The following is a 57,671-nucleotide window of genomic DNA, read 5'->3' as shown; positions in this document are numbered from 1 at the left end:
TTCAAAATAAAATTATGTAAGCAATCGATTCACCGCTATAATTCTCCGGCATTTTTAACCGCACATTGTGCAACTTTAAAGGAAATTTTATGAAAAAATTACTTTGCTCATTATTTGCGCTTTCTGCTGTTAGCACAGCAATGGCACAAGAAGTGAATATTAAATTATTAGGGACCTCCGATGTTCACGGTCGTATCGTACCTTGGAGCTATGGTGCAGACGTAGAGGACAAATCAGGTTCTTATGCACAAATTGCAACTTATGTGAAAGATGTGCGTAAAAATAATAAAAACGTGGTGTTAGTGGAAGTCGGTGATGCGATCCAAGATAACCAAATCGATGTGTTCGCAAAAGATAAAAAATATTACAAAGATCACCCAATTCCAAAAGTATTAAACGAAATGAATTATGATATTTTCGTATTGGGTAACCACGAGTTTAACTTTGGGATGAAAGCATTAGATGAAATCCTAAAAGATATCAAAGCGAAAAAATTAACCGCAAACTTCTATCATAAGAAAAATGACAAACGTTATATCGATGCGACAACCATCATCGAAAAAGATGGCGTGAAGTTAGGGATTATTGGTTTAAGTACCCCAATGTCAGCAAAATTTGAAGAAGATACGGGCAACTTAAAAGACATGAAATTTACTTCACCGACAGAAGAAGCGCGTACACAAGTTGAGAAATTAAAAGCAAAAGGCGTGGATGCGATTATTGCGGTGACCCACATGGGTATCGATAATGAAAACAATATTCCTGATACTGGTATGCGTGATGTCATCAATGCAGTAGATGGTATTGATGTGGTTATCGCGGGTCACATGCATAAAGATGTACCAAGTGAAACCATTAAAAACACACTAATCACTGAACCACACCGTTACGGTACCGTGGTATCTGAAGTGGATTTAACTTTTGATATCAACGATAAAAAAGAAGTGAAATTAGTGAAGAAAGAATCTAAAACGGTTCCAGTTAAAGCACTTGAAGCAGATAAGAAAATTGTGGAAATCTACAAACCTTATCACGAGAAATTACGTGAATTAAACAACGTAGTAATCGGTCAAACAGCGAATGAAATGGTACCTCAAGAGACTAAACACGGTGTATCTGCTGTATTCTCAAAAGATACTGGTTTATCTTCATTCATTAATGATGTTGAACAACATTACAGCGGTGCAGATGTGGTGACTTTCTCTTTCGACCATCAAAAAGCACGTATGGATAAAGGCGATATCAAGAAAAAAGACATCATCTTTAACTATCGTTATGCAGGCGGTGATGTTACCGTTTATGAAATGACCGGTAAACAATTGAAAGAATATATGGAATGGTCTGCGAACTACTTCGATACCATCCAACCAGGTGATACTGAATACCGTTACAATGCGGAACGTAAAAAATCAAAATATGTGACTTACGACATTTTTGGTGGCGTAAATTACAAAATTGACTTACGTAACCCACAAGGTAGCAAAATCGTTGATTTAACTCTTGCTGACGGCAAACCGGTGACAGATGATATGAAATTAAAAGTGGGTATGAACTCATATCGTTTCGCTCAATTAAACGGTAAAGGTGGTATTTGGGAAGGCCAAAAAATTCCAGTACTTTGGGAATCTAAAGTCGCAATGGGCCGCGAAAAAGGCACTATCCAAAATATGATGATCGATTACATCACTAACGTGAAAAAAGGCAAAATCGATGGTCAATCTCACAACCGTTGGGAAATCATTGGATTAAACTAATCAGTCCTTTTAAAATAGGATAAAAACCAACCGCACTTTGAGACAATTGAATCAAGTGCGGTTATTTTTTCTTTGTTTTCAGCTAAAACTTGTAAATAATCAAGGTAAAATTTAGCCTAACGTAGTAAACTACAAGCACTTTTATCCTTTAGGAGATGACAAATGAAACCTTATTTAATCGCCCCTTCTATCCTTTCTGCAGATCTTGCTCGTCTTGGTGATGATGTGCAAAACGTGTTGAATGCCGGTGCGGATGTGATTCATTTTGATGTAATGGATAACCACTATGTGCCGAATTTAACCTTTGGCCCAGCCGTGTGTAAAGCTTTGCGTGATTATGGTATTAAAGCACCTATTGACGTGCATTTGATGGTAAAACCGGTCGATCGTATTATTCCTGATTTTGCCAAAGCGGGTGCGGATTACATTACATTTCATCCTGAAGCCAGTGAACATATTGACCGCTCTTTACAGCTCATTCGAGATCACGGCTGTAAAGCGGGTTTAGTGTTTAATCCTGCCACACCATTAAGTTATTTGGATTATGTATTAGATAAGGTGGATGTGATTTTGTTAATGTCCGTGAATCCAGGATTTGGTGGACAATCTTTTTTACCTTCAACATTGAGAAAATTACAACAGGCACGTCGTCTAATTGATGAAAGCGGTTTAGATATCCGTTTAGAAGTTGATGGTGGGGTAAAAGTGGATAATATTGCAGAAATCGCCGCAGCCGGTGCAGATATGTTTGTAGCAGGTTCAGCGATTTTTGGTAAACCAGATTATAAACAAATCATTGATCAAATGCGCGCGCAGTTAGCTTCAGTTAAATAAATGGTAGTAAGAATGAAGACTCAATTTAAAGTTATCGGTTTTGATTTAGACGGTACGCTTGTGAATAGCTTGCCAGATTTAGCGTTGTCTGTGAATTCTGCTTTAGCAGACTTTGGATTACCTCAAGCACCAGAAGAGTTAGTGTTAACTTGGATTGGTAATGGGGCACCAGTATTGATTGCACGAGCTTTAGAATGGGCAAAAGAGCAAACAGGTAAAGACTTTTCAGATGCAGAAATGGAACAAGTGAAAGAGCGTTTTAACGTGTATTACGCGGAGAACCTTTGTAATGTGAGCCGTTTATATCCAAATGTAAAAGAAACATTAGAAACTTTGAAAGCTCGAGGTTATACCTTAGCTGTAGTAACGAACAAACCAACTCGTCACGTTCAGCCGGTATTAGCGGCATTTGGCATCGATCATTTATTCAGTGAAATGCTTGGTGGGCAATCATTACCTGCTATTAAACCACATCCAGGCCCATTGTATTATTTATGTGGTAAATTTGGCGTAGAACCTCGCCAAGTGTTGTTTGTAGGTGACTCTCGAAATGACATTCTCGCGGCACATTCAGCAGGCTGCCCGGTTGTGGGATTAACTTATGGATACAACTACAATATCCCAATTGCTGAATCAAACCCAGATTGGGTGTTTGATGGCTTTGCGAAGTTATTAGAAATTCTTTAATTGATGTTTAAAAAAGGAGATTGAAGCACACACTTCAATCTCCTTTTTTATTATCAATTAGTAATTACTAGAGGTATTATCAGAAACACCCGTTAAAATCGAAATGCCTGCGCTTGCACCAATTCGTGTAGCGCCTGCTTCAATCATTGCTAGTGCGGTTTGGGTATCACGAATACCGCCAGAGGCTTTCACGCCGATGTTGCCTACCGTTTTCTTCATTAATGCCACATCTTCTACGGTTGCGCCGCCTTTATTGAAACCCGTTGAGGTTTTAACGAATGCCACACCCAACGCTTTACAGATTTCACAGGCTTTCACAATTTCTTCTTTGGTGAGTAAGCAGGTTTCCAAAATCACTTTAAGTGGCACGCCATGACAAGCGGTTAATACAGCTTGAATGTCGTCTTTTACGGCATCCCATTTATTTGATTTAATCAAGCCAACATTAATTACCATATCGATTTCACCTGCACCCGCTTTGATGGTTTCTTGGGTTTCAAACGCTTTGACTGAGGATAAGTTGGCACCAAGTGGGAAACCAACAACGGTACAAATTTTGACGTTTGAGCCAGCGAGTTTTTCTTTGGCTAAAGGAATATAACCTGAATTAATGCAGACTGAATAAAAGCCGTACTGAATGGCTTCATCACAGAGTTTAAGAATATCTTGTTCTGTTTTTTCAGCAGTAAGGGCTGTGTGATCAATATATTGTGCTAATTGTTTACTATCCATATTTTTTCTCCTTATTAAATGATATGGTTATCATAGCAAAATATCTGTAATTTTGACCGCACTTTTCTGATCGATTACAATCCATTTATCCTAGATCATGAAATTTTATTGTGAAACTTAAAACATTATTAAAAAATGCGATTTCGCTCATGCTGACGTTGATTGTCGTAAGCAGTATTCTCGATTTTATTCGTAAACCCAATATTCCACCTGAAATCAATGCGACGGCACTTTATGATTTACAGGGGGATGCCTTCTTTTTGCCTCAATTAGATCAAACTAAGCCGACGATCATTTACTTCTGGGGAAGTTGGTGTGGTTATTGTCGTTATACTTCTCCAGCGATTAATTCACTTTCAGAAGAAGGCTATCCGGTAGTCTCTGTCGCGCTACGTTCGGGGACAAATAAGGATGTGGAGGATTATTTACAAACACATCACTATCAGTTTACAACGGTGAATGATCCTCAAGGCAAGATTGCGGATCAATGGCAGGTGAATGTGACACCGACCATTATTATTTTAAATAAAGGAAAAATGGATTTGGCCACAACGGGCTGGACGAGTTACTGGGGCTTAAAAGTGCGGTTGTTTTTCACAGAGTTTTTTGGCTAAGCGGCACAAAATCTATTACAATACACAGACTTATTTTAAAGAGGACAGAATTATGATTATCGTAACAGGTGGCGCCGGTTTCATCGGCAGTAATATCGTTAAAGCATTAAACGATATGGGACGCAAAGATATTTTAGTGGTGGATAACTTAAAAGACGGGACTAAATTCATTAACTTAGTGGATCTTGATATTGCAGATTACTGTGACAAAGAAGACTTTATCGCGTCAATTATTGCTGGTGATGATTTAGGTGATATCGATGCCGTATTCCATGAAGGGGCTTGCTCGGCGACCACTGAATGGGACGGTAAATACATCATGCACAATAACTACGAGTATTCAAAAGAGTTATTGCATTACTGCTTAGATCGTCAAATTCCGTTCTTGTATGCATCAAGTGCGGCTACTTATGGCGACAAAACTGAATTCCGTGAAGAGCGTGAATTTGAAGGCCCATTGAATGTGTACGGTTATTCTAAATTCTTATTCGACCAATATGTGCGTGCAATTTTACCTGAAGCGCAATCACCAGTATGTGGTTTCCGTTATTTCAACGTGTATGGTCCGCGTGAAGGTCACAAAGGTTCAATGGCAAGCGTGGCATTCCACTTAAATAACCAAATCCTGAAAGGTGAAAATCCAAAATTATTTGCTGGCAGTGAGCACTTCCGTCGTGATTTCGTTTATGTAGGCGATGTAGCACAAGTCAACATTTGGTGTTGGCAAAATGGTATTTCAGGTATCTTCAACTGCGGTACTGGCAATGCAGAGTCTTTTGCGGAAGTGGCAAAAGCGGTAATTAAATTCCATGGCAAAGGCGAGGTGGAAACCATTCCATTCCCAGAGCATTTGAAATCTCGCTATCAAGAATATACGCAAGCGAATTTAACGAAACTTCGCGCAACTGGCTATGACAAACCATTTAAAACCGTAGCGGAAGGTGTGGCTGAGTACATGGCGTGGTTAAATAAAAATATTGAACAAATAATGTCGTTCAATACTAGAAAATGAATAAAGTGCGGTTAAAATTAGTCTTATTTTTAACCGCACTTTTGTTATAAGGTCAAGCATGAATATTTTAATTATCGGCCCATCTTGGGTCGGCGATATGATGATGTCGCACAGTTTGTATCAACAACTCAAACTGCAATCCCCCCATTGCCAAATTGATGTGATGGCACCGAATTGGTGTAAACCGCTTTTAGCCCGTATGCCTGAAGTGCGTCATGCCATTGAAATGCCGCTCGGACACGGCAAGTTTGCCTTGTGTGAGCGTTATCGTTTAGGTAAAGCATTGCGTAATCAATATGATATAGCGATCGTGCTACCAAACTCCTTGAAGTCAGCCTTTATTCCCGCCTTTGCAAAAATTGCTGTACGTCGTGGTTGGAAAGGGGAAAGCCGTTATTTCTTGCTTAACGATTTACGCAATAACAAATGTGATTACCCTATGATGGTGCAACGTTATGTAGCGTTAGCCTTTGAGCAAAATGCGGTGCCAAAAGCGGCTGATATTCCTGTTCTAAAACCTTATTTAACCGTTGATCCAACTCAACAAGCAGAAACCTTAAAAAACTTTGAAAAACAGACCGCACTTTTAGGCGAACGTCCGATTATTGGATTTTGTCCGGGGGCGGAATTTGGCCCGGCAAAACGTTGGCCGCATTATCACTATGCTAAATTAGCCGAAATGCTGATTGAAAAAGGCTACGCAGTAGAATTATTTGGTTCACCAAAAGATGTGGACGCAGGAGAGCAAATCCGCAATGCGTTGCCTGCCGAGCTACAACCGTTCTGTTTGAATTTAGCAGGGCAAACAAACCTGAATCAAGCGGTAGATTTAATTGCTAACTGTACGGCAGTAGTGAGTAATGACAGTGGCTTAATGCATATTGCCGCTGCGACAGATCGTCCATTGGTTGCACTTTACGGCCCAACGAGCCCAACTTATACGCCACCATTATCAGATAAGGCTGTGATTATTCGTTTAATTGAAGGCGATTTAATTAAGGTGCGTAAAAGTACAGATAGCTCGGAAGGGTATCATCAAAGTTTGATTGATATTAAACCTGAAAATGTGGTAGAAAAACTGACCGCACTTTTAGACATTTAAGAAAGAGAGAATATAAAATGGAAGTGACATATCAACCCGTATTAGATAAAAATGAAGCCAAAGCGGTTCGTAAAATTAGTCGTAATGTTTATAAGCATAATAAATTTCGTAAGATGATGAGTTTAGGCGATCTTTTATTATATTTATTTTTCTTGCTTCCAAGTATTTTTCTTGCTTTTGAACTGATGGATTGGGGAGAGTATTTATATGATTGCTATGAAAATATCTTAGCTAATTATGCTGGGCATATATTATTGATTATCTCACTATGTTCTTTTTTTTATGCTGTTTGTCTGCGACCTTATTTAAATACCAAAGCTTTTCAAAGCCAAGTATATGAGGAAGCTAATAAGGAAAAAAGAACCATACGAATTAAAGAAGATGGGTTATGTTCTGAAATAGCTCTCTGCCAAACTTTATATAATTATCGGTACATTCATCATATCGAAAATCATTATGGTTACTTAACGATTCGAATTGGTAGTGGACAGTATTTATCTATTCCTCATTCAGCTTTTCAGGATGACGTTCATCGAGAAGCATTTGAAGCCGCTTTACGAGAAAAAATTAAAGCTTATCAAGCAGAGCCTTTAAGTAAATAGAAAAGGCTAAACAGGATATGTTAATGATATGAACCCTCTCCGCATACATTTACAATTAATTGGAATGGTGATTTTATGGGGCGCCTCTTGGCCTTGGGGACGAGTGGTTGCCCAAGCTATGCCGACATTTGTTGCTTCAAGCGTGCGCTTTTTTTTCGCCATTATTCCACTCATTATTTGGCTATATGCGGCGAATCGCTTCAAATATGCTAAACAACTGCGACCTAATCAATGGGTGGGGTTATTGTTAACGGCTTTGCTTGGGATCTTTGGTTATTCGACTTTCTTTATTTGGGGTTTGAAATATGTTCCAGCAGGGCAAGGAACGATGGTGGTTGCTTCTAACCCCGTCTTTACGATGTTTTTTGCTATTTTATTATTTAAAGAAAAATGGAATCGCTGGGTTGTATTAGGGATGATTATTGCGATTAGCGGTTCTTTGTTAGCCATGACAAAAGGGAATCCAACTAATCTCTTACAAAATTTTGGATTCGGTCAAATGTTATTGCTTTGTGCTTTAGTTTGCTGGGTTGCTTATACTTTATTGGCTCGTAAAGTATTAATCGGAATTGATTCTCTCACCGCCACCACGATTTCTTCTACTTTTGGTTTTTTCATGCTGACGTCGGCAGCATTATGGACGGAAAGTGCGGAAGATTGGGCAACCGTATTTCAATTAAATGGATCGCAATGGTTTAGTTTACTAGGTCTTGCATTTGGCTCAACAGTGTTGGCTTATGCATGGTATTTTGATGGTGTGAAACACTTAGGGGCAGGCAATGCCTCGGCTTACATTATTCTTGTGCCGATTTTAGGCATTTTATTTTCAGCCGTTTGGTTGAATGAACAAGTGGATTCCTCCTTAATTATTGGCGGCGTTTTAGCCGTATCTGGGCTTGGAATTATGCATTGGGGAAGAAGGTTAATCAAATGAAAGTATGCGTGATCAAAACGTCTTCTATGGGCGATATAATCCATACTTTGCCTGCACTGACTGATGCACAGCTTGCTATTCCTAATTTATCCATTGATTGGGTGGTGGAAGAGAATTTTACCGAAATCCCACGTTGGCATTCTGCCGTGAAACAAATCATTCCAATAGCCTTAAGACGTTGGCGAAAATCACCTTTTTCGGTTCAAACAAAAAATGAATGGAAATCTTACCGCACTTTATTACAAGCCAATCAATATGATGCTGTGATTGATGCTCAAGGGCTTTTTAAAAGTGCCTTTTTTGCGACACGCTTAACCAATGGCGTTAAGCATGGTTATGATCGAAAAAGTATCCGTGAACCGATTGCCTCCTTGTTCTACGATAAAAAATACGATATTTCTTATCAACAACATGCGGTAGAACGTATTCGCCAACTTTTTGCGCAAGCCTTATCTTATCCATTACCGAAAGCGAAAGGGGATTATGACATTGCCCGTCATTTTATTTCCGCAGATTCTATCGAGCCTTATGTGATCTTTTTTCATTCTACGACAAGAGATGAAAAGCATTGGCCAGAACGAGAATGGCGAAATTTAATCGAAAAACTGACCGCACTTTCTGTTCAAGTCCGTTTGCCTTGGGGAAATGAAAAAGAAAAGGCTAGAGCAGAGCGATTAGCAAAAGGATTATCTCACGTAGTTGTTTTACCTAAGCTTTCATTACATGAATTGGCTTATCAAATTGCTAATGCGAAAGCAGTGGTTTCGGTGGATACCGGGCTTGCCCACTTAACTGCTGCGCTGGATAAACCGAATATTACGCTTTATGGTGCAACGGATCCGACCTTAATTGGCTGTTATGGTAAAAATCAGCATTATTTAACGGCAAATTCAATGGGAAATATTACTTCAATGCAGGTCTTTTCTAGACTAAATGCCTTAATTAAATAGTTTGTAGAATAATTGGAAATGTATTGATTTAGATTAATTTTAGTCAAAATATTGTCTATTTTCTGATAGTTGGAAAAATTTAAGATTGACACATTTAGGTTATGATGTATAGACTAAAAAAGTTCAATTTTTATTAACTTCATTAAATAATAGGGAAAGCGTTATGAAAAAAACACTTCTTGCTTTATCTGTAGCTGCATTAGCAGCAGGTTCTGCACAAGCTTATAACTTCCACATTGACCAAACTGGTACGGATGTTGATTTCTATGGTTCTTTACGTGTTAAGTGGGAAAGCACGTCTAACAAAACTAACTATGTAGCGGGCGGTGAAAGCAAAGAGCACATCAACCACGCAGTAGATAACAATGGTTCACGTTTTGGTATTAAATTAAAACAAAGCTTAGGTGGTGATTTTTATGCATTAGGTCGTGCTGAATGGCGTATGCGTGGTGAAGCACCTTCACAACATGATTTTGATCATGTTTATACTCACTTCCTTTACGCTGGTTTTGGCCACAAACAATTTGGTGAGTTAACTTACGGTAACATGCCAACTATCACTGATGAAGTAAAACAAACCGACTTAGCAAATACTTACAGCTTATCTGATGGCTTATTAGATGGTTCTGCTCGTCGTGTAACTCAATACGTGTACAACGGTAACTATGGTGATAACAAAGTTAAATTTGGTGCGTACTACGGTGGTTCAAGCAAACGTAGCATGAAAAACCTTGATTTAACAAACAAACGTAAAAATGCTTGGGGTACAGGTCTTATCTTCAACCATGCAATTGATAGCATTCAAAATGTAACTGTAGCAGCAGGTTTTACTCGTGAAATTTCCGAAAATGCAAACAACACGTCATTATTCCGTAATGCTTATGGCTTAGGTTTAGCATATAACTTCGTTCACACCACTTATGGCTTAGATTTGGAGCGTCAAGTAACCAAAAACCAAGGTGACAAACGCATTAAAAATGAAGTGCGTGCAATTGTTCGTCAAGGTTTAAACGAAGATTGGAACGTTTATGCAATGTATGCATATAAAACAGATAAACACAGTAATAATACAGACAGAACTCGCCAATTCATGGTAGGTACTGAATACTATGTGTTTAACCAAGGTTCTTTAAAAGTGAAACCATTCTTAGAATGGCAAGCAACCCGCACTAAATACGAAAACAGCACTGTAGATCGTAGCCGTGATTTCAAAACTGTTATCGGTTTACGTGCATACTGGTAATTTATCAGTTTAATAGTATAAAACGAGCGGATAGTGAAAGCTATCCGCTTTTCTTTTTGGCTTGTAATTTTGATTTTCACCCCCATAATACTGCACAGGCATAAAGTGCGGTAACAAAACGACATCTTTTTTGAACGTTTACAATTTATTCTCAAAATTGACCGCACTTTTTACTCAAAGAATAAATAGGAACAAATAATGAATTACACTCAAGACAATGACAAACTTTACCGTTACCTTTTCCAAAACCGTGCCGTGCGTGGTGAATGGGTACGATTAAACCAAACCTTTACTGATACATTGAATACTCATCATTATCCAAAAGCGGTACAAAACTTACTGGGCGAGATGATGGTGGCAACGAATTTGTTGACCGCCACATTAAAATTTAATGGCAATATTACGGTTCAAATTCAAGGTGATGGTCCATTAAAATTAGCCTTAGTTAATGGCAATGATCAGCAACAAATTCGTGCATTAGCACGTGTGCAAGGTGATATTCAAGACGGCATGAGCCTACATGATATGATTGGCAAAGGTGTGTTAGTGATTACGATTGCACCAAACGAGGGTGAGCGTTATCAAGGTGTTATCGGTTTAGATAAACCAACCATTACGGAATGTTTAGAAGACTATTTTGTCCGTTCAGAGCAATTACAAACGCAACTTATTATTCGCACGGGTGAATATGACGGTAAAGCCGTTGCCGCTGGAATGTTGCTACAGATTATGCCGGATGGTCAAGGTACACCAGAAGATTTTGAACATTTAACGACCTTAGCTGCAACAGTCAAAGATGAGGAGTTATTTGGATTACCTGCAGAAGAATTGCTTTATCGTTTATATCATGAAGAAGTAGTGGAAGTTTTTGAACCGCAAACTGTTTCTTTCTTCTGCGGTTGCTCACCTGAACGTTCTGGTGCAGCATTGTTGCTGATTCCAGAAGCTGAAATTGATGAAATCTTAGAAGAGCATAAAGGCAGTATTGATATGCAGTGTGAATGTTGTGGCACACATTACTTCTTCAATAAAGAAGCGATTGATAAACTCAAACAAGCCCAATAAGAAAAACCCCCGTTTAGTATAACGGGGATTTTTTATAGCCTTTTATTGTTGAACTTGTTCCAAACAATGTTTGATAGCGTCCGGAATCGAGCCACCATGATTTTTATTGGGAATGGAAATAAATTCCACGGAATTACCTTGTTTTTCCAATATTTCCGCCAACTGATGCGCATTGATTGTTCGCATTTGTTTCCGTTGATTAATACGTTGTAATTGTTCTTCGGTGATATTTGGATCCTGCTCAGGATGGTCTTCATAATAGCCTAATGTAATCTGGATATGTGATGGTTTTTGGCGAATCCAAGGTTCGGTTTGAGGTAAAAATGAACCATTCCCCCACCAAAGAGAAGGGCTTGCCAAGGTGTAATATTGAAATAAATCTGGTTGATGGAAGAGTACATATAATCCAAATAACCCACCAAAAGAATGGCCAAAGAAATATTGTTTTTCCTTATTGATGTCGAAATGCTGCTCAATGTAAGGTTTTACGTCTTGTTGAATAAAACGTAGAAAATCGGCAGCTTTTCCCCCTTTGGCAAATTCAGCGCCTTCTACTGGGAAAGTGTAATCTCTCATTCGTTCCTCAATAGCGTAAGCTTTATCAGATACATAACCGATACCGACAATAAGGGGGAGCGGTTTATGAGGATTGACAGCATTCACTGCTATTGGAAATTGTGCATTGCCATCCAACGTGTAAAGTGCGGTCAGTTTTTGCGATGTTTTTGGTGGAACAGCAATAAACAAACGGTAATGTTTGTCTTCAAAGGTAAAATCTTTTTGTTGAATCTGATACATTTTTTTCATGCTTTCTTGAATAGGTGGAATCTTAAAGTCGGGTTCTGCTTGCGTACTTTGCGTAAACATCAGCAGGAAAAATAAAAAGGGTAAACGCAGAAATGAGAACATGGTTATTCAGTCTTAATTTGAGAATGGTTATCACTATATAGGAAAAGTAAAGGTGAAATCAACCGCACTTTATCTTGGCTCCCAAAAACACCCTAAAAATAGGTAGAAATTTCCAATGAATGTTCAAAAATGAGATCTAGTTAACATTTTTTTTTTGACAATTCCCATACAATGAACATAGGAAAAAATTTTTAAACTTTTTAATCAAGAGGTGAACTATGACTGATGTTAAAAACGTAATTAAAGAACTTGAAGCTGTTGGTATTCGTGATGTTAAAGAAGTGGTTTATAACCCAAGTTATGAACAACTTTTTGAAGAAGAAACAAAACCAGGCTTAGAAGGCTTTGAAAAAGGGACACTTACCACAACGGGTGCGGTGGCTGTTGATACGGGGATCTTTACCGGTCGTTCACCGAAAGATAAATACATCGTTTTAGATGATACCACAAAAGATACAGTGTGGTGGACGTCTGATGTAGCGAAAAACGATAATAAACCAATGACTCAAGAAACGTGGTCAAGCTTAAAAGGTCTTGTGACTAAACAACTTTCTGGTAAACGTTTATTTGTGGTGGATGGTTTCTGTGGTGCAAGTGAAAAAGACCGTATCGCAGTGCGTATTGTGACGGAAGTCGCATGGCAAGCACACTTTGTGAAAAATATGTTCATTCGTCCAACAGAAGAACAATTAAAAACTTTTAAACCAGATTTCGTGGTCATGAACGGTTCTAAATGCACCAACCCGAACTGGAAAGAGCAAGGTTTGAACTCTGAAAACTTCGTTGCATTTAACTTAACTGAGCGTATTCAATTAATCGGTGGTACTTGGTACGGCGGTGAAATGAAGAAAGGTATGTTCTCAATGATGAACTACTTCCTACCACTTAAAGGTGTAGGTGCAATGCACTGTTCTGCTAACGTAGGTAAAGACGGTGATGTAGCAATTTTCTTCGGTTTATCAGGTACAGGTAAAACCACACTTTCTACCGATCCAAAACGTGAATTAATCGGTGACGATGAGCACGGTTGGGATGATGTTGGTATTTTCAACTTTGAAGGTGGTTGCTACGCGAAAACTATCCATCTTTCTGAAGAAAATGAGCCAGATATCTACCGTGCAATCCGTCGTGATGCATTATTAGAAAACGTCGTGGTTCGTGCAGATGGTTCAGTTGATTTCGATGATGGTTCTAAAACTGAAAATACTCGTGTGTCTTACCCGATTTATCACATTGATAATATTGTTAAACCAGTATCTCGTGCAGGTCACGCAACGAAAGTAATTTTCTTAACTGCGGATGCATTCGGTGTGTTACCTCCAGTGTCTAAATTGACACCAGAGCAAACCAAATACTACTTCTTATCTGGTTTCACCGCTAAATTAGCCGGTACAGAGCGTGGTATTACTGAGCCAACGCCAACTTTCTCAGCATGTTTCGGTGCAGCATTCTTAACACTCCACCCAACACAATATGCTCAAGTGTTAGTTAAACGTATGCAAGCTGCCGGTGCAGAAGCGTATTTAGTTAATACTGGTTGGAACGGTACAGGTAAACGTATCTCAATTAAAGATACCCGTGGTATTATCGATGCCATCTTAGATGGTTCTATCGAAAAAGCAGAAATGGGTGAGTTACCAATCTTTAACTTAGCTATTCCAAAAGCATTACCAGGCGTAGATCCAGCGATCTTAGATCCACGTGATACTTATGCGGATAAAGCACAATGGGAAGCGAAAGCGAAAGACCTTGCTGGACGTTTCGTGAAAAACTTCGAAAAATATGCGACCAACGCAGAAGGTAAAGCACTTATCGCAGCAGGTCCAAAAGCTTAATTAGAGAATATCGTATCTAATTAAACATTTCTAAAAATAACCGCACTTTGATTTGTTAACCAAAGTGCGGTTTTTTTATATTAAGTTTTTTGCGAGTTATTCTTTTGCTACGGTAAGAATAGACCAAATATAAGCCAAGATGACCAATACCGCAGAGACAGAAAACATGATGCTGACCACATCAACAAAAAAGAAACTTTCCAGAATCGGTTTAGTGAAGATGCGTTCCGCATATCTCGCGACAAAAGTGATGATATAAGCCCATAAAGCCCAGGTAACTAGATCTAGTACAAAGCTTTTGGCTTTAATCAGCAAGGGAAGGCTGCTACCTTTATTAATAACCATCAATTGTTGTAAAGTGGCGGTTGCCATTATTTAAACTCCTCTGTCAGGGCTTGTCCAGACAGCTAGCTTGGACTTGTTTCTAAAAATCGCTTTTGGGATTCCAACGAGTAACGTTACGGTATTGAGTAACCAATAAACATAGGGATACCAAATGCAGGAAATTCCATATTGGATCAATCCTTTTTCATAACGTGAATCAATGTATAAACTTAAGAGACACTGTAAGAAGAAGGAAAAAAACATGATCGAGATATTTGTTTCAAACAGCTCCATGTTTTGAATACCTATACCTAAGGTAATCTTGCGGTATAGTGCAAGTGCAACCAGTACAACCAATAAGATTGCCCAAGTTGCGGTAACAAAATATTCGGCATACATTGGCCATAGACGGCGGTTTTTCCAGCGCCAGACCTGTGGGAAATATTTGATGATGGTTTCGGCGCCACCTTGTGCCCAGCGTAAACGTTGTTTGTATAAACCATATAGACGTTCAGGCATTAATACCCAACATAAAGCACGAGGTTCATACATGATGTTGTAACCGGCCGTTTGAATTTTCCAACTAACATCAATGTCTTCGGTGATCATATTGGTACTCCAGCCACCAATTTCTTCCATTACATCTTTTCTAAATAGGCAGCATACTCCAGATACCGTGAAGATCGTTCCCATCAGGCTTTGAGCGCGTTTGATTAAACCGATAATGGAGCTAAATTCCGACACTTGTAAGCGACCTAGGATGGTACTGCGGTTACGTACGCGTGGGTTGCCTGTAACAGCACCGTAAGTGCGGTTTAATTCAAGGGATTGCACCATATAGTCGATAGCATCGAAATCTAATACCGCATCGCCATCAATACAGGCTACATATTCACCTTTAGCAACTAATAAGCCATGATTTAATGCACTGGCTTTACCTTGGTTTTCTTGGTGAAGCGCCACGATGCGTTCGTCAGCTTTTGCCCAACGCTCAATAATTTCGCCCGTGTTATCTTTACTGCCATCATTGATGAAGATCAGTTCATAGTTTGGGTATCTGAGTTGGAGCAAGTAAGGAATAGCTTCATCTAGATTGTCCCCTTCGTTGTAGCAAGGCACCATAATGCTAACCATAGGAACGCGTTCTTTTGGCATTTGTTGGAAAGTTGGTTGCCCAAGTTTTCCTTCCATAAAAAGGTAATAACACAGGCTTGCCGTCACCCAATATATTGCCATCCCGGCAGGGTACATGAATACGAAGATACTCACGGCTTCTAAGAATTGTTGGTTCATCGTCAATCCTTATTTTTTTCCTGCATTCGTATTTACCGAAAAATACGGTTTCATTTTGTTCAGATCCGGTTGATTAGTTAAAAAGTTATCCGGATAGTATCCATAGCTATAAATATGATTTTTTTGCAATAGCTTCATCCAATCAATCAACTCGGATTCAGGAATTGGTTTTTGAGTTCGCCAATTCACCGCTTGGAATTCAAACAATACTTTATCTAATGGTGCTTGGGTTTTCACATTTTCAATGAGAGAAACAAACCATTGATAGGCTTCTTCTTGTGAAATAGGCTGCTCATTTTCCATGTATGGCATCGCCATGATGGCAGTGGTATCGTAATTGTCAGTGAGCGTTTTTAAGTTTTGTGCCAACCATTCTTCTGCATTTTGATTTGTGATCACTGATGCATAAAGATTACGAGCCGTTTTAAGAGAATATGAACCACGCAAGAAATAAGGTTTTAACGCATCGGTGAGTTGATGGGTTAATTGGATTAAATCTTGTGTTTTTTGTTTTGCTTGTGGGCTAACCATGCCTTCAGCGTGATTACCTTCTGCACCTTCAAAATCGGTTAGGAACGCGTCATCATGGAATAAAATGCCATTAAATTTTGCGTAGAATGACAAATCGTTATAAATGGATTTAATGATTTCAACATTCTGTTTGTTATAAGGTGAAAGACGTAAATAGGCCTTTGTTGAAGGTTTGCCCGTGCGGCTATCAATGACATATTCCGCCTCTTTTACATTTTTACGTAAATCAAAGGCGAGTACAGGCATCCAGGCATAAACTTTTACGCCTGCGCGCGTTTGTAATTGCCAGGCAATTCGGCCAAAAATATCATCGCGTACAGGAAGGTATTTATTTGGGAAATACAAGGCATCCGCTACACCATCCCCATCGGGATCAGAGAAGGCTTGAAGATAAACTGTCGTCACACCATAGCGATAGATGCGGTCGATTAACTTATCAAGGTTTTTGGCTTGCTGAGCTTTATCCGCATCATAGACATAATCTAAATCGACATGCAGTACTCGTTGAATTTGTTTGCTTTCATCAATGCCATCAAGATAGTTTTTAACGGTATTTAGATCGGTTTCTGCATTAAGTAATAAGCGTCCAATATGTTTATCGCCAACTTTATTGATGATTTTTTCACCTAATGAGAAATAGTGTGGCATTCCTGCTTGTCGTGCAAGTTGCACAGCAACATCATTAAATTGTCCATAAGGCCACACCATTACACGTGGTTTCTTACCGACATGATTGACTAACGTTTGAACAGAACGAGTGAAATCAGATTTCAATCTGTTTTTGTAGGCATCTTCTGTTTCATATTTTCCGTTTTTATATTCAGGCGCAATCACAGCGGGTAATTGACCACCAGATGGGTTGGCATTTATACCGTTATGAAGATTATGAGTATGTGAGGCAACTTCAACGAGCCCACTTTGTTCCATTTCTTTGACTTGCGACCAAGTGGCAAAAACAGAACGATCCAGCATTTTATCGGCATAAGCGATTTTTTGATCTGCCGGCGTATCTAACCAGCCCGTAACTGGTGCAAAAACAGCGGGGTAGTTATAGGCTTTCAATAGAGGGAAGACAACGTTATACATAGTCTCATAGCCATCATCGAAGCTTAGCAACACCGCATTATCAGGTAATGTGCCTTTACCATTTTCAGCATCGATAACTTGCTGCCAACTGATCACATTGTATCCGTTTTCTTTTAGCCAATTAAAATGTTTAATTAACATTTGGGCAGAAATCGTTTGAGGAAAATACTGTTTTTGATTTTCAGCCGCACTTTCATCTACCACAGAGTGATAAGCTAATACGCCATAACGATCTTGCGCAAAGGCAAAAGCCGAAAAAAGGGAAAGCATGCAAATAATGATTTTTGCAAAATGTTTTAGAGATCTCATAAAGTTATACCGCTTAAGTATTTAATAATAAATAGAGAAGTTTAAATTTCCGAAATTGTTGAATTCAGCACTGCCGTCGTAAATATTCTTTTTACGACCAATTTCATAAGACACGCCAAATTTTTTACCAACACGCCATTGGTGTCCGTAACTTATCGACCACATTTTTTCTTGATTGAGTTCTGCCTGTTTATAAGCACCCACACTGGCTTTCAGGTGATGATTTAAGACTAAGCCATAATTAAGTGGTTGGTAGTAACTTAAATCCGCACCGAATTCCAAGCTTGTCGCTTTTGATGGGTTGTAATATTCAGCAGAATCAATGGTTTTATTTTTGCTGTAATCGATTCTGAAATTGTTGGTTAGCGCCCAACGGTCATGTTTGAATGTATTGAGATTCAACCAGAAATTGGCTTCTTTTCTTAAGTTGCCGTCATTAAATTTCATGACGCCACCACCTAGCCCAGCTTGGAAAATATCGGAATAGGAATATGTGGTAGAGAAACCAATATCTTTGGTATACACCCCTTTATTGATGGCTTTAACTGGAGTGCCACTACCATTAATATTGGCGTCTAAATTAAATGACCAATGCTGGTTGAGGGTATAATTTGCCTCTGTAGAGAAATAGGCTTTATCATTAAGCTTAATGCCTTTCCCGCTTTCCATTTTCACTTGGAGTGGATAGAAATTGAGCTCTGTTCCTACGCCAATTCGGCGAGAAATGAGACTTTCTTTGTCATAAGGGGAGCGAGTTTCTAAGTAATGAACGTAGAGATCGTGACCATTTGCTGTTTTCGGTGTGTAAATCGCATAATCTTGGCTACTTTCATTGCTATAACTGATTGGTGAGGTACGATGCTGTAAGCCGATACTTCCTACAATTTTGCCAGAACGTGCTTGTTCGTAATGGTTTATGAGGGATTGTGCTGACTGACGTTGTTCTTCATTCATTGCATCAATTGTTTTTGAAACTGTTGGTAAATCATTTTGACTTAAAGCAGTTTCTGCCAGGTTATTGCGTGCTTCTTGCTGATCATTTTTACTCAAAAAATAACCGGCTTTTTCAGCCCATAATTTGGCATCATCATAGTTGCCACGATTTCGCTCAAGTTCTGCTTTTTGCAACATAACCCATGGATCACCTGGCGTTTTATTAAATAGACGATCATCAATCAGTTGCTGAGCCAATTTGCGGTTACCACGCCATAAGGCTAAACGTGCCAAACCAAAATAGCGAGAATCGTAGCCTGGATTTAGAATTTTTGATGTTCGGGTATAGTCATTGATATAAATATTTGAATTCATACGCTCTAAATATTGTTGAGCCAATTCAAATTTGCCCGCATCGCTTGCAGTGAGAGAGAGTTTATGAAGTAAACCATCGTTCACAGCGAGTTTATTGTTTAAGGCTTGTTGTTCAATTGCTTGATAAATCGCTAATGCTTTGTGTGGTGAGCCTTTTGCTGCCCAATAATCACCAAAGGCTTCTTCTAAATACGCTGGCACATTAGGTTGAGTCTGTAATGTATTGAAGTCATCCTCTATTTCATCAAATTTATTTAATCGGACACCCATCACAAAACGATCTTGCAATGCTTGTTGATACAAAGGATGTTCAGGGTTAATTTTGGCCAAAAGTGCGGTCAATTCTTCAAATGATTTTTCTTGTTGTGTAGGCGTTGTCGCATTTTTTGAAGAGGTAATTGTCTTACCATGCTCAAACCACATCATGTCTTTTTGATTGAATTGATCAGGATAGGCTTTTTGTAGTTTCTCTTGTAATGGTTGAAGGTTGTATTTCGATGCCAAACGATACAACTCTCTCATTAAGGTGATATTTTTTGGATTTTGTTCTAACTGACGTTGCCAACGGCCAAGTTTAGCCATGTCGGGTTCGGTGAAATCAAGCAAATAGCTTTCCGCATCAAGGTAAGCATTATCTTGTCCAAAACGTTTCTTATAAACATTCAGTGCATTTTTTGCCGCAGTGTAGTTTTTGGTTTCAGTGGAGGCTAATGCGCCACCAAGCCATCCATTTGGATTATCAGGGAATTGCTTTTGCAATTGGGAATAGAATGCAACGGCACGGTCGTATTGTTTTTCATTTCGAGCGGCTTTGCCTAAATTTTCCAGTTCATTTTGAGAAAATTGCGCTGGTGCGCAGCTTTCGCAAAGTGAAAGTGCTTTAGCGGATTGATTCGTCCTCAGATAGAGTGTAATTAAATCATCGCGCACTTTAATATCGTTTGTCCTCTTAAATAAGGCCTCAAGTTTTGGAATGGCTTGATTTAATTGGGCCTCTCCTTGACGGGAGAAAATGATGATATTTTCTCGTTCGGTATCAATAGAGGAATTTTGGGCATAGGCAACCTGTACTACTGAGGTACTGACACCTACTAATAGCACAGTCTTAAAGACATGGGATAGAGACTTCATATTAACTTCTACGATGTTTAATTATAATTATTTATTGTGGACTCCATATTTATGACAATGTAAAGAAAGTATAAGTTTCGTAAAGTGGTCCGACCTCAAGTTGAGCGATAAAAAGCATTAGCTATGTATAACATCAAGTGTTTTAGGTGAAAAAATAGGCGTTTTAGTAAAATAAAACGCCTATTTGATATTTAGAGAAGTGATTGAAAGTTATTTCAAAATAAACATCGGTGTGTTACTGATAGGATCACGATGAATGATGACATCCAAATCAAACACATCCTTAAGTAACTCTTCGGTCATGACCTCATCAGGTGTGCCTTGTGCCATTACGGCACCTTTTTTCATGACGATTAAGTGATCGCAATAGCGGCAGGCTTGGTTGAGGTCATGTAACACTGTAATTACGGTTTTGCCGTTTTGTTGCATTTGTCGCATCATGCCCATGAGTTCTGCTTGGCGGTTTAAATCCAGATAAGTGGTAGGCTCATCAAGTAGCACTAATTCAGCATCTTGCGCAAGTGTCATGGCTAAAAATACCCGTTGTTGCTGACCACCAGATAAATCGGAAACCAACTGTTCGGCGAGTTCGGCAGTTTGTGTTTGCGCCATCGCCCAAGTGACCAATTCTTCATCTTTTTGACTGAGTTTACCCCATAGATTTAAGTAAGGCGAACGCCCGTAAGCGATCAATTCGCGCACTTTTATCCCTTCAGGTACCAAGTGTTGCTGCGGGAGAAAAGCCAATTCTTGGGCATATTCTTTAGGGCTTTTTTGCCAAATGTCCTTGCCTTTATGGGTGATTGAGCCTTGCTTCGGTTTAAGCAGGCGAGCCACCGCTTTTAATGTGGTGGACTTACAGCAACCATTTGGGCCGATTAACGCAATCACTTTATTTTTCGGGAATTTTAGCGACAGATTTTTAACCACGAGTTTATCTTGATAACCTAAAGATAAATTATTGATTTCAATGCTCATTATTTAGTTCTCATCAATAAGTAGAAGAAATATGGCGCACCGATAATCGCGGTCAGAATACCCGCTGGTAGTTCAGTTGGTGGGTCAATCACCCGCGCCAAAATATCCGAAAGTTGTAATAAGAGGGCGCCAATAATCAAGGCCGCCGGTAATAGGGTGCGATGTCTGCCGCCGACTAAACGACGGGCAAGATGCGGCGCAACCAAGCCTAAAAAGGCAATCGGACCACAAATTGCTACGGCCGTAGTGGAAAGGGCGACCGCTAGCACTAAAACGCTGATTTGCACTTTATTCACAGTCACGCCTAAGGTGGAGGCTTTGTTTTCACCTAAACCAAGGGTGTCGAGATCGCGACAGAAAATAAATGGCAAGGGTAGCAACACTACTAACCATGGCAATACCACATTCAAATAAGACCAGCTGCGCCCCCATAGGCTTCCTGTAAGCCATAACATCGCTGTATTGATCTCGACCGGATTGGTAAGCATCAGATAATGACTAATGGCTGCCCACAATGCGGAAAGTGCGACCCCAATGATTGCCATTTTAATAGGGCGGAAGTTAAAACCGCACACGATCCATAAAATGACAAAAGAGAGCACTCCACCTAAAAAGGCAAAAATTGGCATCCAGTAAAATGCTAAGTTTGGTAAGAACATCAATACCGAAACAGCAACTAACCCTGCCGCATTGTTAATCCCTAAAATATCGGGAGAGGCAAGTGGATTGCGTACTACGCTTTGCACTAACACACCGGAAATCGCTAAGGCTCCGCCTAATAAAATCGCTAATACCGCACGAGGTAGGCGATATTCCATCAAGGTAAAATAGTTTTTATCGTCAGGCTGAAAGGCCGCCCAAATTTCCTCAAAAGAAAGCGTATAAGTGCCAAGTCGAATACTCAATCCAAAGAGTAGTACCATCAGACTGAGCGTGACGACATAAAAGCCGATAGCGCGAAAAGATACATGAGAAGCTCGCATTAGTGTCTTCCTCTGGCAAATAATACAAAGACTGGGGCACCGATTAAGGCAAGCACCGCACCAGCAGGCACTTCGCTAGGGAAGTTCACCGCACGGGCAATGGTATCTGCAGCGAGCATTAAAATTGCGCCGAGTAACATTGCCATAGGGAGCGATTTTCGCAAGTCATAACCAATCCAATAGCGGGCAAGGTGGGGCACGAGTAAGCCAATAAAGGCCACAGGGCCAGCAACACTCACGCTTGAGCCCACAATCAATAACGCCATGATGTTAGCGTACCAACGTAAACGGAAGAGATTGATACCTAGCGAACGAGCGGATTCATCACTTAAATTGAGTAAATTCAAACGACTGGCAAAAAGCAGGCAGAAAAGTGCGGTCAAAATAAAGAACGGAAATAACGTCAATAATTCATTCCAACGGGCATGTGCAATGCCGCCAGCTAGCCAGCTCATAATACCGAAGGCATGATCTTCCGCGATAATGAGCACCAATTTCGTGAGCGCGGCACAAAGTAGTGATACGGCAATCCCCGCTAAAATCACTCGGCTACGATCTCCACTATTATCTTTCCATCCGTTGCTGATCAGCATCACCACAAACCAACTCAGACCGCCGCCGATACTAGCCACTAAGGCAATGCTATAACCAGAAAGAATCAAGGGGCTAAACGCACTGGCGGTTACCATGGCAAGACTAGCTCCAGAGTTCACGCTGAGTAGCGTAGGTGAAGCAAGCGGGTTGCGCGTAATGGTTTGTAACAACGCCCCCGCCACCGCAAGATTGGCACCTAAAATCATGCCAACTAATGCGCGCGGTAGGCGTAAATCGGTTACCGTAATTTTGGCAATTTCATCGCCATCGGGGAGGAACGCTTGTAACGCTGCAAGCGGTCGAATTTCGATGGGATAATACAAAAACAGGCTTCCCCATAATAGGAAAGCCAGAATGATAAGGGGAAGTCCCCAACGGAAAGCAGACTTCATCATTATTTTTGCTTCACGAAATCTTCAATTTGTTTTGCCATAATTTTGCTTGCTTCTAAACCGCGACCACGCGCCCACATGTCGGAGTCAACACTGTAAACATGGTTCGCTTTGACCGCAGGAATGGCTTTCCAAAGTGGCTCAGCTTCCCATTTGCGCGCAATACTTTCATCACGATAATGGGCAATGAACAAGTATTCCGGTTTTTCCATTACTAATTGTTCAAGGTTGATTTCTACGAAAGCTTGATCGCTATTGAGTTTAGTTGGCGCAAAACCTAATGTCGTTAAGAAACTACCCACATAGCCATTGTCATTTTGGATATTAAATTTATCTTCTCGGGAAGTACCAAATGAGGCTTTTTTGCCTTGTACACCTAAATTTTTTGCGATGTTGGCAATGTAATCATTATGTTCATTGATCTTCGCTTTCATTTCAGCGCTTTTACCGACTAAATCACCAATTTTCTGCGCAGTTTCAAGATTTTCTTGGTAGCTTTCATGACGGGAATCAAACATCACCGTTGGCGCAATTTTTTTCAATTCTTCAAATACTGCAGTATGGCGAGATGGATCAGCAATAATTAAATCGGGTTTGAGAGAAGCAATCACTTCAAGACTCGGTTGAGAACGCGTGCCAACGGATTGCCATGCAGCAATTTTTTCGCGCACTTGCGGCAAAATACGATCGATTTTGTTGTCGTCAGCCACACCTACTGGGCTTACACCGACTTGGGCTAAAGCATCCACAAAAGAATATTCCAATACCACAACACGGCTTGGGGTTTTATCAAGGGTAAATTCACCTTTCGCATCTTTAACCGTCACGGCGCTAGCGAATGCGGATACCATTAATAATGCGGAAGCTAAAGTAGTTTTGAATAATTTTTTCATGTTGTGTCCTCAATAATAAAAAGCATTTGGATTATACACTCAAACAATGTTATTGAGAATAGTTATATTCTAACTATTTGGTCGGATTTCTCTATTTTGCCCGCATTCTGGCAAGTAAACTGACGGCAATAATAATGACTAATGAACCAATCCAGAAATTTAGGCTTGGTACGTTATCCCAGAAGAACCAGTCACAGATGCTGGAGAAAATCACGCCAGTAAAAGCAAAAGGCGTGATGACATTGGCAGGGGCGTATTTAAAGGCGCGAGTGAGTAATAATTGGAAAATAAGACCAAATCCGCCCACTAAAAGCAGTAATGTGAATCCATGTAGTGTTGGTATTTCCCATTGAGTAATAAAAAAGAGTGGCAATAAAATCGAGCCTAATAAGTGGAAGTAAAACACGATATTTTTAGGTGAGTTGTGTTTATTGAGCTCTTGTAAGCTGATAAATGCCATGGCCGCCAATACTGCAGCACCTAACGCATAGCCTACATGGATAGGGTTGATATTCATTGAACCGTTGGTCAGCATAATGATGGATACACCGATAAACCCCATAAAACTGCAAGCTAATACTTTTAATGGCGTTCTGACTTTAAAGAAAAACAGCAATAAAGGCACAAAAAGTGCGGACGTATTCATCAATAAAATCGCAATAGAAATCGGCAAATATTTAATGGCGTAGAAGGTTAGCAACATACTGGCAATGCCGGCTAGATTACGCAAAATGAGAAACTTCCATTGCGACATATCGACTTTGAAATCTCCATCTTTAATTAAAAAGGGCAAGAGAAAAACAAAACCAATAAAGAAGCGGGAAAATAAAATTTCACTGGACGGTAATTCATCAGAGGCGTATTTTACAAATACACCCATTAAGGCAATGCTGATGTAAGCTAACACCATACAAACAACAGCTTTTTGATAATTATTGCGGAGATGTATGTTTGGCATAAAGGTTCCTTGCACAAAGTGCGGTAAAAAATTGCCTTATTTTGTAAGAAAATGGGCTTGTCTTCGTCTAATGAAATGCAAGCTGAAGATTTTTCTATAATAAGGAAAGAAAATGAAATATACAAAAACATTTCTCATATTGACCGCACTTTTTGGCGGTTTGCAAAGTAGTTTAACGTATGCTGATCACACAGAATCATCAAAGGAGCAAAAAATGACAATGGAAAGTAAACAAGAACAACAAATTATTTATCTTGCCGGTGGTTGTTTTTGGGGACTAGAAGCTTATATGGAAAGAATTCAAGGCGTGACTGATGCTGTTTCTGGTTATGCCAATGGAAAAGGTGATACCACTAACTACCAATTATTGCATGCGACAGATCATGCGGAAACGGTGAAAGTCACTTACGATCCAAATAAAATTTCGTTAGATAAATTACTGCAATATTATTTCCGCGTTATCGATCCAACCAGTATTAACAAGCAAGGCAATGATCGAGGCAGACAATATCGCACCGGCATTTATTATCAAAATGAGCAAGATAAAGCCGTTATTGAAGCGGCATTAAAAACCTTACAAAGTAAATATCAAGTGCCGATTCAAATTGAAGTAGAACCGCTGAAAAATTATGTGGAGGCGGAAGAGTATCATCAGGATTATCTCAAGAAAAACCCGAATGGTTATTGCCATATTGACATCAAAAAAGCCGATGAGCCATTAATTGATGATAAAAAATACCCAAAACCAAGTGATGCAGAATTAAAGCAAAAACTGACCGCACTTCAATATGATGTGACGCAAGGCAAACATACCGAACGCTCTTTTAGTAACGAATATTGGGATAATTTCGCGCCGGGTATTTATGTGGATATCACCACGGGAGAACCGTTATTTTCTTCTAAAGATAAATTTGAATCAGGTTGCGGCTGGCCAAGTTTTACCAAACCGATTGCCGCTGAAGTGGCGGAGTATCAAAGAGACAATAGCTTTAATATGACTCGCATTGAGGTATTAAGCCGCAGTGGCCATGCCCATTTAGGTCATGTATTTGATGATGGCCCTCGTGATAAAGGCGGTTTACGTTATTGCATCAATAGCGCATCGATTAAGTTTATTCCATTAGATGAAATGGAAAAACAAGGCTATGGCGATTTGATTCCCTTTGTGAAATAAGAGGAAAAAATGAAAAAAATATTGATCGCACTTTTATTGTTTTTGAGTCCATTGAGTTTTGCACAAGAGAATGTGTCTTTGGCGGACATCCCCTTGAAGACGTTGGATAATCAAACCGTCTCTTTATCACAATATCAAGGCAAACCGCTTTATATCAAAATGTGGGCATCTTGGTGTCCAATTTGTTTAGCGGGGTTAGCAGAAATTGATGATCTCAGTGCTGAAAAGAACCTTGATTTTAATGTGATTACGATTGCCTCACCTGGACAAAAGAATGAACAAAATAGTCAAAAATTTATCAATTGGTATAAAGGCTTGGACTATAAAAATATCACCGTATTATTGGATGAAAACGGTGAAATCATTAAACGAGCTAATGTATTAGGCTATCCGTTTAATTTACTATTGGATAAGGATTTAAATCTTATCAAAGCACAACCTGGACATTTGAATTCAGATCAAATTAAACAATTTGTGAAGGAATAAAAAAGTGCGGTCATTTTTGACCGCACTTTTATTATTGGCTTGATTATGCAAATGCCTGTAATTCAGGATTGATTGGGGTTTCAGCGATATTATTCACATAGTTACATAATGTGGCGAGGCTGACACCTAAAATCACATCAATGGCATTTTCTTGAGTATAACCTGCATCAAAGAACGCTTTAAGCTGTGCTTCAGTTAATTTTGCTTTTTGCAAAATAACGGCAAGGGTGAAACGCGCTAAAGTATCGAGTTTTTTATCACTTTCAATACGAGCAGTTGCACGAATTTGGTTCACAAGCTCTTCTTCAAGTTTTAACACTTTTAAAGCGATCTTCGTGTGGCCTGCTACACAGAAACCACAGCCATTGACTACAGCAGCGGTAATTTGCACCACTTCGCGTTCTGTTGCCGTTAAGCTGTTACGACCATTAATGCCGCCTACCGTGCGATAAGTTTCAAGTGCAGTAGGGGCATTCGCAAGAACACCAATTAAATTTGGAATAAACCCATTGGCATTTTGTACGGCTTTTAAGGCTTCTTGTGCGGCTTCAGGGGCTGATTCAATGGTGTGAATTTTAAATTGAGACATAAACTACTCCTAAGGGATAAATCATAAATTTCCGCTTGATAATACCTTTCTAACTTAAATAAGAAAAAGAAGAAAAGCTTATTTCATATAGCTAAAAGTTATGATTATTCTTGGGTAAACCAATCTTCTGTTTTTGTATTTACGTCAAATACTTGTCCTAACAATGGTGTAAGTGTATTCACGCCCAGTGCTCTTGCCATTGGTACGCTTTTAAGCACAGGCTCATTCCACGTATGCAAGGCAAGGGGATAAGCGCCCCAGTGAATGGGCATAAATCTTGTTGGCTGTAGTTTTGCTGCCAGTTGTGCGGTTTGCTCAGGGAAAAGATGGTTATTGGGCCATCTTTCGTCATATTGTCCGTTCTCTATAAACGCAATATCAATTTTGCCAACACGGCTGGCAATTTCATCAAAATGTTTACCTTGGGCGGAATCACCATGGAAGTAAAAACGTTCTTCATTTTGACCGCGCTTATGCTCTATTAAAAAACCAGACCATAATGCTTTGTTATGATCAAACAAGCCACGGCTAGAATCATGTCTTGCAGGTAATGCAGTATATTTTACGCCATTTCGTTCAGTGCTTTGCCACCAGTCTAATTCAGTAATTCTAGCTGCATCTATTCCCCATTTTTGTAATATCACGCCCATTCCTAAAGAAACCACAAAATGACTTTGCGTTTTCATTAATTTTTCGATGCTTTCTTGTTCAAGGTGATCGTAATGGCTATGTGAAAGCAGCACGACATCTATAGGCGGTAATTCTTCAATTTCTGCCACAGGTGGTTGAAAACGGTGCATCATTATTGGTACTGGAGACGCACTATTTCCAAAAAGTGGATCGGTAATGATGGTTTGATTGCCAATACGCATAAGTAGCGTTGAATGTCCAAACCACATAAAGCGACTCTGTTCAGCTGGCGCTAATAACTCGGTCCAATTTGGTTTGACCGTGGGCAATGGTTTTTGGGGGTGAAAATCTTTTTCATGAAATGTCATTTCCCAAAGTGCACTTGCAACATTTATTGGTGCGCGTTGAGGTTCTGCATTATAGAAAGTTTGTGTATCAGGATCATAATGATCACTCTTCGGATATACCGGATAAGTTGGCAGATAAAACCAATAGGTGACAAATGCGGCAATTCCCGCAAGAGTAATGAGTTTCTTTGTATGTCTCATCTTTAAAGGATATTTTCCAAATATAAATTTGGCAGCATTATACCTTTAAATGTGTTTTGACGACAGACAGTAATCTCTCTAACTCTTTTTTGCCTTTTTCGGAAAGGACTTTGTTGTCGCGCAACATTTGGGTGGCACGAGCTTCAATAAAGCGAAGGTAATCACTGTTTTGGGTTTCTTGGAATTGCTTTTCGGCTAACTGCATTTCAGTGAAGTCTTTATTGGTTTGAGCAATTAGCATTTTTTGTCCGATTAATACAATTAATGCGGCAATTAAAGCGATGACGGCGCCATAGCCATTAGTGGGGTAATAAAGAATGCCCGCCAGAACAAAAAGTGCGGTCACTAAATTGGATGAATTTTTAATATAGCCTTCAGCCGGTGGTGGCTTGATGAGATCTTTCCAGTTCATAGGGTTTATATGTCATGCTAAAAATTTGCCTTCCCTCAAGCGAAAGAGGGAAGGCAATATCATAATATATTATGCCAACACACCAAAATGATAGCCTAAAATACCCACGCCGAATAAGGCGAAGATGATGTACATGGCGTTGATTTTTTTACGTAATAAATACATACATAAGAAAGTTAAACCTAACGCCGCAAGGCCTGGGAGAAGATCGTTTAACACGCTTTGTACGGTGGTCACCACTTCTTCGCCCATTTGGTTTTTATAGCGGGAAAGTTCTAATGGAATGTTGATACTCGTCCATTTCGATACCAGAGAGCCCATGACAAAGAGACCGAGGATAGATGCCCCCTGCGTCAATTTTTGTAAGCGACCGCCACCCATATCGTTAACGATTGTGGTACCTTTTTCATAGCCGTATTTGAAACCATACCAACGAGTTACTGCACGGCAAAGGTTGATACCGATGAAGAAAAGCAATGGCCCTAAAAGGCTACCAGTAATGGCTAAACCTGCACCAAGTGCGGCCAATACAGGACGTAATGTTCCCCAGAAAATTGGGTCACCCACACCGGCTAATGGGCCCATTAAACCGACTTTCACCCCGCTGATTGCTGAGTCATCAATATCGTTACCGTTCGCACGTTCTTGTTCCATCGCAGCAGTAACACCAATGATAGATGATGCTACCCAAGGTTGGGTGTTGAAGAATTCTAAGTGGCGTTTTAATGCCGCTGCTTGATCTTCTTTTTTGCTGTAAAGACGTTTAATGGCTGGGATCATGGATACACAGAAACCCATTGCTTGCATACGTTCAAAGTTGAAGGAACCTAGCAAGAAAGTTGAACGCCAGTAAGTGCTACGAATATCGCCTTTTGTTAATGATTTTTTAGTTTGTTCAGTCATAATTTCTTCCTTATAGTCCTTCAAGTTCATCATCAGCTAATTCACGTTTTGCAACTGCTTGTGGTGCAGTAGATTGATGGAAACGTGGGTTTAATTGAATATAAATCATCGCTAAGCATGTGCCTAAAATACCGAGACCGACAAGGTTGTAATTGGTGAAAGAGGCGATTACGAAGCCTAGGAAGAAGAATGGCATTAACGCGCCTGCACGCATCATATTGATGACCATCGCATAACCGACGACTACGATAAAGCCACCAGCGATTTGTAAACCACGAGTAACCACTTCAGGAATCGCGTTCAATGCTTCAGTCACCGTATCCGTACCTGCTACTAACGCAACGAAGAAGGTTGGAATTGCCACGCGTAACGCTTGTAATGCAAGACCGCTAAAGTGACAGAATTCAATACCGCGGAAGTTGGCTTTTGCGGCAAAATCATCGGCTTTGTGTTGAAGGAAGATGGTTAAAGTACGAACGAAGATGGTTAATACTTGACCTGCTGCTGCTACCGGAATCGCAATCGCTAATGCACTCCCTTTATCTTGGCCACCTTTGATGACGAGGATAGTCGCAATCACACTGGCTAATGCCGCATCTGGTGCCATTGCCGCACCCACGTTCATCCAGCCTAATGCCACTAATTCAAGGGTACCACCGACAATAATACCGGTTTCTAAATCACCTAATACTAAGCCGATTAGGGTACAAGCAACTAAAGGACGATGGGTTTGACGTTCGTCCAATACACTCCCCATACCGCAAATGGCGGCAACGAGCGTGACTAAAATAATTTCCATTGTTGTCATAATGAATTGTCCTCGTAATTAAAATTGAATTGCATCAAGCTCTTTGTGTGTGAGCATTGATTTCGGGCTGCTCGCCACTTGTTGTAAGCTTAATTCCACACCTTTATCTAAAAGCTGTTTAAATGCCGCTACATCTGTTGGGTTGACGGCAACTGCTTGGGAAAGCATCTTATCGCCTTCACGGAATGTCATACCGCCCACATTGACTTTATCAATTTTCACGCCACCCTCGATTAAACGCAGGATGTCTGTTGGGTTGGTTACCAACCAAAGAATGTTTTTACCTGCATATTTCGGGTTGTGATACACCTTAATGGCTTTTTCTACTGGAATCACATAAGCTTTTAAATGTTCAGGCGCGATTTGGAGTAATAAATCACGACGAAGCGCATCATTTGCCACATCATCATTTACTGCAAAAATCGCTTCACATTTCACTGCTTTCGCCCAAGAGGTTGCCACTTGACCGTGGATTAAACGACTATCAATACGCAACAAGGAAATGTTCATATTGCCAGAAAGTGCGGTTGGATTTGGATCGGTTTTTGGTACTTCAGCTGGCTTAGCAGCGGGCGTTGGAGCAGGCTTGCTTTCTTTAGGTTGACGGAAGGATTTCACGGCAGCGACCCCGACTTCTTTCGCGGTTTCTACCAATTCATCTAAGCTAGCGCCATCTTTAGCATCAAGCACTTCTAGCAACATCGGTAGATTAATGCCGGTGACGATATCGGTATTATCTCTTTCACTGGCGACTCGGCTTGCCGCGTTATAAGGGCTACCACCAAATAAATCGACCAAAAAGAGCACTGGTTCATTTTCAGGCAGTGTGGCAATAATCGCATTGTATTTCTCGATTAAATGCTCACCGCCTTCACCCGGTAAGAAAGTCACGACATGGCAGTTTTCATCTTCGCCATACACCATAGCGGCGGAATTGACGATTTCTTCAGAAAACTTACCGTGCGTTGCAACGATAATGTGGGTCATGGATATTCCTCCCATTGAGTTGATAAAATCAGTCTATTTTGCTTTCAATACGCACTGCGCAAACGATTGCTCCGAATGGAGTTTAGTGTATGGATTTGAAGATTACCGTCAAACAAAGAATAGTCAAATAGTGATCGAGATCAAATAAACAGGTAAGATGACTTACAACTTTTGAGGTATTTGTGAATGAAGTACAAAGTGCGGTTGATTTTGGGACGATTTTTGCCGAATAGAAAGCATTTCACGGTAAATTAGAAAAGGTTAAAATAAACTAAATTTTATGTTGGGAGTCTCGATGTTTTTTGTTTATCTCATTGTCGCTTTAGCGGCAGGCGTAGCACTCGCCACGCAATCAGCGATTAATACGCAATTGGCGAAAGCCATGAGTGGCGAAGCGCTGATTGCTACCTTTATTTCTTTTGCGGTAGGCACGATTTTCCTCTTTTTTATCGCCTTGGCTAAAACTGATTTATGGGGCAACTTATCCACGATTCCATCACAACCTTGGTGGAAATTAATTGGTGGTGTACTCGGCGCTGTTGTTGTGTTCACAACCGTTTTGCTTGCACCTAAATTAGGCATTACCGCGATGTTATTTTTTATCATCGTCGGACAATTAATTACGGCAACAACTATCGATCATTTCGGTCTTATCGGTATGCCGATCCGAGAAGTAAATATCACAAAACTCATCGGATTAATTATTGTCGCCTTTGGATTAGTGTTTTATTTCTTTGGGGATAAGTTGGTTGAGCTATTTGGGGCGAGATAGGATAGAATACGCCTCTATTTATTGATTAATCGCGTAATTGGGGAATCTATGCGAAAGCGTTGCCTGTGGGCTTTGATTATTTTGTTGCTGTTGATCGTAGTAAGTGTTGGCTTAGTACGCGTTTTTGCGACCCCGAAACGTGTAGCGCAACTTACCAATCATTTTTTAGCACCGCATTATCACATTGAATTAGCCGATGACTGGCAATGGGAAACCACAGGTTTAACACTGCCAGAGCTAAAAGTGAAAACTGACCAATGTACGCTAGTGAACCTGAATAATACTCAGGTGACTTGGTGGAATACGCATAGTCTTGATGTTGAAAAGGCTAGCTTGAATTATGATTGTTTAACCCATTTACCCAGTGATAATGCTGAAAAAACACCGCCAAATTTGACCGCACTTTGGGCAGCATTGCCTATTTCTCATGTTAACGTTAAACACTTTCAATTAACGAATGCCGAAGCCTTGACACAAGGGGCTTTAAAACCTTTCTTATCGGCTGATTGGGCGTTAGACGCAAACTATAACGGCAACCAATTAGTACTCGAAGCTCAAGCCAATAATGACGGGCTTGAGCTGCATCATCAATCGACTGTCACGCCACAAGATGGCATTTTCCAATGGGCGGGCAGTACCGACATTAAACAAGCGGAAGATAAAACCTACGATCTTCATTTCTCTGCGAATTTTGATCCTGATCTTTCTCAACTGCCTCAACAAGGCAATGTCTTACTCAACTGGAATAACTCAGAACTAGCCGTCACAAAAGGCGAGGCAAAAGTGTCGTGGCAAGGGGCGGATGGTCAGTTAAATGCCCAAGATTTAACAACTAATTCACCATTGTTGGATGTGCCTTTTGTGTTCACCAAAGATGGCTTGGATATTTCGTGGGGGAAATTTTATTGGACCTTTGATAGCTATCAACCAATCAAAGGTTTCCTTGGGTTATCTATTCATCGTGCGGCAGAAGGCTTGTTGCCATTAAGCATTGATATGAACGTGATCTTGCAAACCTTTGGCGAAATGGGCAAAGGGGAGATCGTGATTTCAGGGAAAAATGGTGAAATCGGTGGTGGCGATGATAATAACGAATTGGACTTTGAGCTGAAAACTCGCGGGGATTTACGTTATAACGCTACCGTGGCGCAAACCAATTTAACCTATCATCTCGGCGGGCTCTTCATCCATCCAGTGGTGTATTTTTACCCGGGTTCCGTCTTTAAAATGGATACCGTTCAGCCAGATACCAAGTTGCACGTTCGTTTACCGTTAGATGACATTATTATTGGTCGTTATGGCTTGGAAGGTCGTTTGCTCGCAACATTAACGGGCACGACACCACAGTTTGAAAATCTCGATTTAAAATTAGACGGAAATGCACATGAGTTTATTGCCGGTATTAAAACCGTGTTTGATTTGCGGGATGAAGAACATAAGTTGCAGTCTGTGGAAAAACAAGCGACAAACCGTTGGGATTGGACAATCAATGGCAGTGCAAACTGGAAATCTTTAAATACGCCAGTCAAAATGGAAGGGAAAGGCTTTTGGGAAGCCGATCATATTGAATTAAATCAACTTTCGGCTCATTCTAAAGAAGTCAAAATGAAAGAGGTAAAAATGGCGCCACTTTCATTGGAGCTTAAAGATCGACTCCGCTGGGATTATGAAGAAGAGCATATTCGAGGTTTGTTGCAAGCGAAAACTGATTGGATTGAACTGGCTTATGGCGGTCGTTTTGTTTCGCCTGTTTTCGGTTTAGGTATTGATGGTAAGAGTATCAGTAACTTCAATTTTGCAGGTGATTTAAAGGCCGGTTCGCTTGGGCCTTTAGATGTCTTGGGTGTATATCAAAATACTGCACTCTCAGGCAAAATCAGCTGGAAAGAACAATCGGCAAAAGTATTCCAATCACTTTTCCCCCAACAATGGAATTGGATAATTCATGAGGGTAGCATTAAAGGGCAGAGTGAATTCGCAATCAATGGCAATGGCGTGAAGATGAAGGGGGAGCTGAATCTTAAAAATGGCAAAATCACTATGCCAGATGGTGAGATTTATGGCTTGAATATTCGTTTCCCAATGAATTATGAAAACTCGGCATTGCAAGTGGCTTCGAGTAAACCGATCCATATTTCGGCTCACAATATTCGCTATGGCGCGCTTTCCGTCGCAAATGGGGAATTGGATTTATTTGGGCGTTATCCGAACACCATGAAAAATCCGCTTACTTTGAGAAATGTGAAACTTTCCTTATTTGATGGCGTATTGACGGTGCCTCAGCTCAGTTTCCCACAAAGTAAAATGGCGACGCTTTCTTTTACCAATATTGATTTAGCCCAAGTGTTAGCCTTGGCACAATATAACCAAGTAACCTTGACCGGCCGCGCCAATGCGACCCTGCCATTTTGGCTTGGTCACAAGGAATGTTTGATTTGTAATGGTACATTGGAACAAGTGGGAAATGTGTCCATCAAATTAACCGATGAAATGGTGAAAGGGTTGAAAAAAGGCGGTTGGACAGAAAATATCTTGGTGGATTTATTAAAAGAAATGGAACTGCAAAATTCCCATGCAGCGGTGACGCTCGATCCGAAAGGACAAATGACATTGCGTGCGAGTATTAGCGGATTTAATCCAACCAAGCGAACCAATAATCCGATAACGTTAAATTATACGCACCAAGAAAATATGTTTGAATTGTGGAATATGATTGACTATGGCTCGCAATTTGAACAAAATCTGCAATATAAACTTTATAAGCAATTAGACAAGACAAATGATAAAACACCTTAAATTTCAACCGCACTTTTTTATTTTTGCGGCGATGTTTACACTTACAGCTTGCACACCAACCATTCAATTGGACACACCAAAGGAAGGCATCACCATTAATATGAATGTGGTAGTAGATCACAATATTAAAGTGGAAATGGATGAGAAATCTCAAAAAGCGGTGGGTGAGGTAGAGCCTGCGAAGAAATAATTGAATAAATTGAAAAAGCTATCTGAATGTTAAATTTCAGATGGCTTTTTTTTAAAGTGCGGTCAGATTTTAAAGTGTTTTTGATTGACAAACTTGTTTGTTAATCATAAATAAGTGACAATGCAATTTATCAATCAAAATAAACAAAAAATGACAAAACGATAAAATTGTAAAGGAATATGCAATGAGAAAACTAATACTGGTATTGTTTGGTTTAACTGCTTTAAATACCTATGCCGATGTGACTCAAGGTGCTTTGCAGAATAACCCTGCTTTATGTGCTTATGGTCACAATCCGAATTGCGGTGGAAATGCTGGAGGTTACACTCCCCAAGTACGCGTAGAACATATTACAATTAATCATCCTCCTAAATTTGGAGCTTTAGCTTACAGTACTAAAAAAGCTATCCTTGCTGGTGCTATAGATCAGAATTCACAATCTGAAGCAGAACGAGTAGCACTAGAATCTTGTAGACAAGAAAGTGGTAGTAAAGACTGTAAAGTTATGATAGGAGTTCGAAATGGCTGTGTTGCTGCAGCAGAAGGAAGATTAGTCCGTAATGGTTTTATAACGACTCCGGCTGCTTCCGCTACAGCTGAGGAAACAGAAGCTAAAGCTCTAGCACTATGCAAAGCTAAAGGTGCAAAAGACTGTAAAATTATAGCCCACGCAGGTTGCTCTTTCCCCTACTAACATCTCTCCTCCAAAGGCCGTCTGAAAGTTATTTTTCAGACGGCTTTTTTCTTTTAAAGTGCGGTTAGATTTTACGAAAATTTTACTTAAAATTTACTTTATTTACAGTTTATTATCTTTATATTTAGGCGTATGATGACTGTTAGTTTTACATAACCCCTAAATTTATTTAGGTAAATATATTATTTCTATTTAATAGGAGATTGAATGATGAAAAAATTATTCACAGCAGTACTTTCTGCGGCAGCGATTGCCGTACCTTTTTTTGCTTCTGCGAATACTGCACCACAAACAGAACAAAGCGCAGTACAACCAGAAAAAGCAAAAGGCGTTTGGATTGATGTACGTTCAGCTGAGGAATTTAACGCAGGTCATTTACAAGATGCGGTGAATATTCCACATGATAAAATCATTGAAGGTGTTAAAGCGATTGGTTCAGATAAAGATGCACCGATCAATCTTTACTGCCGTAGCGGTCGTCGTGCCGAAGCCGCGCTCACTGAGCTGAAAAATGCAGGCTATACCAATGTTACTAACCATGGTGGTTATGAAGATTTGGTTAAAAAAGGTTTGAAATAAACAACGCATCATTTAACGTAAAAATCCCCTAGAGCAGACAGTAGGGGATTTTTACTATAAAGTGCGGTCAGATTTTTAAGTGTTTTGCAAATCATCTTAAAAACTTGACCACTTGCATCATTATCAAGACCGCAGCCGTCTGAAACATTGATAGACCGGTTACTGATGTTCGCTTTCTACTACTTTTGTCCATTTTGCCAATGTCTGCTTCATCTGTGCCTGAGGGATGAAGCGGGCCATCCGTTCTACTTCCTTGCCTTGATAAAACAGCAGCCATGCAGGTGCGGTCAGTACGTGGAAACGTCCGGCCATTTCGGGTATTTCAGCAATATCGGCTTTTACGGCATACACATTTCCTTCTACCGCCAAAGCTGAGTCAAGCTGGGCGGCCACGACCGTACAAACACCGCAGATTGGGGCTTTGATGTACAGTGATACTAAAGGGTGTGTGGTGATGGCCTGTTCGATGTCTTTCAGAGTGTGTAGTTGTTGCATGTCATGTACTCCTTTGAGCGATTAAGCACGTTTCTAGTTGTCCAGAAAAGGGGCTTTCAACGAAATGAAAACAAGAAAGCAGTTTGAGCCGTTTAGATTTTCTCTACTACTCTCGCTACACTTACGCACCCGTTTTCCATGAAGCGATACGTTTCAAATTATCCACCGTGTCGTGATTGACGATGGCAGCGAACGAGCCATCCAGTTTGGCAATTTCTGCTTTGTCTTCCTCGCTGAGAGCAAAATCAAAGACATTCAGGTTTTCCGCCATGCGTTCGGGTTTGGTGGATTTTGCCAACACGATGATGTCGCGTTCCACCAGTCAGCGGGTAATCACTTGCGCCACGGATTTGCCATATTTCGTACCAATTAGCGACTGACAAAATGGTGGGCAAAGCCCACCGCTTCAAGTTGATGTTTTATCATTAACCAAACACTTTTTTCAAATGTGCTTGGTAGTCTGCGAAGTATTGTTCTACTTGTGGATTTTTAACTACATCGTTACATGTAAATGTCGGTAGACGGGTCAAACCGATGAACTCGTTGAGTTTGTGGAAAGGCATGTACACAGCATCCACATCTTTGCCTTCAAAGAAGTCGCCTTCACGGGTGAACGCTTCAATCGGCGCATTCCAAGTAAGCGAAAGCATGTGTTTTTTACCATGCAACAAACCACCTGTGCCAAATCCTTCGGTCGGGCTGACTCGATGACGGCCATCACTGTGGTAAAGCTTGCCGTGTCCAGCGATAAATACTTCGTCTATGTATTTTTTCACTGTCCAAGGCTCGTGCATCCACCAAACAGGCATCTGCCAAATCACGGCATCCATCCACAAGAATTTTTCGATTTCTGCCTCAATATCATAGCCAGCATCAATCACAGTTTCTTTTACATTGTGTCCAAGTGCGGTCAAAACTTCTTTTGCTTTTTTGTGAAGCGTGTTGTTTAACTCACCATGCGAATGGCCGAATTCTTTACCACCGTTTAATAATAAAATGTTCATTTTTACTCTTAGAATAAATAATTTATAAAAAAGGATGTGATGTTTACGGATATTGTCTTCTGTTTACTCTCATGAAAGTGCAGTCATTTTATGATTTGTTTTTATTGAGATAAATAGGGTTTAGCTTTATGATGTAATGAATTAAATTCACTAATAAAAGAGAGTTTAAAGAGAAAATGCAGAACTTTAACGAACTGAATTATTTTTTAACACTGGCGCAAACGCAGAGTTTTGTGAAAGCAGGGCAACTTTTGGGGATTTCTTCTTCGGCGTTGAGCCACAGCATGAAAAATTTAGAAACACGGCTGAACCTGCGTCTGTTCAACCGCACTACACGCAATGTGTCGCTGACCGAAGCCGGGCAGCAGCTTTTCGACCAACTTTCCCCACTTTATCAAGCCATAAACCAAGAAGTCGATGCATTAAATGATTTTTTGAATACGCCATCAGGATTGATTCGCATCAATGCCCCTGCAATGGCAGCGGAAGCCGTGTTGTATCCAAAATTAAAGCCGATTTTGAACCAATACCCGAAAATCCGCTTGGAAATCGTGGTGGACGATCGTTGGGCAGATATTGTGAAAGAAGGATTTGATATGGGCGTTCGGTTAGGTAACAAGGTAGCGAAAGAGATGATTGCGGTGCCAATTTCCGCACCGCTCAAAATGGTATTGGTTGCCTCGCCCGATTATTTGGCGCAACATGGTTCACCGAAAAATATTGATGATCTGCAACAACACCGCCTTATCGGCATAAAACTCTCCGCTGAACACGGCACGGAGATGCAGTGGGAATTCCAATACAAAAAAGAGCTGATTACGTTCACACCCAAATCGCAGTTTTCCACCAACAATCATCTGCGTCTGCAAGCCGTTTCAGACGGCCTTGGCATTGCGTGGATAGCACATATTATCGTCGCAGATGCACTCAATTCGGGGCACCTGGTCGAGCTGTTGCCTGAGTATGCTATGACTTACGAACCGCTTTACCTCTATTACCCCAGCCGCCGCGGGCATTCCAATGTGTTTAAATTGATCGTGGATACGCTAAAAGTAAAAGCCGTCTGAAATTTCAGACGGCTTTTGGATATGCACTAAGGTCTTACTACGATACTATATTTGTCTCCTTTATCTCTAATTTCTATTGCAGCGTCTATCCAAGCATTTGGATTAGAAATAAACTGATCCCAATTACACTGCAACATATATGAATCAGAGCAACTATTTCTTAGTTTATATGCAATATATGGAGTGTGAAGGTTATTTAAGTTTTTTTGAATAATATCAAAATAAAATCCGTATGAATTTACATAATCATAATTTCCACATCGATCAGGTAAGACTACTAACAAAATTGCATTACGCTTGCTCCTGTTATCTAAACGTCGTTTACTTTTTAATGAATAAGCAATTTCCCAAGGTATCCATTGATCTTTCTCTACTTTCCAAAAATCTTTCATATTAGGGGAGAGAAGAACAATGGTAACAGAACTATCAAAGATTTTATCTGCCAGCTTTGAGCGGATAGTTTCACTTTTAAAGTCTGCTAAGCTCTCGTCATCCTTTTCACCTTTATTAATATGAATTCCATCTCGATCAAATTTATTTTGAATAATATCCACATAATCACGGGTAGTTGTTACATGAAAAAAGTCATGTGGTCTTAATTGTTTCACTGAATCATCAGAATACTTGTATGAAATAAATACTTTATTTCCCATGATAAATTCCCTTAAATTATTTATATTTTTCTCTGATAGAAATTGCTTTTTCAATCCATTCTTCTATATTGTCTGCAATATCATTATAGGCATCTGAAGATTTAGGGTCATAACAATTGACTATATTAGATAATTTAGAACCATCTTCAAATTCAAATTGCTCAAATGGATTTCTTCCTTTTTCACATTTACCACTTTTTGGATCTTTTAGGTTATGAATATAGATACCCAATACACCTTTCCCTTCATTCCAAGCCTTTTTAATTTCATATTTTACCCATTTTCGTTTAGCTGTATCTTCTCCAATCAGAACAACCAAACAGCTTTTACCAGCTAAATTTTCATCAATCCATTTTTGTATTTCTTTATCTCCCTTCCTTTTTATTTCTTCCCAAGTATTAGGTGTCGCAGGTGGATTGCCTTCTAGCTTTCCAATATTTCTTACTTGTTGAACACGGAAAACATCTTTTTCATAATGAAAACTATAAAATACTTTTCTCATCATAATTATTTAACCTTTTTTAAAATTGACAAAATATTAGATTTTAATTCATCTAACGGAATATTTTCTTTAGATAGTGCCTGCATTTCAGTTTCAATATTTTCAGAGCACTCCTTACCCATATCTTCTTCCCAAAGTTTTTTTGCCATATTTCCTGTACTAGCAACGGGAATTAAGACATTGTTATTTCTTTTGGAAATATCGAACTCTTCTTGCATGCCATTTGATAGAATTATCTCTCCATTTTGTGATTTATTTCCAAATAGAAATATAGAGATACCAGCATAAGAAATCATATCTTCACGCCAAGCAGACCATAATTCTTTACCTTCTTTATTTTGAGGAAATGGACGAAGTATCAAATAGTCCTCATCTATTTTTAAATTTTGTTCTGTAAGATATTTTATCGATCCTGAAATAACTGAACTACCTATTCCCAATCCAAAACCTGTAACAATACGATACCCTAGTTTTAAAATCTCTTGAGAAAGAGAAGAAACAAATTCTTCAACGTCTTGTTGAGAGTAAGGAGAATAATCTTCTGCTGCACCTGAGATAAAGATGGTTTTACGTTTTTGTGTTTGTTCCACCTCACGTAAAATCTCCGTAACTTCCTCATATCTGTCAACCAATAAAACGTTAATCCCTACTCTTTGTAAATCATTGATAAATAGTTTTTGTTTACGCTCTCTGTATTCAAAGTCTGCTTTATTTTCTTCAGGTGATTTCTGAACTTTGCGAAGAATACAAAAATGTTCTTTCTGATTTTCGTTATATGATGAGCGGATTCTGCTCAAGATATAGTCAATATTAGGATCGGAAAAACTAAACCCTAAGAACAGAAAACGTTTAGTTAATAAATCTCCACGCAGAGCAGTAAAAAAATCATTTCTTGTCAAATGAAATTTTTCATAATCATCTTTAATTAAGACTGTTTGGTTTGGCAGAGAAGCATCACCATGCATTTTATAAACTACAACATCTCTCTTATGAACAGATGTAGGGAGTTGTTCTATACAATGTTTTATATCTACAACTTTCCCCGCATCTTTTAAAGCATTCTCTATCATTGAATCATAATTGGTTGTCCAAAAAGTATCTATAGGTAATCTAGCTAAAATTTTATGGTTCTCCGTTAGAACTGCTTGTTGAGAAAATTCATTCAAAATGATTTGATTTATTTTAGAACGATTACCCTGTTTTTCGTTAATGTAGTATTGTGCTAAGGAAATTAGATCATTTTCTTCCTTGTCAATATTCAAATCTAATTCTTCAGCTAAATCTTTAAGCAACCCTTTCCAATCCACGAATCCAGCAGCAACAGATAATCCAGCCCCAGCAAAAATTGCTAAATTATTTGCAGATAGTTCATTAACCAATTCTCGTATAAACTGTTTTTTGTTCATAATTCTCTCTTCATTCTTTTGTTTGATAACTTTTCTTGAAATATAGATAAATAGGACTTTTTCAAGCTTTTTAAATAAAATATGTAGCATACAACGGCACATTCACCAGCCAATCCTGTTCCCGATAATCCGCCATTGAAAAGCGAATTGCTTGCTCAGGCTGAAATTGTTCTACATACACTTTCAAACTTTTCGCTTTTAAATTTTCTTCTGCTTTGACTTCAATCGGAATCACAGCTTGCTTACGTTGCACAACAAAATCGACCTCTGCCGTGCCTTTTTCAGTTGCCCAATAAAAAACGGGATTTTCTTGCGTAGCTATCAGTTGTTGCAAGACATATTGTTCGGTTAAAGCGCCTTTAAATTCGGTAAAAATACGGCTATCTTCTAGCAGTACGCTGGCATCCAAATTGCTTTGTGCAGCAAGCAATCCCACATCTAAGCCATACAATTTAAAGGCGTTATCTTGATAAGCGGAAAGCGGCAAATGTGGTTTCTTCACACGAGGCACGCTATGCACTAAGCCGCTGTCTTTTAGCCATTGCAGAGCAATTTCATAGTCTTTGCTTCTCGCCCCCTTTTGTAGCTGAGCATAGATAAATTTTTTATTTTCTTTGGCAAGCTGTTCAGGAATGGAAGCCCAAATTGACCGCACTTTTTGCACGGTTTGGCCATCGTGAATATGTTTGGAAAAATCTTGTTCATACGCCATCAATAAATTACGTTGTACTTGGCGCACTTCATCGACATTTTGTGTTTCGATAAATACTTTTACCGCTTCGGGCATACCGCCCACAAAATAATATAGACGGAGTAAATCAATATAGGTGGTTTTCATGGCTGAAATTAACGACCAGTCTTTCAGCTCAAGCAATTTCACCAAATCTTGTTTGCCAAGTGCGGTTAAAAATTCATGAAAATCCATGGGATAAAGTGGTAGAAAGTCCACTTTGCCAACAGGAAAAGAGACTTGATGATGTAGTGACACCCCAAGCAATGAGCCTGCCGCGACGATATAAAACTGAGGTGCATTTTCGTAAAAATATTTGAGTGAAGATAATGCTTGCGGGACTTCTTGAACTTCATCAAAAATAATCAGGGTGTTTTCTGCTTGAATATCGATACCGCTTTCAATTTTCAAACCGAGCATTAAGCGATCAATATCATAGTCGCCAGAAAATAGCGTTTTCATGCGAGGGTTATTATCAAAGTTGATATACGCCACTTTTTCAAATGATTGCTCGCCAAAGTGTTTCATAGCCCAGGTTTTTCCTACCTGTCTTGCTCCTTGAATAATTAATGGTTTTCTGTTTGTTTTGTGCTTCCACTTTTCTAAGGATTGTATGATTTTACGCTGCATAATGCCTCTCTAAAACAAGGGATGTTGGCTTATTATACAGTACAGCACACACTTTTTCTAACTATATAAGTTTATATTTTCACGCTTTTTCAATGAAAAAAATGTTAATTTGCTCACTTTTTAAAGCAAAAGATAGTTTTTTTCAGACGGTCTTTTAGAAAAAAGTGCGGTCAATTTTCAGCACTTTTTATCAATCCCTTTTCTTCACCAAAACAACGCATGAAGCAATCCAATACAGTGCGTACTTTTGCTGATTGGGTGCGATGTGCGGTGGTGGCGTAAAGGGTGCGGGTGAGGAGTTTGTGCAAATAGTCTGGGGAAGCACAAATCAAGGTTTGCCATTGTGCCAATGGGCGCGAGATGCTGTCGGCGTGAGGCTGCGTGTGGTGCGGTTAAGCAATTTGACGCCGTAATAATTTTCCAGCTTGTGAATGGCTTGACTGATTGCGCTGGCAGTCATGCCCAAATTCGCCACATCCGGTATTTGTTTTGAACTTCCCGGCTGTTTGGAGTATAGTAGAACCATATTTGAATAACAAATAATGAAAGGAGAACAAAATGCTTAAATTATTTACTTTACCCGGTGAAGGTAAAATTCGCAGTTCATCACCTTTCGTTTGGAAAACTGAAGCGATGCTGCGTTTATCCAGCTTAGATTTCGAAAAAGAATATGTTGCCGATCTTAGCAAAATGCCTAAAGGCAAAGTTCCGGTATTGCAAGATGGCGAGAAGTTGATCCCTGATAGCTCTCTCATTCAGCGTTATCTAACCGAAACCTACGGCATTGATTTAGATAAACATTTAACGCCTGAACAAAAAGCGATTGCTGAAGCCTTTCGCCGTATGACAGAAGAACATTTATATTGGATGGTCGTATATAACCGTTTCGTCGATCCTCTCAGCAAACCATTTATGATGAAGGCAATGTTTGATGGCATGCCGATCGAACAAGCCGAAGCGATTTTTGCTGTGTTACAGGAAAACGCGAAAAAAGAAATGTACGGACATGGTATCGGAAGACACACGCAATCCGATATTTACGCCTTCGGAAAAGGAGATTTAGACGCCATTAGCAACTACTTAGGCACAAAATCCTACTTTTTCGGCGAAGAATTAACCTCCGTTGATGTGTCCATCGTGCCTGTTGTTGCAAACCTGATTCTTACCCCCATCGACACTGAAATTGCGCTATATGCAAGAACCAAAGCAAATTTAGTCGCCTATATTGAACGCTTTGATCGGGCAGTATTTGGAGAATAAAGCAAGAAATAAAAGGCCGTCTGAAAATTCAGACGGCTTTTTTATGTGAAAGTGCGGTCAGGTTTTCAGGTATTTTTGCAAATTCTCTTTAAAAGATGACCGCTTGTATTTTTACTTTAACTTAACTGTAGTAATCCCTTATTTAAAGCCTTTTTTTTAATGTTGGCAATATTGCATCCCAAGCAGTTAAAGCCTCTTTCTCACTGAGTGGCGAAGCTTTGGCATTTTTCTTATTGGTACCGAAAGTCATCTTAAATCTCACACTGCCATCATCTTTTTCCCAGATAAATAAATATCGATTTCCCTGCCACTTAACCAGTTTTTCACTGCCGGTCATACCATTAATATCGCGTTTTCCTTTGCGGATGGTGCTGTATTTCGCCCACGAGAAGAGTTTATCCAAACCACTATCTTTAGTGAAAAGATCGCGTTCTAATAACGGTTTATCACCTTCCTCCAAAGAGCCACCCGTCGTTAGTTCGGCATAAACGTCTTTATAGTCTTTGATTTTGATGCCTGCACTGCCAAAAAACGGCTCAGTTCCCTTATCAGCAATAAATCCCTCTGTTAAACAGACACCTTGTTGCTGTGGCATTTCAGTATCTTTACGATCTCTCAATTTGTCGAAAAAATCATTCCGTATATGCCCAATAGCTTCGTCAACTTTACGTTTTTCCAGCTGTTTCAGGTTTGGGGGAGCTTTGCCGTTGACAGGCATAATGCGTACAAAAGCTCTAACCGTATAGGCATCGTTCTTACTTAATTTGAACCTAAAATCAAGATTATAAAGCATTCCATTTACCTGAGTTAATAATGGGCTATCCCATGAACCAGGAGCCTGTGTCACCATAGCTATCGCTTTATTAGGAACGATTGTACGGTTTTCTATAAAAATATCACTGCCATTATGACCTAGCTTCTGGATCTTTGATGCCAACTCTACTGATTTATTCCAATAATCTGGTCGCACTCTTATCTGCCAACCATTATATCGAAGCCAACCAGTCCCACTTATACGGTTAGCTGGTAAGTTAATTTGGTAACGCCCACTACAAAATGGCTGCTCAGTCCAATACGTTGCCGCATTTTGAGCATAATTGCTTGCTGTATTTTCTACTGCTGAGTGGGTTTGGGGATGTTGACTGCAAGAAGACAACATAACACTAGTCAAAACAGTGCTATAAAACATCAGTCTAGAAATTTTTATCTTCGGCATGTGATTTCTTCCTTATTGTAAATTTGAGAATGCTAAATAATATGGCAGTTTTGCTAACGTTTTTCTTTCCATATTGCTCTTAATAGATGAGTTTACATGCTTTTAATGTAAAGTGCAACTTTACACTATTCAAGAGAGGTTAATTAAAAGGGGATTCAATACATTTTAGAGAGAATAAAAGGCCTTTTGACATTTCAAAAGACCTTTTTCACGCCAAAGTGCGGGCAGATTTTCGTTTACTAAATACAATAATCTTCTTTTAATAAGTGACGATAGGCGTAAAGATAAGATGCACCGACAAATGCTGCACCACCGGTAACATTGCCTAAAAAGACAGGAATCATATTGAAGAAGAATTGGCTCCAAGTCACATTAGCACCAGCAAAAATCCCGGCAGGAATAATAAACATATTGGCGACAAAGTGTTGTAATCCGATAAGCACAAAAATCATCACAGGGAACCATATGGCTAGGATACGACCGGAGGTTTGTTTGGCGCCAAAATAGAACCAAATACCCATGCAGACCATCCAGTTACAGGCAATAGCTGAAACAAAGGCACGACCAAAATCCATTTGCACTTTAGCCTCGGCAATCGCGATGGTTTTAGCGGCAGCAGCACCTTCTGATAAACCGACATAATGCCCTAAGAAATAGGCCATAAACAGCGCACCGAGAAGGTTGCCCAAACTCACGACAATCCAGTTACGAAATAATTTTTTAAGGCTTACTCTTTTGGTTAAACGGCCTAATGCCATCATCATCATGTTTCCCGTGGCTAATTCACCACCACCGATTAGAATACAAATCAAACAAATAGGAAACACGGCTGCACCAAGTAATGTTGATAGTCCACTCCACTCTGGAGGAATGCCGCTCACGACTTTTAAATAGGCCATATAACCAAAACTCACATAGCCGCCACCTAAAAAACTTAAAATAGAGAGTGTTTTTAAGTGTCCTTGCGACTTAGCATAACTTTTATCAATAACATCTTGTAAGATTTCGTGGGGATAAAGATCGCGATGCTGCATAGTTGTACCTCTAGTGAAAATAAGACGGTAAAAATGTAGCAAAGCACATAGCAAAAACGAAAGAATTGTTAAATATATGTACTGATTTTTAGTTATAACGAAATTGAATAATAATCCGAACCTAAAATTAGGTGTCTAGGTTCTTTTTTTTGAGGGGGGCAAAGTGCGGTCGGTGGTGGAACAATGTTGCCCAAGTTAGAAACGGTATAAGGAAACATCGTCTGTTACATTTTTCTATAAATCAAAATCCGCGTAAATTCAGTCGGGTAGTCCAATCTGAATGTCGTACCGGGTGAATGGTAGAGACGAAACTCAACGGTAACGTTAGGGTATTTATCGATAGAAAACTCATAGGAAGTGAAAAAATATGTGGTCTCATCAAAAACCGTTTTCAGTGTTTCTGATTTTTCCTCACTTTTTTTAAGATTCAGATGAAAGTATTTTGTCAATTCATCTTTGTCAAATAGGATATTTATTGAACCTTTGCTTTCATCCCAATAGAGATTAAGTTTCGTATTCTGTTTTAACTCTTTAGGTACAACCAAATGAACCTTTGATTTTTCCAAAGTGTAGCTTGTATAACCGTTTTTCATGTTTGTATGAGTAAGAACCTTGATATTCCTACGTTTATATTGCAATGAATCAGGATCAACAGATTGTTTTTTCTCCATAATTTCAGATGCCATATCAATCATTTCTGCTAAATAGGCTTTTTCCAATTGGATTTCTGTTTGTGTCATGGAAAATATATTTTGCGAATAGAACAATAAAAAAATAACAGATAATTTCGAAAGAATTTGTTTAAAATTTTCCATATATTCTTACTCCTGAAGATGTTCAAAGGAAATAAAGCAAAGATACATCGTTTTCTTTTTCCTGATTCGAGTGATGTTGCCCATCTAAGAAATGTTCTCCTTGATATCTATACTATTTTCCAGTATTCAAATAAAGATATATTAAATTCGGATGTTGTGCAATAAATTGAGTATTTATTGCGTTTTAGTGCTTGAGTGAGATAAGGCGCACGAATAATTGATGTCAAAATGAGAGATAAAAAAGAGACCTTTCAATGAAAGGTCTCTCTTCATAAAACAATGTTATATGAATAATTTGTAAAAAATCTCCAAAATTATGCAGGATTTGGGTGTTTGCAAATTAAAATAACTTATTTTGCCTTCAATTTTTAACCAGTCAAATTTACCATTTTTGCGCCGTAAAGCCCCGTTCTTCAGGTTGGGGATATAGCTTTTTTGACTTTTTCTCTTGCCCACTCTTCGTATTGGGAAGTTTGATTTTTAACTGGTTTTAAATTCATTTTGCTATGATATTCTGTTTAAGGTTTTTATTATTATACCTAATGAATGTTTAAATTGGGGTGTTCACGCAAAAACACATTGACTGCTTTAAATCCGTATGTGGTACTGTGGTGATGGTTATTTTATTTTCTGATATTTCAAAAGCTTGCGGCTCTCTTGTCCAGACAAGTGATTTGGGATGGAATGTGTGCATTATTACTCCTGAGTAATGAGACTGTATTATAGTAAAGATTTCATACATATTGAAAAACAAGCGGTAGGATTTTGAGAAAAATTTGCAAATTATTTTTTCAAATCCCTTGAGCTTAACCCTAGGTTAAGCTTTAACATGATGTCCATTCGATCTCAATAAAAAATAAGGACATCTTATGAAATTACATAAATTCACCCGCTCATTGTTGCTTTTAAGTTTAGGCATAACCGCTTTTGCTCAAGCACAAACACTTTCTATGGAAGTGTGGAAAAGCCCGACTTGTGGCTGTTGTAATGAATGGATCAGCTATATGCAGAAAAACGGTTTTGAGGTTAAAGTCAACGAAACAGGCAATTATGATGCTCATAAGCGCTTTAACATTAAATATGAACATGCTTCTTGCCACACAGCCGTGATTGATGGCTATGTGATTGAAGGACATGTACCTGCTGAGGATATCAAACGTTTACTCGCAGAAAAACCCGATGCAATAGGCTTGTCTGCACCGGGAATGCCAATTGGTTCACCAGGTATGGACGGTGAAGCATACGGCGGACGCAAAGATCCTTATGATGTTGTTTTGATTAAGAAAAACGGTGAAAGTGAAGTGTTTAAATCCTATAACCAATAGGGGGGGAAAGAATGAAACGTCGAGATTTTTTACGTTATGGAATTGGAATTAGCTTAGCCAGTAGCTCGCTTTATAGCCTTGCGAATATGATGAACCACGCACAACATGGCAATATGGCGATGATGCATTCAGTACCTACTGGCCTAATGCCAACTGAGGCAATGCCTTCAGGTTTATCGCTTAATGGGATATTACCAAAACTTGCTAATCAATCGACTCAAGCAGGACTGTTCAAAGCCACTTTAAAAGCAGAGCCAATTAAAATTCGCCTCGCAGACAATAAAGAAACGGAATTTTGGGCTTATAACGGACAACTACCAGGGCCACAAATTGAAGTATTTGAAGGCGATGCCGTAGAAATTGAATTTATCAATCACCTACCACAACCCTCAACAGTACATTGGCACGGCTTAGATGTACCAAATGAAGCGGATGGTAACCCGATGGATATGGTTGAACCGCAAGGGAAAAAAGTCTATCGCTTTACGCTACCTCAAGGCAGTGCTGGGACATATTGGTACCACCCTCATCCACATGACCATGTTTCCGAACAAGTCTATAAAGGCTTAGCAGGCACTTTCGTTGTTAAAGCGAAAAATGATCCGCTTGCACACCTTCCTGAACAACATTGGGTGATTTCCGATCTGCGTTTAAATGCCGATGGCACCATTCCAGCAAACACGATGTTAGATTGGATGAACGGTCGTGAGGGTGAATTTGTGTTAATCAACGGTCAATATCAGCCCCAGATTCAAGTGAAAACGAATGAACGAATCCGTCTTTGGAATGCCACTAGCGCTCGTTATTTTCGTTTAAACATTCCAGGGGTGAAATGGATTGTGGTGGGTACCGAAGGTGGTTTACTTGAAAAACCTCGCTCGCCTGTTGATGAACTGCTACTTACACCAGCCGAACGCGTTGAAGTGATTATGGTGGGTGAAACGCAAGGAACAGTCAATTTACAAAGCGGTTATTATGATCGCCGTAAGATGATGGTGCAAGAACAGCCTAAAGATCTCACTTTAGCCACAATTCAGGTGAAATCAGAACCTGTTCAGTTACCTGAAAGCTTAAGGTCCTTCCCTAACTGGGATGAGCCAAAGCAGGTTCGCCAAATTCGCTTTAGTGAAAAAATGATGAACCATACGAATATGCCAATGATGAATCAAGGTACACATCACGCTACTACAACACCAACGGACAACCCTATTCCACCAATGATGAATGGTATGTTCTTAATCAACGGTCAAACCTTTGATATGAACCGTATTGATTTTGTTGCCAAATTGAATGAAGTGGAACAGTGGGAAATTTTCAATGAAAGCCATATGGATCATCCGTTCCATTTGCACGGCACTCAATTTGAAGTGATTCAACATACATTAAACGGCAAAACCTTCAAGCCAGAAGGCAGGGCGTTAAAAGATGTAGTCAATTTGCGCCCTTATGAAAAAGTGATTATTCGCTTTAAGCAAGGACACACTGGGTTGAAAATGTACCATTGCCATATTTTGGAACATGAAAATCTCGGTATGATGGGGATGTTTAAAGTGGAATAGTGGTATCTAACCATAAAAAACAGAGGGATTTTCGTGAAAATTTGTAAATCGCGAAAATCCCACTGCGTATTGATAATCTTGTATTAATACAATTTAGAATGGAATGTTGTCATCAAATGCATCCATTGGTGGCTCAGCTTGTGGTGCTGGCGCAGATTGTGCTGGACGAGATTGATAGCTTGGTTGTGGTGCTGATTGTGCAGGTGCATAACCGCCCATCTCTTGATTGCGACTACCTAACATTTGTAAGTTATCACCTTGGATTTCAGTAGTGTAACGATCTTGGCCATTGTTATCTTGCCATTTACGGGTTTTTAAACGACCTTCAACATAAACTTGTGAACCTTTGCGTAAGTATTGACCCGCAATTTCCGCTAAACGACGATATAACACGATACGGTGCCATTCGGTGACTTCACGACGTTCTCCTGTGTTTTTATCTGTCCAGCTTTCACTTGTTGCCACGCTGATATTTGCTACTGCTTCGCCATTTGGCATCGTGCGGATTTCAGGATCATTACCTAAATTACCCACGATGATTACTTTATTAATACCTGCCATAGAATCCTCTATATTTTAGAAATAAGGTGAAAAATTTTGGCTATTTTGCCTTAAAAGAAACAAAAGATCCATAAAAATTAACTGGATATTTGCACAGATATTGAAATATGCGATAATGGTCGCAATTTTTGAATTTATTTTCTTAAGGCAATCGCTTTTTTTATGGATACTATCGACATTCGTGGGGCAAGAACCCACAACCTCAAAAACATCAATTTAACCATTCCGCGCGATAAATTAATTGTGATTACAGGCTTGTCCGGTTCGGGCAAATCTTCTTTAGCATTTGATACGCTTTATGCGGAAGGGCAGCGCCGTTATGTGGAATCGCTTTCTGCTTACGCGCGTCAGTTCCTTTCTTTGATGGAGAAACCAGATGTGGATTCGATTGAGGGCTTGTCGCCGGCGATTTCTATTGAGCAAAAATCCACTTCTCATAACCCGCGTTCAACCGTGGGGACTATCACCGAAATTTATGATTACCTGCGTTTGCTGTTTGCTCGCGTAGGGGAGCCTCGTTGTCCTGATCATGATGTGCCATTAACGGCACAAACCATCAGCCAAATGGTGGATAAAGTTTTAAGTCTGCCAGAAGAAAGCAAAATGATGTTGCTTGCGCCCGTGGTGAAAAACCGTAAAGGTGAGCACGTTAAGTTGTTAGATAGTTTAGCGGCACAAGGTTATATTCGCGCAAGAATTGATGGTGAAATCTGTGATTTATCCGATCCACCAGAACTTGCTTTACAGAAAAAACATACCATTGAAGTGGTAGTAGATCGTTTTAAAGTGCGGTCAGATTTAGCCACACGTTTGGCAGAATCCTTTGAAACGGCTTTGGAGCTTTCTGGTGGTACAGCGGTTGTGGCAGATATGGATAATCCTAACGCTGAAGAATTGGTTTTCTCGGCGAATTTTGCTTGTCCACATTGTGGCTATTCCGTACCAGAATTAGAGCCTCGCTTATTCTCATTTAATAACCCGGCAGGGGCGTGCCCGACTTGTGATGGCTTAGGTGTTCAGCAGTTCTTCGATGAAAGCCGTGTGGTACAAAATGAAAGTATTTCTCTTGCAGGCGGTGCGGTAAAAGGTTGGGATCGTCGCAATTTCTATTACTATCAAATGCTTACCTCGTTGGCGAAACACTACAAATTTGATATTGAAACGCCATACGAAGATTTGCCACAAAAAATTAAAGATATAGTGATGCACGGTTCAGGCAAGGAAGAAATTGAATTCCAATATATGAACGACCGTGGCGATGTGGTGATCCGCAAACATCCTTTTGAAGGGATTTTGAATAACATGGCGCGCCGTTATAAAGAAACAGAATCTATGTCTGTGCGCGAAGAATTGGCGAAAAATATCAGTAACCGACCTTGTGCAGATTGTGGCGGCTCGCGTCTTCGTCCAGAAGCTCGTAACGTGTATATTGGCAGCATTAACTTGCCACAAATTTCAGAGAAAAGCATTGGTGAAAGTCTTGAGTTTTTCCAAGGGCTCACCTTAACGGGTCAAAAAGCACAAATTGCGGAAAAAATTCTGAAAGAGATCAAAGAGCGGTTAGAATTCTTAGTGAATGTGGGGTTGAATTATCTTTCCCTCTCTCGCTCAGCCGAGACCCTTTCGGGCGGTGAAGCACAACGTATTCGTCTTGCGAGTCAGATTGGTGCGGGCTTAGTAGGCGTCATGTATGTGTTGGATGAGCCTTCTATCGGTTTACACCAACGTGATAATGAACGTCTGTTAAATACGCTGATTCATCTGCGTAATTTGGGCAACACCGTAATTGTGGTGGAACATGATGAAGATGCCATTCGAGAAGCCGATCATATTATTGATATTGGCCCTGGAGCAGGTGTACACGGTGGTCAAGTGATTGCTCAGGGGACAGCCAAAGAAATTATGGCGAACCCGAATTCGATTACGGGTAAGTTCTTATCGGGTGAAGAAAAAATCGAAATTCCGAAAAAACGAACCGCACTTGATAAAAGCAAACTTCTAAAATTAAAAGGTGCGGCAGGGAATAATCTGAAAGGTGTGAATTTAGAGATCCCAGTGGGCTTATTTACTTGTATTACGGGGGTATCAGGTTCAGGTAAATCAACGCTAATTAATGATACTTTATTCCCATTGGCTCAAAATGCCTTAAATCGTGCAGAGAAAACAAGTTTTGCACCTTATAAATCGATTGAAGGCTTGGAATATTTCGACAAGGTGATCGATATTAACCAGAGTCCAATTGGTCGTACACCGCGTTCTAATCCAGCGACTTACACGGGGTTATTTACCCCAATTCGTGAATTATTTGCGGGCGTACCAGAGGCGCGTGCGCGTGGTTATAATCCAGGACGTTTTAGCTTTAACGTACGCGGTGGTCGTTGTGAAGCATGCCAAGGTGATGGCGTGCTGAAAGTTGAAATGCATTTCTTGCCGGATGTGTATGTACCTTGTGATCAATGTAAAGGTAAACGCTATAACCGTGAAACCTTAGAGATCCGATACAAAGGTAAAACTATTCACCAAGTGTTAGATATGACGGTGGAAGAAGCGCGCGAGTTTTTTGATGCCATCCCAATGATTGCGCGTAAATTGCAAACCCTAATTGATGTAGGCTTGTCTTATATTCGTTTAGGTCAGTCTTCTACCACACTTTCAGGTGGTGAGGCACAACGTGTTAAGTTAGCAACGGAGCTTTCAAAACGTGATACCGGTAAAACCCTTTATATTTTGGATGAACCGACAACAGGACTGCATTTCGCCGATATTAAACAACTTCTCGAAGTGTTACATCGCTTGCGCGATCAAGGCAATACTATCGTGGTGATCGAACACAACTTAGATGTGATCAAAACCGCAGACTGGATTGTGGATCTTGGTCCAGAAGGGGGCAGTGGCGGTGGTCAAATCATCGCGACAGGCACACCGGAAGAGGTCGCTAAAGTCAAAGGCTCGCACACCGCGAGATTCCTAAAAGACATCTTAGCAAAAGGCTAGAAAAAACGACCGCACTTTTGAGCATCATCAAAGTGCGGTTATTTTTTTGAAGTTTTTTAATGGCGATTTCCAAAAGGCGGTTTGGCGAACCAGACGATAATGAATAATGCTAGGAAAGTAATTGCCGATAACCAGAAAATCTCATTAGCGCCAATAATAAAGCCCTGAGCGGTGATTTGTCTGGCAAGATATGATGCTGTTTGTTGTTCGTTTAAACCAAAACTTGCCATCGTTTGGAAAAACTGTTGGGAGATTGGGTTATATGGATTAATCGCTTCCGTGAGTTGAGTATGATGCACAGCTTCACGGTTATACCACATAAATGTCGTGAGAGATGTGCCTATTGAGCCGGAAAGGGTTCGAAGGAAATTAAATAAACTCGACGCCGAAGCCATTTTTTCGGGTGGTAAACCCGAGAGCGTAATTGTGGTCAGCGGCATAAAGAAGCAAGCAACCGCTAAACCTTGCACAAATTGTGGCAAGGCAACATCGGCAAAGGTCATTTCAGGCTCAAAGGTCACAGCTCGCCAATAAAAGGTCAGGGCATAAACCATAAAGCTGATTGTGACTAAAATTCGCATATCAATTTTATGCCCTAATTTACCGATGATTGGCGAAAGTAAAATCGGGAATAATCCCACTGGGGCGGCTGCGAGCCCTGCCCAAGTCGCGGTGTAGCCATAAACTTGTTGGAGTAGAAGTGGGATAAGTACAACCGATCCCAAATACACTAAAAAAGCGAGACTAGTTGAAAGGCAGCCTACGCTAAAGTTGCGTGATTTGAAAAGTGAAATATCTACAACGGGATTGTCATCCGTCAGTTCCCAAATAGTGAGGGCGATCAAACACACAACCGCAATCACGGTGAGAACAATAATCTCCGTTGAATTAAACCAATCTTGCTCTCTACCTTGATCCAGCATTAATTGTAAACAGCCTACGCCGAGAACCAGTAAAACAAGCCCAACAGTATCAATAGGTTGATGAGATATTTGGCTTTCTCGATTACCTAGAATTTTCCAACTCATTAAGACGACAGCCAATCCAATGGGAACATTGATGAAAAAGATCCAACCCCAATGAATGTTATCGCTGATCCAACCGCCTAAAATGGGCCCGAAAATAGGAGCGACTACCACAGTCATTGACCAAAATGCCAGTGCCATGCCGCGTTTTTTAGGCGGATAGTTATTGAGTAATAAACTTTGCGAAAGAGGGATGATTGGACCGGCTACCGCACCTTGGAGGACGCGGCAAATAATCAACATTTCCAAACTATGTGAAATACCACAAAGCCAAGAAGCAAGGACGAAAAGTAAGGTTGAGATTAAAAATAACCGCACTTCACCGAAACGTTTTGCCAGCCAACCGGTGATAGGAATTGAGATCGCATTGGCTACACCGAACGAAGTGATGACCCATGTGCCTTGGCTGAATGAAGCCCCTAAATCACCTGCAATAGTAGGAATGGCAACGTTAGCGATGGTGGAATCCAACACCTGCATAAAAGTGGCAAGCGAGAGTGCTAACGTGAGAATAACCAGTGCACCGCCTTGTACCGGCGTAAAATGAGATTGCGACATCGTGAAACCTAATAGCTATTGTCGCGAATAATGGATTCGATCAAATTATTGACCGCACTTTCATCATATTGCAGCACATTGGTGGAATAAAGCGTTGTGGTTGGTGCTTGGTTACGCAAGGTTTCGCCTTGGCTATCACTCACATCCACTTTCACGGTGGCAGAAAGTCCAATACGTAATGGGTTTTCAGCCAGTTGTTGAGGATCTAATTGAATACGCACAGGCACGCGTTGCACCACTTTGATCCAGTTCCCCGTCGCATTTTGAGTGGGTAATAATGAGAATGCACTGCCCGTACCCATTTCAATTCCGACAACTTTACCATCAAAGGTTTTATCTTTTCCGTAGAGATCGAAGTGAATTTTAACCGGTTGACCAATGCGCATATGGGTTAATTGTGTTTCTTTGAAGTTGGCGTCTAACCACATTTGATCCGTGGTTACGACTGCCATTAAAGCGCCACCAACAGAAACTGCCTGTCCTACTTGCGCATTGCGACGAGCCACATAGCCTTTAATTGGACTGCGGATTTTCGTACGTTCTAAATTCAACCAAGCTTGTTTCAAATTACTGACCGCACTTTGAATTTGCGGCTGTTCACTTAACGGACCATCTAATAATAACGCTTGATTTGCCTCAAGTTGGTTTTGTGAAGTCGTTAAGTTTGCTTTGGCGAGTTCAACCGCTTCTTTGGCGTGTTGGAATGATTCTTTATCTATTGCGCCATCTTTGACTAATTGCACACGACGGTTTAAGTTTCCTTGCGCTTGAGCAAGGGTAATTTCATTCGCACGAACGGCGGATTTTAATTGTTTTACGGTGTAATTCAGTTGTGAAACTTGGCGAACCGCATTGGCTAAATTACTTTTAGCTTGCTCAAAACTTAATTTGGCATTGGTATCATCCAGCTCTAATAACACGTCACCGGCTTGTACGGGATCCATATTATCGACATTAATTTTCGAAATATTTCCCGCTACCTGCGCTGAGACCATCACCTGATTGCCACTCACATAGGCATCTTCGGTTTCTTCAAAGCCTTTAATAAAGAAAAACCAATAAGCTGCAGAACCGATTGCAATCAGAAGAAGCAAAAGAATAAAAATGGAAAGCCCTTTTTTACGTTTTTGAGATTTATTATTTGAGGAAGTTGGTGTATCTGTTTGTTGATCGGACATAATGCGAGCCTTATGAGAAAATGCTGAAGTAAAAAAGGCTTCAGTCTATAAAATATGAATGTTCGTTCATTATGAACGTGAATTAGAATTATTTCAAGAATGACCGCACTTGTTGAGATAAAAGTACGGTCAATTTTAATGACGTTTTTTCATTAAGCCATTTACGCCTAGCAAAATCAAACTGGTCCAAATCGGCACATAAGTGAAGTAATCGGAAGGGGAAACTTGTGTGTTGAGCCAAAATATCGCAATTAAAAAGAGCAATGTAGGTTCGAGATAACTGAGCACGGCGAACACACTGACCGGAATTTGTTGGCTCGATTTTAAATTGGCAGACAAACCGATTGCACTCACTAAACCTAGTGCAGGCAATAAATACCAATATCGGCTTTCACTGATTACAAAAGAAAATTGATGTTCTTGTATGATCAAATAAATGAGGCAAGGAACAGCAATGAAGCACACATCAAGTGTTATCCCTTGCAATGCAGGAATCTTCATGGCTTTACGGCTTAAATAATAATAGGGATACACTAGGCAAACCCAGAGACTGCTCCATGAAAAGGTTTGATTGTGCCAAAGCTCATGTGCCACACCGCAGGCAGCAATACATAAAGCGATAATTTGAATGGTAGAAAGAGTTTCTTTCAGCCAAATGCGTCCAAGTAATGCCATCACTAATGGGAATAAAAAATATCCCATAGCGATGTTTACCCCTTCGCCATTAACGGGCGCCCACATAAATAACCAGAATTGGCTGCCGGCATCGAGTGTGCCGAGCAAAAACAACATCCAATGTTTTTTGTCTTTGCCTAAGGTTTCATTGACTAATTTTGATAATGAACGACAACCCACTGTAGGGAAGATAATTAAAAATAACCCGAAGACCATCATCACCATTCGCCAAGCAAACACATCTGTGCCGCTAAGTGGCTGTAGCCATAAACTGAACAAATACAGCAGGCCAAATAAAAATTGCGAGATGATGCCGAGAAAAATACCTTGAGCCATCTTCATTACTTCCTTACGTTGAATAGC

At 39.9% G+C, this 57,671-nt stretch carries 56 protein-coding genes; 24 read left to right on the top strand and 32 right to left on the bottom strand.

The features are described 5' to 3' along the window. Positions 1-89: 89 nt before the first annotated feature. The 3 genes from INP94_RS01930 (at position 90) to INP94_RS01920 (ending at position 3,275) form a co-directional block, all read left to right on the top strand. On the top strand, positions 90-1,754 hold the full coding sequence (locus tag INP94_RS01930) for a bifunctional metallophosphatase/5'-nucleotidase (RefSeq protein ID WP_197543864.1): 1,665 nt from the start codon (positions 90-92) through the stop codon (positions 1,752-1,754). A gap of 162 nt (positions 1,755-1,916) precedes the next feature. Then, a complete protein-coding gene (gene rpe / locus INP94_RS01925) occupies positions 1,917-2,588 on the top strand; it encodes a ribulose-phosphate 3-epimerase (RefSeq protein WP_197543863.1) in 672 nt (223 codons plus the stop codon). A gap of 12 nt (positions 2,589-2,600) precedes the next feature. After that, positions 2,601-3,275, top strand: coding sequence for a phosphoglycolate phosphatase (locus tag INP94_RS01920; RefSeq protein WP_197543862.1), 675 nt, complete (start codon positions 2,601-2,603; stop codon positions 3,273-3,275). 57 nt (positions 3,276-3,332) lie between these two features. Here the strand turns inward: INP94_RS01920 and deoC are convergent, their stop codons facing one another. After that, positions 3,333-4,007: a deoxyribose-phosphate aldolase gene (gene deoC, locus INP94_RS01915; RefSeq protein ID WP_197543861.1), complete on the bottom strand. Its 675-nt coding sequence runs from the start codon at positions 4,005-4,007 to the stop codon at positions 3,333-3,335. A gap of 110 nt (positions 4,008-4,117) precedes the next feature. Here deoC and INP94_RS01910 point away from each other — a divergent pair, with 110 nt between their 5' ends. The 8 genes from INP94_RS01910 to hslO all read left to right on the top strand — a co-directional run bounded on the left by INP94_RS01910 (position 4,118) and on the right by hslO (position 11,529). Next, positions 4,118-4,621, top strand: a complete 504-nt coding sequence (locus INP94_RS01910; RefSeq protein ID WP_197543860.1) for a protein disulfide oxidoreductase — start codon at positions 4,118-4,120, stop codon at positions 4,619-4,621. Positions 4,622-4,673: 52 nt separating this feature from the next. Then, positions 4,674-5,633 (top strand): ADP-glyceromanno-heptose 6-epimerase, encoded by a 960-nt coding sequence (gene rfaD, locus INP94_RS01905; RefSeq protein WP_197543859.1) that lies wholly within the window; start codon positions 4,674-4,676, stop codon positions 5,631-5,633. Positions 5,634-5,691: 58 nt separating this feature from the next. Continuing rightward, a complete protein-coding gene (gene waaF, locus INP94_RS01900) occupies positions 5,692-6,735 on the top strand; it encodes a lipopolysaccharide heptosyltransferase II (RefSeq protein ID WP_197543858.1) in 1,044 nt (347 codons plus the stop codon). A gap of 17 nt (positions 6,736-6,752) precedes the next feature. After that, on the top strand, positions 6,753-7,337 hold the full coding sequence (locus INP94_RS01895) for a YcxB family protein (RefSeq protein WP_197543857.1): 585 nt from the start codon (positions 6,753-6,755) through the stop codon (positions 7,335-7,337). A 28-nt stretch (positions 7,338-7,365) separates the two neighbouring features. After that, entirely contained in the window at positions 7,366-8,271 is a 906-nt protein-coding gene (locus INP94_RS01890; protein ID WP_197543856.1) for a DMT family transporter, read from the top strand. Then, positions 8,268-9,221: a lipopolysaccharide heptosyltransferase RfaC gene (gene rfaC / locus INP94_RS01885; RefSeq protein WP_197543855.1), complete on the top strand. Its 954-nt coding sequence runs from the start codon at positions 8,268-8,270 to the stop codon at positions 9,219-9,221. The genes INP94_RS01890 and rfaC overlap by 4 nt, the downstream gene beginning before the upstream one ends. 163 nt (positions 9,222-9,384) lie before the next feature. Next, complete coding sequence (locus INP94_RS01880) at positions 9,385-10,464, top strand: porin (RefSeq protein ID WP_197543854.1); 1,080 nt, start codon at positions 9,385-9,387, stop codon at positions 10,462-10,464. Positions 10,465-10,662: 198 nt separating this feature from the next. Then, positions 10,663-11,529, top strand: a complete 867-nt coding sequence (hslO, locus tag INP94_RS01875) for an Hsp33 family molecular chaperone HslO (RefSeq protein ID WP_197543853.1) — start codon at positions 10,663-10,665, stop codon at positions 11,527-11,529. A gap of 42 nt (positions 11,530-11,571) precedes the next feature. On the opposite strand, the gene INP94_RS01870 is transcribed toward hslO, so the two are convergent. Next, positions 11,572-12,396, bottom strand: a complete 825-nt coding sequence (locus INP94_RS01870) for an alpha/beta hydrolase (protein ID WP_197543852.1) — start codon at positions 12,394-12,396, stop codon at positions 11,572-11,574. Positions 12,397-12,656: 260 nt separating this feature from the next. Here INP94_RS01870 and pckA point away from each other — a divergent pair, with 260 nt between their 5' ends. Then, a complete protein-coding gene (gene pckA / locus INP94_RS01865; RefSeq protein ID WP_197543851.1) occupies positions 12,657-14,273 on the top strand; it encodes a phosphoenolpyruvate carboxykinase (ATP) in 1,617 nt (538 codons plus the stop codon). Between the two features lie 96 nt (positions 14,274-14,369). Here the strand turns inward: pckA and INP94_RS01860 are convergent, their stop codons facing one another. The 9 genes from INP94_RS01860 to INP94_RS01820 form a co-directional block, all read right to left on the bottom strand. Further along, a complete protein-coding gene (locus INP94_RS01860; RefSeq protein ID WP_065420546.1) occupies positions 14,370-14,645 on the bottom strand; it encodes an HmsD in 276 nt (91 codons plus the stop codon). 3 nt (positions 14,646-14,648) lie between these two features. Beyond that, the gene (pgaC, locus tag INP94_RS01855) at positions 14,649-15,890 is read right to left on the bottom strand and encodes a poly-beta-1,6-N-acetyl-D-glucosamine synthase (RefSeq protein ID WP_197543850.1); all 1,242 of its coding nucleotides are present in this window, start codon (positions 15,888-15,890) and stop codon (positions 14,649-14,651) included. Between the two features lie 9 nt (positions 15,891-15,899). Next, complete coding sequence (gene pgaB, locus INP94_RS01850) at positions 15,900-17,816, bottom strand: poly-beta-1,6-N-acetyl-D-glucosamine N-deacetylase PgaB (RefSeq protein WP_197543849.1); 1,917 nt, start codon at positions 17,814-17,816, stop codon at positions 15,900-15,902. A gap of 21 nt (positions 17,817-17,837) precedes the next feature. Beyond that, positions 17,838-20,255, bottom strand: a complete 2,418-nt coding sequence (pgaA, locus tag INP94_RS01845) for a poly-beta-1,6 N-acetyl-D-glucosamine export porin PgaA (RefSeq protein ID WP_178161698.1) — start codon at positions 20,253-20,255, stop codon at positions 17,838-17,840. 210 nt (positions 20,256-20,465) lie between these two features. Next, positions 20,466-21,233: a Fe(3+) dicitrate ABC transporter ATP-binding protein FecE gene (gene fecE, locus INP94_RS01840; protein ID WP_111387120.1), complete on the bottom strand. Its 768-nt coding sequence runs from the start codon at positions 21,231-21,233 to the stop codon at positions 20,466-20,468. Further along, positions 21,233-22,216 carry a Fe(3+) dicitrate ABC transporter permease subunit FecD gene (gene fecD, locus INP94_RS01835; RefSeq protein ID WP_005695168.1) on the bottom strand — a complete coding sequence of 328 codons (984 nt, stop codon included), beginning with the start codon at positions 22,214-22,216 and terminating at the stop codon, positions 21,233-21,235. The genes fecE and fecD overlap by 1 nt, the downstream gene beginning before the upstream one ends. Then, positions 22,216-23,205: an iron-dicitrate ABC transporter permease FecC gene (gene fecC / locus INP94_RS01830; RefSeq protein ID WP_111387122.1), complete on the bottom strand. Its 990-nt coding sequence runs from the start codon at positions 23,203-23,205 to the stop codon at positions 22,216-22,218. The genes fecD and fecC overlap by 1 nt, the downstream gene beginning before the upstream one ends. Then, positions 23,205-24,095, bottom strand: coding sequence for a Fe(3+) dicitrate ABC transporter substrate-binding protein (locus INP94_RS01825; RefSeq protein WP_070592650.1), 891 nt, complete (start codon positions 24,093-24,095; stop codon positions 23,205-23,207). The genes fecC and INP94_RS01825 overlap by 1 nt, the downstream gene beginning before the upstream one ends. A gap of 91 nt (positions 24,096-24,186) precedes the next feature. Then, positions 24,187-25,053 carry a DMT family transporter gene (locus INP94_RS01820; protein WP_070592649.1) on the bottom strand — a complete coding sequence of 289 codons (867 nt, stop codon included), beginning with the start codon at positions 25,051-25,053 and terminating at the stop codon, positions 24,187-24,189. Positions 25,054-25,165: 112 nt separating this feature from the next. Here INP94_RS01820 and msrAB point away from each other — a divergent pair, with 112 nt between their 5' ends. Together msrAB and INP94_RS01810 are read left to right on the top strand one after the other, a co-directional pair. Further along, on the top strand, positions 25,166-26,227 hold the full coding sequence (gene msrAB, locus INP94_RS01815) for a bifunctional peptide-methionine (S)-S-oxide reductase MsrA/peptide-methionine (R)-S-oxide reductase MsrB (RefSeq protein ID WP_070592645.1): 1,062 nt from the start codon (positions 25,166-25,168) through the stop codon (positions 26,225-26,227). Positions 26,228-26,236: 9 nt separating this feature from the next. Further along, positions 26,237-26,713, top strand: coding sequence for a redoxin family protein (locus INP94_RS01810; RefSeq protein WP_111387124.1), 477 nt, complete (start codon positions 26,237-26,239; stop codon positions 26,711-26,713). A gap of 43 nt (positions 26,714-26,756) precedes the next feature. Here the strand turns inward: INP94_RS01810 and INP94_RS01805 are convergent, their stop codons facing one another. From INP94_RS01805 to INP94_RS01780, 6 genes are all read right to left on the bottom strand, one after another. Next, complete coding sequence (locus tag INP94_RS01805; protein WP_005695174.1) at positions 26,757-27,302, bottom strand: carboxymuconolactone decarboxylase family protein; 546 nt, start codon at positions 27,300-27,302, stop codon at positions 26,757-26,759. Between the two features lie 104 nt (positions 27,303-27,406). Further along, entirely contained in the window at positions 27,407-28,480 is a 1,074-nt protein-coding gene (locus INP94_RS01800; protein ID WP_178410077.1) for an MBL fold metallo-hydrolase, read from the bottom strand. 37 nt (positions 28,481-28,517) lie between these two features. Beyond that, positions 28,518-28,892 (bottom strand): hypothetical protein, encoded by a 375-nt coding sequence (locus tag INP94_RS01795; protein WP_014064280.1) that lies wholly within the window; start codon positions 28,890-28,892, stop codon positions 28,518-28,520. A gap of 69 nt (positions 28,893-28,961) precedes the next feature. Further along, complete coding sequence (gene manZ, locus INP94_RS01790; protein ID WP_049364739.1) at positions 28,962-29,795, bottom strand: PTS mannose transporter subunit IID; 834 nt, start codon at positions 29,793-29,795, stop codon at positions 28,962-28,964. Positions 29,796-29,805: 10 nt separating this feature from the next. Continuing rightward, the gene (locus tag INP94_RS01785) at positions 29,806-30,603 is read right to left on the bottom strand and encodes a PTS mannose/fructose/sorbose transporter subunit IIC (protein WP_005695178.1); all 798 of its coding nucleotides are present in this window, start codon (positions 30,601-30,603) and stop codon (positions 29,806-29,808) included. 18 nt (positions 30,604-30,621) lie between these two features. After that, positions 30,622-31,590 (bottom strand): mannose/fructose/sorbose PTS transporter subunit IIB, encoded by a 969-nt coding sequence (locus INP94_RS01780; protein ID WP_197543848.1) that lies wholly within the window; start codon positions 31,588-31,590, stop codon positions 30,622-30,624. 295 nt (positions 31,591-31,885) lie between these two features. On the opposite strand from INP94_RS01780, the gene INP94_RS01775 reads away from it, so the two are divergent. The 5 genes from INP94_RS01775 (at position 31,886) to INP94_RS01755 (ending at position 36,621) form a co-directional block, all read left to right on the top strand. Next, the gene (locus tag INP94_RS01775; RefSeq protein ID WP_197543847.1) at positions 31,886-32,362 is read left to right on the top strand and encodes a DMT family transporter; all 477 of its coding nucleotides are present in this window, start codon (positions 31,886-31,888) and stop codon (positions 32,360-32,362) included. A gap of 48 nt (positions 32,363-32,410) precedes the next feature. Beyond that, entirely contained in the window at positions 32,411-35,158 is a 2,748-nt protein-coding gene (locus INP94_RS01770; RefSeq protein ID WP_197543846.1) for a YdbH family protein, read from the top strand. Further along, positions 35,142-35,348 (top strand): YnbE family lipoprotein, encoded by a 207-nt coding sequence (locus INP94_RS01765; protein WP_005695183.1) that lies wholly within the window; start codon positions 35,142-35,144, stop codon positions 35,346-35,348. The genes INP94_RS01770 and INP94_RS01765 overlap by 17 nt, the downstream gene beginning before the upstream one ends. A gap of 184 nt (positions 35,349-35,532) precedes the next feature. After that, entirely contained in the window at positions 35,533-36,042 is a 510-nt protein-coding gene (locus tag INP94_RS01760) for a DUF4189 domain-containing protein (protein WP_197543845.1), read from the top strand. 210 nt (positions 36,043-36,252) lie between these two features. After that, positions 36,253-36,621: a rhodanese-like domain-containing protein gene (locus INP94_RS01755; protein ID WP_014064271.1), complete on the top strand. Its 369-nt coding sequence runs from the start codon at positions 36,253-36,255 to the stop codon at positions 36,619-36,621. A 159-nt stretch (positions 36,622-36,780) separates the two neighbouring features. On the opposite strand, the gene INP94_RS01750 is transcribed toward INP94_RS01755, so the two are convergent. The 3 genes from INP94_RS01750 to INP94_RS01740 all read right to left on the bottom strand — a co-directional run bounded on the left by INP94_RS01750 (position 36,781) and on the right by INP94_RS01740 (position 38,120). After that, complete coding sequence (locus INP94_RS01750) at positions 36,781-37,116, bottom strand: thioredoxin family protein (protein WP_197543844.1); 336 nt, start codon at positions 37,114-37,116, stop codon at positions 36,781-36,783. A 121-nt stretch (positions 37,117-37,237) separates the two neighbouring features. Then, entirely contained in the window at positions 37,238-37,414 is a 177-nt protein-coding gene (locus tag INP94_RS10775) for a hypothetical protein (protein ID WP_232087412.1), read from the bottom strand. Positions 37,415-37,541: 127 nt separating this feature from the next. Further along, positions 37,542-38,120: an NAD(P)H-dependent oxidoreductase gene (locus INP94_RS01740; protein ID WP_197543843.1), complete on the bottom strand. Its 579-nt coding sequence runs from the start codon at positions 38,118-38,120 to the stop codon at positions 37,542-37,544. Positions 38,121-38,296: 176 nt separating this feature from the next. On the opposite strand from INP94_RS01740, the gene INP94_RS01735 reads away from it, so the two are divergent. Beyond that, entirely contained in the window at positions 38,297-39,187 is an 891-nt protein-coding gene (locus INP94_RS01735; RefSeq protein ID WP_197543842.1) for a LysR family transcriptional regulator, read from the top strand. 26 nt (positions 39,188-39,213) lie between these two features. On the opposite strand, the gene INP94_RS01730 is transcribed toward INP94_RS01735, so the two are convergent. The 5 genes from INP94_RS01730 to INP94_RS01710 all read right to left on the bottom strand — a co-directional run bounded on the left by INP94_RS01730 (position 39,214) and on the right by INP94_RS01710 (position 43,568). After that, entirely contained in the window at positions 39,214-39,840 is a 627-nt protein-coding gene (locus INP94_RS01730; RefSeq protein ID WP_197543841.1) for a TIR domain-containing protein, read from the bottom strand. A gap of 16 nt (positions 39,841-39,856) precedes the next feature. Then, complete coding sequence (locus tag INP94_RS01725) at positions 39,857-40,345, bottom strand: TIR domain-containing protein (RefSeq protein ID WP_197543840.1); 489 nt, start codon at positions 40,343-40,345, stop codon at positions 39,857-39,859. 2 nt (positions 40,346-40,347) lie between these two features. Beyond that, positions 40,348-41,748 carry an SIR2 family protein gene (locus tag INP94_RS01720; protein WP_197544256.1) on the bottom strand — a complete coding sequence of 467 codons (1,401 nt, stop codon included), beginning with the start codon at positions 41,746-41,748 and terminating at the stop codon, positions 40,348-40,350. A 70-nt stretch (positions 41,749-41,818) separates the two neighbouring features. Next, complete coding sequence (locus tag INP94_RS01715) at positions 41,819-43,108, bottom strand: ATP-binding protein (RefSeq protein ID WP_197543839.1); 1,290 nt, start codon at positions 43,106-43,108, stop codon at positions 41,819-41,821. A 328-nt stretch (positions 43,109-43,436) separates the two neighbouring features. Further along, the gene (locus tag INP94_RS01710; RefSeq protein ID WP_232087410.1) at positions 43,437-43,568 is read right to left on the bottom strand and encodes a helix-turn-helix domain-containing protein; all 132 of its coding nucleotides are present in this window, start codon (positions 43,566-43,568) and stop codon (positions 43,437-43,439) included. 98 nt (positions 43,569-43,666) lie between these two features. Between INP94_RS01710 and INP94_RS01705 the strand changes: the two genes are divergently transcribed. Continuing rightward, positions 43,667-44,368: a glutathione S-transferase family protein gene (locus INP94_RS01705; protein WP_197543837.1), complete on the top strand. Its 702-nt coding sequence runs from the start codon at positions 43,667-43,669 to the stop codon at positions 44,366-44,368. A gap of 142 nt (positions 44,369-44,510) precedes the next feature. Here INP94_RS01705 and INP94_RS01700 read toward each other — a convergent pair whose 3' ends face one another. From INP94_RS01700 to INP94_RS01690, 3 genes are all read right to left on the bottom strand, one after another. Beyond that, positions 44,511-45,584 carry a T6SS immunity protein Tli4 family protein gene (locus INP94_RS01700; protein ID WP_197543836.1) on the bottom strand — a complete coding sequence of 358 codons (1,074 nt, stop codon included), beginning with the start codon at positions 45,582-45,584 and terminating at the stop codon, positions 44,511-44,513. A 239-nt stretch (positions 45,585-45,823) separates the two neighbouring features. Then, a complete protein-coding gene (locus INP94_RS01695; RefSeq protein WP_197543835.1) occupies positions 45,824-46,618 on the bottom strand; it encodes a formate/nitrite transporter family protein in 795 nt (264 codons plus the stop codon). Between the two features lie 224 nt (positions 46,619-46,842). Next, entirely contained in the window at positions 46,843-47,433 is a 591-nt protein-coding gene (locus tag INP94_RS01690) for a hypothetical protein (RefSeq protein WP_197543834.1), read from the bottom strand. Between the two features lie 869 nt (positions 47,434-48,302). On the opposite strand from INP94_RS01690, the gene INP94_RS01685 reads away from it, so the two are divergent. Together INP94_RS01685 and INP94_RS01680 are read left to right on the top strand one after the other, a co-directional pair. Continuing rightward, the gene (locus tag INP94_RS01685) at positions 48,303-48,758 is read left to right on the top strand and encodes a DUF411 domain-containing protein (protein ID WP_005612095.1); all 456 of its coding nucleotides are present in this window, start codon (positions 48,303-48,305) and stop codon (positions 48,756-48,758) included. 11 nt (positions 48,759-48,769) lie between these two features. Continuing rightward, positions 48,770-50,317 carry a multicopper oxidase family protein gene (locus INP94_RS01680; RefSeq protein WP_197543833.1) on the top strand — a complete coding sequence of 516 codons (1,548 nt, stop codon included), beginning with the start codon at positions 48,770-48,772 and terminating at the stop codon, positions 50,315-50,317. 93 nt (positions 50,318-50,410) lie between these two features. Here the strand turns inward: INP94_RS01680 and INP94_RS01675 are convergent, their stop codons facing one another. Next, complete coding sequence (locus tag INP94_RS01675) at positions 50,411-50,878, bottom strand: single-stranded DNA-binding protein (RefSeq protein ID WP_197543832.1); 468 nt, start codon at positions 50,876-50,878, stop codon at positions 50,411-50,413. Between the two features lie 162 nt (positions 50,879-51,040). Between INP94_RS01675 and uvrA the strand changes: the two genes are divergently transcribed. After that, on the top strand, positions 51,041-53,872 hold the full coding sequence (gene uvrA, locus INP94_RS01670; RefSeq protein ID WP_197543831.1) for an excinuclease ABC subunit UvrA: 2,832 nt from the start codon (positions 51,041-51,043) through the stop codon (positions 53,870-53,872). 56 nt (positions 53,873-53,928) lie between these two features. On the opposite strand, the gene INP94_RS01665 is transcribed toward uvrA, so the two are convergent. The 3 genes from INP94_RS01665 to rarD form a co-directional block, all read right to left on the bottom strand. Then, positions 53,929-55,455 carry a DHA2 family efflux MFS transporter permease subunit gene (locus INP94_RS01665; protein WP_197543830.1) on the bottom strand — a complete coding sequence of 509 codons (1,527 nt, stop codon included), beginning with the start codon at positions 55,453-55,455 and terminating at the stop codon, positions 53,929-53,931. 8 nt (positions 55,456-55,463) lie between these two features. Beyond that, a complete protein-coding gene (locus INP94_RS01660) occupies positions 55,464-56,633 on the bottom strand; it encodes an EmrA/EmrK family multidrug efflux transporter periplasmic adaptor subunit (protein WP_197543829.1) in 1,170 nt (389 codons plus the stop codon). Positions 56,634-56,768: 135 nt separating this feature from the next. Continuing rightward, positions 56,769-57,644, bottom strand: a complete 876-nt coding sequence (gene rarD / locus INP94_RS01655) for an EamA family transporter RarD (RefSeq protein WP_420026412.1) — start codon at positions 57,642-57,644, stop codon at positions 56,769-56,771. Positions 57,645-57,671 lie beyond the last annotated feature (27 nt).

The organism is Haemophilus parainfluenzae (assembly GCF_014931395.1).
Lineage (GTDB): Bacteria > Pseudomonadota > Gammaproteobacteria > Enterobacterales > Pasteurellaceae > Haemophilus_D.
The sequence above is the reverse complement of the archived record's forward strand: the minus strand, read 5'-3'. Positions and strand labels throughout refer to the sequence as shown.

Coding starts and splice junctions, on each gene's coding strand:
- INP94_RS01930 (WP_197543864.1), top strand. CDS start 90: ATGAAAAAATTACTTTGCTCATTATTTGCGCTTTCTGCTGTTAGCACA.
- rpe (WP_197543863.1), top strand. CDS start 1,917: ATGAAACCTTATTTAATCGCCCCTTCTATCCTTTCTGCAGATCTTGCT.
- INP94_RS01920 (WP_197543862.1), top strand. CDS start 2,601: ATGAAGACTCAATTTAAAGTTATCGGTTTTGATTTAGACGGTACGCTT.
- deoC (WP_197543861.1), bottom strand. CDS start 4,007: ATGGATAGTAAACAATTAGCACAATATATTGATCACACAGCCCTTACT.
- rfaD (WP_197543859.1), top strand. CDS start 4,674: ATGATTATCGTAACAGGTGGCGCCGGTTTCATCGGCAGTAATATCGTT.
- waaF (WP_197543858.1), top strand. CDS start 5,692: ATGAATATTTTAATTATCGGCCCATCTTGGGTCGGCGATATGATGATG.
- INP94_RS01895 (WP_197543857.1), top strand. CDS start 6,753: ATGGAAGTGACATATCAACCCGTATTAGATAAAAATGAAGCCAAAGCG.
- INP94_RS01890 (WP_197543856.1), top strand. CDS start 7,366: ATGAACCCTCTCCGCATACATTTACAATTAATTGGAATGGTGATTTTA.
- rfaC (WP_197543855.1), top strand. CDS start 8,268: ATGAAAGTATGCGTGATCAAAACGTCTTCTATGGGCGATATAATCCAT.
- INP94_RS01880 (WP_197543854.1), top strand. CDS start 9,385: ATGAAAAAAACACTTCTTGCTTTATCTGTAGCTGCATTAGCAGCAGGT.
- hslO (WP_197543853.1), top strand. CDS start 10,663: ATGAATTACACTCAAGACAATGACAAACTTTACCGTTACCTTTTCCAA.
- INP94_RS01870 (WP_197543852.1), bottom strand. CDS start 12,396: ATGTTTACGCAAAGTACGCAAGCAGAACCCGACTTTAAGATTCCACCT.
- pckA (WP_197543851.1), top strand. CDS start 12,657: ATGACTGATGTTAAAAACGTAATTAAAGAACTTGAAGCTGTTGGTATT.
- INP94_RS01860 (WP_065420546.1), bottom strand. CDS start 14,645: ATGGCAACCGCCACTTTACAACAATTGATGGTTATTAATAAAGGTAGC.
- pgaC (WP_197543850.1), bottom strand. CDS start 15,890: ATGAACCAACAATTCTTAGAAGCCGTGAGTATCTTCGTATTCATGTAC.
- pgaB (WP_197543849.1), bottom strand. CDS start 17,816: ATGAGATCTCTAAAACATTTTGCAAAAATCATTATTTGCATGCTTTCC.
- pgaA (WP_178161698.1), bottom strand. CDS start 20,255: ATGAAGTCTCTATCCCATGTCTTTAAGACTGTGCTATTAGTAGGTGTC.
- fecE (WP_111387120.1), bottom strand. CDS start 21,233: ATGAGCATTGAAATCAATAATTTATCTTTAGGTTATCAAGATAAACTC.
- fecD (WP_005695168.1), bottom strand. CDS start 22,216: ATGCGAGCTTCTCATGTATCTTTTCGCGCTATCGGCTTTTATGTCGTC.
- fecC (WP_111387122.1), bottom strand. CDS start 23,205: ATGATGAAGTCTGCTTTCCGTTGGGGACTTCCCCTTATCATTCTGGCT.
- INP94_RS01825 (WP_070592650.1), bottom strand. CDS start 24,095: ATGAAAAAATTATTCAAAACTACTTTAGCTTCCGCATTATTAATGGTA.
- INP94_RS01820 (WP_070592649.1), bottom strand. CDS start 25,053: ATGCCAAACATACATCTCCGCAATAATTATCAAAAAGCTGTTGTTTGT.
- msrAB (WP_070592645.1), top strand. CDS start 25,166: ATGAAATATACAAAAACATTTCTCATATTGACCGCACTTTTTGGCGGT.
- INP94_RS01810 (WP_111387124.1), top strand. CDS start 26,237: ATGAAAAAAATATTGATCGCACTTTTATTGTTTTTGAGTCCATTGAGT.
- INP94_RS01805 (WP_005695174.1), bottom strand. CDS start 27,302: ATGTCTCAATTTAAAATTCACACCATTGAATCAGCCCCTGAAGCCGCA.
- INP94_RS01800 (WP_178410077.1), bottom strand. CDS start 28,480: ATGAGACATACAAAGAAACTCATTACTCTTGCGGGAATTGCCGCATTT.
- INP94_RS01795 (WP_014064280.1), bottom strand. CDS start 28,892: ATGAACTGGAAAGATCTCATCAAGCCACCACCGGCTGAAGGCTATATT.
- manZ (WP_049364739.1), bottom strand. CDS start 29,795: ATGACTGAACAAACTAAAAAATCATTAACAAAAGGCGATATTCGTAGC.
- INP94_RS01785 (WP_005695178.1), bottom strand. CDS start 30,603: ATGACAACAATGGAAATTATTTTAGTCACGCTCGTTGCCGCCATTTGC.
- INP94_RS01780 (WP_197543848.1), bottom strand. CDS start 31,590: ATGACCCACATTATCGTTGCAACGCACGGTAAGTTTTCTGAAGAAATC.
- INP94_RS01775 (WP_197543847.1), top strand. CDS start 31,886: ATGTTTTTTGTTTATCTCATTGTCGCTTTAGCGGCAGGCGTAGCACTC.
- INP94_RS01770 (WP_197543846.1), top strand. CDS start 32,411: ATGCGAAAGCGTTGCCTGTGGGCTTTGATTATTTTGTTGCTGTTGATC.
- INP94_RS01765 (WP_005695183.1), top strand. CDS start 35,142: ATGATAAAACACCTTAAATTTCAACCGCACTTTTTTATTTTTGCGGCG.
- INP94_RS01760 (WP_197543845.1), top strand. CDS start 35,533: ATGAGAAAACTAATACTGGTATTGTTTGGTTTAACTGCTTTAAATACC.
- INP94_RS01755 (WP_014064271.1), top strand. CDS start 36,253: ATGAAAAAATTATTCACAGCAGTACTTTCTGCGGCAGCGATTGCCGTA.
- INP94_RS01750 (WP_197543844.1), bottom strand. CDS start 37,116: ATGCAACAACTACACACTCTGAAAGACATCGAACAGGCCATCACCACA.
- INP94_RS01740 (WP_197543843.1), bottom strand. CDS start 38,120: ATGAACATTTTATTATTAAACGGTGGTAAAGAATTCGGCCATTCGCAT.
- INP94_RS01735 (WP_197543842.1), top strand. CDS start 38,297: ATGCAGAACTTTAACGAACTGAATTATTTTTTAACACTGGCGCAAACG.
- INP94_RS01730 (WP_197543841.1), bottom strand. CDS start 39,840: ATGGGAAATAAAGTATTTATTTCATACAAGTATTCTGATGATTCAGTG.
- INP94_RS01725 (WP_197543840.1), bottom strand. CDS start 40,345: ATGATGAGAAAAGTATTTTATAGTTTTCATTATGAAAAAGATGTTTTC.
- INP94_RS01720 (WP_197544256.1), bottom strand. CDS start 41,748: ATGAACAAAAAACAGTTTATACGAGAATTGGTTAATGAACTATCTGCA.
- INP94_RS01715 (WP_197543839.1), bottom strand. CDS start 43,108: ATGCAGCGTAAAATCATACAATCCTTAGAAAAGTGGAAGCACAAAACA.
- INP94_RS01710 (WP_232087410.1), bottom strand. CDS start 43,568: ATGACTGCCAGCGCAATCAGTCAAGCCATTCACAAGCTGGAAAATTAT.
- INP94_RS01705 (WP_197543837.1), top strand. CDS start 43,667: ATGCTTAAATTATTTACTTTACCCGGTGAAGGTAAAATTCGCAGTTCA.
- INP94_RS01700 (WP_197543836.1), bottom strand. CDS start 45,584: ATGCCGAAGATAAAAATTTCTAGACTGATGTTTTATAGCACTGTTTTG.
- INP94_RS01695 (WP_197543835.1), bottom strand. CDS start 46,618: ATGCAGCATCGCGATCTTTATCCCCACGAAATCTTACAAGATGTTATT.
- INP94_RS01690 (WP_197543834.1), bottom strand. CDS start 47,433: ATGGAAAATTTTAAACAAATTCTTTCGAAATTATCTGTTATTTTTTTA.
- INP94_RS01685 (WP_005612095.1), top strand. CDS start 48,303: ATGAAATTACATAAATTCACCCGCTCATTGTTGCTTTTAAGTTTAGGC.
- INP94_RS01680 (WP_197543833.1), top strand. CDS start 48,770: ATGAAACGTCGAGATTTTTTACGTTATGGAATTGGAATTAGCTTAGCC.
- INP94_RS01675 (WP_197543832.1), bottom strand. CDS start 50,878: ATGGCAGGTATTAATAAAGTAATCATCGTGGGTAATTTAGGTAATGAT.
- uvrA (WP_197543831.1), top strand. CDS start 51,041: ATGGATACTATCGACATTCGTGGGGCAAGAACCCACAACCTCAAAAAC.
- INP94_RS01665 (WP_197543830.1), bottom strand. CDS start 55,455: ATGTCGCAATCTCATTTTACGCCGGTACAAGGCGGTGCACTGGTTATT.
- INP94_RS01660 (WP_197543829.1), bottom strand. CDS start 56,633: ATGTCCGATCAACAAACAGATACACCAACTTCCTCAAATAATAAATCT.
- rarD (WP_420026412.1), bottom strand. CDS start 57,644: ATGGCTCAAGGTATTTTTCTCGGCATCATCTCGCAATTTTTATTTGGC.